This is a genomic window from Pseudomonas sp. LB-090624, assembly GCF_003205205.1.
GTDB lineage: Bacteria > Pseudomonadota > Gammaproteobacteria > Pseudomonadales > Pseudomonadaceae > Aquipseudomonas.
In genome coordinates, this window is sequence record NZ_QJRL01000015.1 from 57672 (window position 1) to 112865 (window position 55194).

The 55194-nt window shown below is 64.1% G+C and carries 54 protein-coding genes and 3 pseudogenes (2 of these 57 running past the window's edge); 31 read left to right on the top strand and 26 right to left on the bottom strand.

The genetic code is table 11. From position 1 onward, the window contains the following. From DMX11_RS15580 to DMX11_RS15600, 6 genes are all read right to left on the bottom strand, one after another. Positions 1-904 carry the 5' portion of a hypothetical protein gene (locus DMX11_RS15580; protein ID WP_110745302.1) on the bottom strand. It extends 212 nt beyond the left edge of the window, so 904 of the gene's 1116 nt are visible here — the first part of the coding sequence; its start codon is at positions 902-904; the stop codon falls past the left edge of the window. 24 nt (positions 905-928) lie between these two features. After that, positions 929-1486 (bottom strand): polysaccharide biosynthesis/export family protein, encoded by a 558-nt coding sequence (locus DMX11_RS15585; protein ID WP_110745303.1) that lies wholly within the window; start codon positions 1484-1486, stop codon positions 929-931. Positions 1487-1740: 254 nt separating this feature from the next. Further along, entirely contained in the window at positions 1741-1917 is a 177-nt protein-coding gene (gene eppA / locus DMX11_RS26055) for an EPS-associated small membrane protein EppA (RefSeq protein WP_009682731.1), read from the bottom strand. 445 nt (positions 1918-2362) lie between these two features. Further along, positions 2363-3781, bottom strand: a complete 1419-nt coding sequence (locus DMX11_RS15590; protein WP_110745304.1) for a short-chain fatty acid transporter — start codon at positions 3779-3781, stop codon at positions 2363-2365. Between the two features lie 154 nt (positions 3782-3935). Then, positions 3936-4592 carry a CoA transferase subunit B gene (locus tag DMX11_RS15595; protein ID WP_110745305.1) on the bottom strand — a complete coding sequence of 219 codons (657 nt, stop codon included), beginning with the start codon at positions 4590-4592 and terminating at the stop codon, positions 3936-3938. A gap of 35 nt (positions 4593-4627) precedes the next feature. Then, on the bottom strand, positions 4628-5326 hold the full coding sequence (locus DMX11_RS15600; RefSeq protein WP_110745306.1) for a CoA transferase subunit A: 699 nt from the start codon (positions 5324-5326) through the stop codon (positions 4628-4630). A gap of 140 nt (positions 5327-5466) precedes the next feature. Between DMX11_RS15600 and DMX11_RS15605 the strand changes: the two genes are divergently transcribed. Together DMX11_RS15605 and DMX11_RS15610 are read left to right on the top strand one after the other, a co-directional pair. Beyond that, positions 5467-6372, top strand: a complete 906-nt coding sequence (locus DMX11_RS15605) for a LysR family transcriptional regulator (protein ID WP_110745307.1) — start codon at positions 5467-5469, stop codon at positions 6370-6372. Next, positions 6360-7181, top strand: coding sequence for an aldo/keto reductase (locus tag DMX11_RS15610; RefSeq protein ID WP_110745308.1), 822 nt, complete (start codon positions 6360-6362; stop codon positions 7179-7181). The genes DMX11_RS15605 and DMX11_RS15610 overlap by 13 nt, the downstream gene beginning before the upstream one ends. A gap of 83 nt (positions 7182-7264) precedes the next feature. Here DMX11_RS15610 and DMX11_RS15615 read toward each other — a convergent pair whose 3' ends face one another. The 4 genes from DMX11_RS15615 to lexA are packed head-to-tail and all read right to left on the bottom strand — an operon-like array spanning position 7265 to position 13004. Then, a complete protein-coding gene (locus tag DMX11_RS15615; RefSeq protein ID WP_110745309.1) occupies positions 7265-10345 on the bottom strand; it encodes an error-prone DNA polymerase in 3081 nt (1026 codons plus the stop codon). Continuing rightward, positions 10342-11760, bottom strand: a complete 1419-nt coding sequence (locus tag DMX11_RS15620) for a DNA polymerase Y family protein (RefSeq protein ID WP_110745310.1) — start codon at positions 11758-11760, stop codon at positions 10342-10344. Before DMX11_RS15620 ends, DMX11_RS15615 begins: the two co-directional genes overlap by 4 nt. A gap of 6 nt (positions 11761-11766) precedes the next feature. Beyond that, on the bottom strand, positions 11767-12387 hold the full coding sequence (imuA, locus tag DMX11_RS15625) for a translesion DNA synthesis-associated protein ImuA (protein WP_110745311.1): 621 nt from the start codon (positions 12385-12387) through the stop codon (positions 11767-11769). Beyond that, positions 12387-13004, bottom strand: coding sequence for a transcriptional repressor LexA (gene lexA / locus DMX11_RS15630; RefSeq protein ID WP_110745312.1), 618 nt, complete (start codon positions 13002-13004; stop codon positions 12387-12389). The genes imuA and lexA overlap by 1 nt, the downstream gene beginning before the upstream one ends. A 92-nt stretch (positions 13005-13096) precedes the next feature. On the opposite strand from lexA, the gene DMX11_RS15635 reads away from it, so the two are divergent. Together DMX11_RS15635 and DMX11_RS15640 are read left to right on the top strand one after the other, a co-directional pair. Further along, on the top strand, positions 13097-13753 hold the full coding sequence (locus tag DMX11_RS15635) for an HAD family phosphatase (protein ID WP_110745313.1): 657 nt from the start codon (positions 13097-13099) through the stop codon (positions 13751-13753). 79 nt (positions 13754-13832) lie between these two features. Continuing rightward, positions 13833-14744, top strand: a complete 912-nt coding sequence (locus DMX11_RS15640) for a LysR substrate-binding domain-containing protein (RefSeq protein WP_110745314.1) — start codon at positions 13833-13835, stop codon at positions 14742-14744. On the opposite strand, the pseudogene DMX11_RS26240 reads toward DMX11_RS15640, so the two are convergent. The 4 genes and pseudogenes from DMX11_RS26240 to DMX11_RS15660 form a co-directional block, all read right to left on the bottom strand. Beyond that, positions 14680-16062: pseudogene (locus tag DMX11_RS26240) on the bottom strand (MFS transporter); the annotation flags it as partial. The gene DMX11_RS15640 and the pseudogene DMX11_RS26240 sit on opposite strands and share 65 nt — an antisense overlap. Positions 16063-16136: 74 nt before the next feature. Next, positions 16137-16466, bottom strand: coding sequence for an NIPSNAP family protein (locus DMX11_RS15650; RefSeq protein WP_110745316.1), 330 nt, complete (start codon positions 16464-16466; stop codon positions 16137-16139). Next, positions 16466-18184 (bottom strand): FAD-dependent oxidoreductase, encoded by a 1719-nt coding sequence (locus DMX11_RS15655; protein ID WP_110745317.1) that lies wholly within the window; start codon positions 18182-18184, stop codon positions 16466-16468. Before DMX11_RS15655 ends, DMX11_RS15650 begins: the two co-directional genes overlap by 1 nt. After that, on the bottom strand, positions 18181-19008 hold the full coding sequence (locus DMX11_RS15660) for an SDR family NAD(P)-dependent oxidoreductase (RefSeq protein WP_110745318.1): 828 nt from the start codon (positions 19006-19008) through the stop codon (positions 18181-18183). The genes DMX11_RS15655 and DMX11_RS15660 overlap by 4 nt, the downstream gene beginning before the upstream one ends. 177 nt (positions 19009-19185) lie before the next feature. Between DMX11_RS15660 and DMX11_RS15665 the strand changes: the two genes are divergently transcribed. Next, a complete protein-coding gene (locus DMX11_RS15665; RefSeq protein ID WP_110745319.1) occupies positions 19186-20058 on the top strand; it encodes a helix-turn-helix domain-containing protein in 873 nt (290 codons plus the stop codon). A 4-nt stretch (positions 20059-20062) separates the two neighbouring features. Here the strand turns inward: DMX11_RS15665 and DMX11_RS15670 are convergent, their stop codons facing one another. The 4 genes from DMX11_RS15670 to DMX11_RS15685 form a co-directional block, all read right to left on the bottom strand. After that, positions 20063-20833, bottom strand: coding sequence for an IclR family transcriptional regulator (locus tag DMX11_RS15670; protein WP_110745320.1), 771 nt, complete (start codon positions 20831-20833; stop codon positions 20063-20065). 65 nt (positions 20834-20898) lie between these two features. Further along, entirely contained in the window at positions 20899-22356 is a 1458-nt protein-coding gene (locus DMX11_RS15675; protein WP_110745321.1) for an amidase, read from the bottom strand. After that, entirely contained in the window at positions 22353-23663 is a 1311-nt protein-coding gene (locus tag DMX11_RS15680; RefSeq protein WP_110745322.1) for a citrate-proton symporter, read from the bottom strand. The genes DMX11_RS15675 and DMX11_RS15680 overlap by 4 nt, the downstream gene beginning before the upstream one ends. Positions 23664-23745: 82 nt before the next feature. Then, a complete protein-coding gene (locus DMX11_RS15685; protein ID WP_110745323.1) occupies positions 23746-24921 on the bottom strand; it encodes a M20 aminoacylase family protein in 1176 nt (391 codons plus the stop codon). A gap of 210 nt (positions 24922-25131) precedes the next feature. Between DMX11_RS15685 and DMX11_RS15690 the strand changes: the two genes are divergently transcribed. Both DMX11_RS15690 and DMX11_RS15695 read left to right on the top strand, forming a co-directional pair. After that, the gene (locus DMX11_RS15690; protein ID WP_110745324.1) at positions 25132-27648 is read left to right on the top strand and encodes an excinuclease ABC subunit UvrA; all 2517 of its coding nucleotides are present in this window, start codon (positions 25132-25134) and stop codon (positions 27646-27648) included. 84 nt (positions 27649-27732) lie between these two features. Next, positions 27733-28974, top strand: a pseudogene (locus DMX11_RS15695) (MFS transporter); the annotation flags it as partial. 186 nt (positions 28975-29160) lie between these two features. On the opposite strand, the pseudogene DMX11_RS26485 reads toward DMX11_RS15695, so the two are convergent. Further along, positions 29161-29328: pseudogene (locus DMX11_RS26485) on the bottom strand (hypothetical protein); the annotation flags it as partial. A 50-nt stretch (positions 29329-29378) separates the two neighbouring features. Here DMX11_RS26485 and DMX11_RS15700 point away from each other — a divergent pair. Beyond that, positions 29379-30512: an HlyD family secretion protein gene (locus tag DMX11_RS15700; protein ID WP_110745326.1), complete on the top strand. Its 1134-nt coding sequence runs from the start codon at positions 29379-29381 to the stop codon at positions 30510-30512. Between the two features lie 95 nt (positions 30513-30607). After that, positions 30608-31210 (top strand): hypothetical protein, encoded by a 603-nt coding sequence (locus DMX11_RS15705; protein ID WP_110745327.1) that lies wholly within the window; start codon positions 30608-30610, stop codon positions 31208-31210. A 36-nt stretch (positions 31211-31246) separates the two neighbouring features. Here DMX11_RS15705 and DMX11_RS15710 read toward each other — a convergent pair whose 3' ends face one another. Beyond that, complete coding sequence (locus DMX11_RS15710; RefSeq protein WP_110745328.1) at positions 31247-32122, bottom strand: AEC family transporter; 876 nt, start codon at positions 32120-32122, stop codon at positions 31247-31249. A 415-nt stretch (positions 32123-32537) separates the two neighbouring features. Here DMX11_RS15710 and DMX11_RS15715 point away from each other — a divergent pair, with 415 nt between their 5' ends. The 12 genes from DMX11_RS15715 (at position 32538) to DMX11_RS15770 (ending at position 45305) form a co-directional block, all read left to right on the top strand. Next, positions 32538-33833 carry an MFS transporter gene (locus DMX11_RS15715; RefSeq protein ID WP_110745329.1) on the top strand — a complete coding sequence of 432 codons (1296 nt, stop codon included), beginning with the start codon at positions 32538-32540 and terminating at the stop codon, positions 33831-33833. Positions 33834-33946: 113 nt separating this feature from the next. Continuing rightward, positions 33947-34255, top strand: coding sequence for a hypothetical protein (locus tag DMX11_RS15720; protein WP_110745330.1), 309 nt, complete (start codon positions 33947-33949; stop codon positions 34253-34255). Between the two features lie 48 nt (positions 34256-34303). Continuing rightward, the gene (locus DMX11_RS15725; RefSeq protein WP_110745331.1) at positions 34304-34855 is read left to right on the top strand and encodes a YbhB/YbcL family Raf kinase inhibitor-like protein; all 552 of its coding nucleotides are present in this window, start codon (positions 34304-34306) and stop codon (positions 34853-34855) included. 554 nt (positions 34856-35409) lie between these two features. Beyond that, on the top strand, positions 35410-36471 hold the full coding sequence (locus DMX11_RS15730; RefSeq protein ID WP_110745332.1) for a 3-deoxy-7-phosphoheptulonate synthase: 1062 nt from the start codon (positions 35410-35412) through the stop codon (positions 36469-36471). Between the two features lie 79 nt (positions 36472-36550). Further along, complete coding sequence (locus DMX11_RS15735) at positions 36551-36832, top strand: peptidylprolyl isomerase (protein WP_110745333.1); 282 nt, start codon at positions 36551-36553, stop codon at positions 36830-36832. A 13-nt stretch (positions 36833-36845) separates the two neighbouring features. Continuing rightward, positions 36846-38771, top strand: a complete 1926-nt coding sequence (locus DMX11_RS15740) for an extracellular solute-binding protein (RefSeq protein ID WP_110745334.1) — start codon at positions 36846-36848, stop codon at positions 38769-38771. Further along, positions 38768-39826, top strand: a complete 1059-nt coding sequence (locus tag DMX11_RS15745; protein ID WP_110745335.1) for a microcin C ABC transporter permease YejB — start codon at positions 38768-38770, stop codon at positions 39824-39826. Before DMX11_RS15740 ends, DMX11_RS15745 begins: the two co-directional genes overlap by 4 nt. After that, positions 39826-40842: an ABC transporter permease gene (locus DMX11_RS15750; RefSeq protein WP_110745336.1), complete on the top strand. Its 1017-nt coding sequence runs from the start codon at positions 39826-39828 to the stop codon at positions 40840-40842. Before DMX11_RS15745 ends, DMX11_RS15750 begins: the two co-directional genes overlap by 1 nt. A gap of 109 nt (positions 40843-40951) precedes the next feature. Next, entirely contained in the window at positions 40952-41722 is a 771-nt protein-coding gene (gene hbdH, locus DMX11_RS15755) for a 3-hydroxybutyrate dehydrogenase (RefSeq protein ID WP_110745337.1), read from the top strand. Between the two features lie 55 nt (positions 41723-41777). Further along, a complete protein-coding gene (gene eco, locus DMX11_RS15760; protein ID WP_110745338.1) occupies positions 41778-42257 on the top strand; it encodes a serine protease inhibitor ecotin in 480 nt (159 codons plus the stop codon). A 155-nt stretch (positions 42258-42412) separates the two neighbouring features. Next, the gene (locus tag DMX11_RS15765) at positions 42413-42688 is read left to right on the top strand and encodes a peptidylprolyl isomerase (RefSeq protein WP_009686637.1); all 276 of its coding nucleotides are present in this window, start codon (positions 42413-42415) and stop codon (positions 42686-42688) included. Between the two features lie 112 nt (positions 42689-42800). Beyond that, complete coding sequence (locus DMX11_RS15770; protein ID WP_110745339.1) at positions 42801-45305, top strand: autotransporter outer membrane beta-barrel domain-containing protein; 2505 nt, start codon at positions 42801-42803, stop codon at positions 45303-45305. On the opposite strand, the gene DMX11_RS15775 is transcribed toward DMX11_RS15770, so the two are convergent. Further along, on the bottom strand, positions 45302-45925 hold the full coding sequence (locus tag DMX11_RS15775; protein ID WP_110745340.1) for a LysE family translocator: 624 nt from the start codon (positions 45923-45925) through the stop codon (positions 45302-45304). The two genes, DMX11_RS15770 and DMX11_RS15775, sit on opposite strands and share 4 nt — an antisense overlap. Before the next feature lie 130 nt (positions 45926-46055). On the opposite strand from DMX11_RS15775, the gene DMX11_RS15780 reads away from it, so the two are divergent. After that, entirely contained in the window at positions 46056-46871 is an 816-nt protein-coding gene (locus DMX11_RS15780) for an AraC family transcriptional regulator (RefSeq protein WP_110745356.1), read from the top strand. Positions 46872-46967: 96 nt separating this feature from the next. Then, positions 46968-47582: a LysE family translocator gene (locus DMX11_RS15785; protein ID WP_110745341.1), complete on the top strand. Its 615-nt coding sequence runs from the start codon at positions 46968-46970 to the stop codon at positions 47580-47582. On the opposite strand, the gene DMX11_RS15790 is transcribed toward DMX11_RS15785, so the two are convergent. Then, positions 47530-48255 carry a metallophosphoesterase gene (locus DMX11_RS15790; protein ID WP_110745342.1) on the bottom strand — a complete coding sequence of 242 codons (726 nt, stop codon included), beginning with the start codon at positions 48253-48255 and terminating at the stop codon, positions 47530-47532. The genes DMX11_RS15785 and DMX11_RS15790 overlap by 53 nt on opposite strands. 75 nt (positions 48256-48330) lie before the next feature. Between DMX11_RS15790 and DMX11_RS15795 the strand changes: the two genes are divergently transcribed. The 3 genes from DMX11_RS15795 (at position 48331) to DMX11_RS15805 (ending at position 49904) form a co-directional block, all read left to right on the top strand. Next, on the top strand, positions 48331-48846 hold the full coding sequence (locus DMX11_RS15795) for a DUF3016 domain-containing protein (protein WP_110745343.1): 516 nt from the start codon (positions 48331-48333) through the stop codon (positions 48844-48846). Between the two features lie 75 nt (positions 48847-48921). Beyond that, positions 48922-49665, top strand: coding sequence for a carbon-nitrogen hydrolase family protein (locus tag DMX11_RS15800; RefSeq protein WP_110745344.1), 744 nt, complete (start codon positions 48922-48924; stop codon positions 49663-49665). Next, positions 49662-49904 (top strand): hypothetical protein, encoded by a 243-nt coding sequence (locus tag DMX11_RS15805; RefSeq protein WP_110745345.1) that lies wholly within the window; start codon positions 49662-49664, stop codon positions 49902-49904. The genes DMX11_RS15800 and DMX11_RS15805 overlap by 4 nt, the downstream gene beginning before the upstream one ends. Before the next feature lie 4 nt (positions 49905-49908). Here DMX11_RS15805 and DMX11_RS15810 read toward each other — a convergent pair whose 3' ends face one another. Both DMX11_RS15810 and DMX11_RS15815 read right to left on the bottom strand, forming a co-directional pair. Further along, the gene (locus DMX11_RS15810) at positions 49909-50409 is read right to left on the bottom strand and encodes a methylated-DNA--[protein]-cysteine S-methyltransferase (RefSeq protein WP_110745357.1); all 501 of its coding nucleotides are present in this window, start codon (positions 50407-50409) and stop codon (positions 49909-49911) included. A gap of 71 nt (positions 50410-50480) precedes the next feature. After that, positions 50481-51281, bottom strand: a complete 801-nt coding sequence (locus DMX11_RS15815; protein WP_110745346.1) for a lipopolysaccharide biosynthesis protein — start codon at positions 51279-51281, stop codon at positions 50481-50483. Positions 51282-51669: 388 nt separating this feature from the next. Between DMX11_RS15815 and DMX11_RS15820 the strand changes: the two genes are divergently transcribed. Both DMX11_RS15820 and DMX11_RS15825 read left to right on the top strand, forming a co-directional pair. Beyond that, complete coding sequence (locus DMX11_RS15820) at positions 51670-51870, top strand: hypothetical protein (protein ID WP_110745347.1); 201 nt, start codon at positions 51670-51672, stop codon at positions 51868-51870. A gap of 131 nt (positions 51871-52001) precedes the next feature. Continuing rightward, positions 52002-53237: an NADH:flavin oxidoreductase/NADH oxidase family protein gene (locus tag DMX11_RS15825; RefSeq protein WP_110745358.1), complete on the top strand. Its 1236-nt coding sequence runs from the start codon at positions 52002-52004 to the stop codon at positions 53235-53237. 53 nt (positions 53238-53290) lie between these two features. Here the strand turns inward: DMX11_RS15825 and DMX11_RS15830 are convergent, their stop codons facing one another. Further along, complete coding sequence (locus tag DMX11_RS15830; RefSeq protein ID WP_110745348.1) at positions 53291-53650, bottom strand: hypothetical protein; 360 nt, start codon at positions 53648-53650, stop codon at positions 53291-53293. A gap of 248 nt (positions 53651-53898) precedes the next feature. Between DMX11_RS15830 and DMX11_RS15835 the strand changes: the two genes are divergently transcribed. The 3 genes from DMX11_RS15835 to DMX11_RS15845 all read left to right on the top strand — a co-directional run bounded on the left by DMX11_RS15835 (position 53899) and on the right by DMX11_RS15845 (position 54897). Next, on the top strand, positions 53899-54213 hold the full coding sequence (locus DMX11_RS15835) for a hypothetical protein (protein WP_110745349.1): 315 nt from the start codon (positions 53899-53901) through the stop codon (positions 54211-54213). 97 nt (positions 54214-54310) lie between these two features. Further along, positions 54311-54523 carry a hypothetical protein gene (locus DMX11_RS15840; RefSeq protein ID WP_110745350.1) on the top strand — a complete coding sequence of 71 codons (213 nt, stop codon included), beginning with the start codon at positions 54311-54313 and terminating at the stop codon, positions 54521-54523. A gap of 158 nt (positions 54524-54681) precedes the next feature. Beyond that, complete coding sequence (locus DMX11_RS15845) at positions 54682-54897, top strand: hypothetical protein (RefSeq protein ID WP_110745351.1); 216 nt, start codon at positions 54682-54684, stop codon at positions 54895-54897. A gap of 65 nt (positions 54898-54962) precedes the next feature. On the opposite strand, the gene DMX11_RS15850 is transcribed toward DMX11_RS15845, so the two are convergent. Then, positions 54963-55194: the 3' portion of a hypothetical protein gene (locus DMX11_RS15850; protein WP_110745352.1), read on the bottom strand. It continues 77 nt past the right edge of the window; only the last 232 of its 309 coding nucleotides appear in the window; its start codon lies beyond the right edge, outside the window — the gene reads right to left on this strand; it ends in the stop codon at positions 54963-54965.

Genomic DNA, 55194 nt, shown 5'->3' on the forward strand with positions numbered 1-55194 from the left:
TCAACTCGGTCAGCGCGTAACTCCATACGCCACGCACCTGGTCCAGCTCGGCAAAGCCACCCTCGGCGCTGGCCACCGTGCTGCGCTCGGCGGTAAAGCTGGCATCGGCACGGGTACCGGTGTACAGCAATGCAACACCCCCCTCCCCGCGCCGGCCGCCCTCGTCCCCCGACACCTGGTTGACGCCAATGTGCGCGTCGGCACTCAAGCCTTCGGCAAGTTGGTACTTGATGCCCACTGCCGGGGTGTAGCTGTTGGAAGCGGTAGCGGTCAGGTCTTGCTCAGGCTCGTAGCGGCGGGCACCAAAGCGGGTATAGACGTCGGCCCGTTCGCTCCAGGCGTAAGTCCAGGTAAAGACGTTCGCCAGTTCGTCGTAACCCGTCAGCGTACTGATGTCATAACGGGCACGGTTGTAGGTCGTTTCGTTGCTCAAGGTGCTGCGCTCGGTCACCGCCTGGCTCCAGTTGCCAGTCAGGGTGTAGAGCTTCTGGGTACCGTCGGTGGTGATGACGCCGGTGTCCAGCACCGTCCCCGACAGCGTCGAGCTTTCGTTATAGCGCGCCACCAGGCCGAAACGCCCACGCTCGGTGGTACGCTGCCAGCCCAGGCTGATATCGGGGTCTTCACGGTCATCGACCACATCCGTGTCGGACGAGCGCAACACATTCATGCCCAGCCCCAACCTCAACTCGTCACGGTCGAAAGTACCGATCAGGGTGTAATCGGGCGCAATGATCGTCCGCGTTACGCCCTTCTCCCCCGACGACAGCAGCAAAGGGTTGCTGTCGTATTCGACGGATGTCGGTACCACCACCGTAGACTGCCAATTTGCCGCCAGGACCGACTCCGTAAACGGCAAGACCAAGATTGCCGTTGCAATGCTAGTTGTTCTAAGAAGAGGCATTAAGTGTTCTTATTGAAGGCAAGATCAAGGAACGACCAGCGTATCGCCAGCCTGAAGTTGGATGTTGGTGGACATGTCCCGCCCAGACACCAGGTCCTTATATCGCACGGGCAGGATTTTTTGGGAAGCGCCGGTACCGCGAACCACCTTGATTTCGCTTTCGTCGGCAAACTTGTCCAGGCCGCCAGACATGCTCAAGGCCTGCAACACTGCAGTAGGCCCCGCCATTTGCACGGGGCCGGGCTTGATCACTTTGCCTTGAACATAAACGAGGTTGCCGGCGATGCTCTTGACGACAACGCTGACATTAGGATCGGGCAGGAATTTTTCGAGTTTGGCAGCCACTTGCTTTTCGACTGCCGTTACATCAAGACCGGCGACATCGATGCGCCCGGCCAGTGGGAAGGTGATACTGCCATCGGGAAGTACGGTGGCTTCTTGACGCAGGCTGTCTTCCTGCCACACCGAAACCATCACGACATCGCCAGGGCTGAGCAGGTAGGTGGAACTGGCCTGATCGGCGTAGCCCGCACCGGACCACACTGAGAGCATGCAGAACGCGGCAAATATTGAACGCACCATGAGGGTCCCTCCGGCCGAATGGCCCGACAAAGAGCACTGAATGAGAACAACACACCAACTCTCGCTCCGCTTCGCGGCGTAACCGTGCCGCGATGGCCTCGACCTTCCTGGAGGCCCTTACCTTGACGCTGTGCAGCCTGGGTTGCGATGCCCGGTAACCGTGGACCTTCACGGGGTACTGGGAATATAGCAACGGTTGGGAAATTGACAAGCCAGGTACGGAGCCAATGGCATTACCCGTAAAACGACAAGCTTCAGATTTTTCTGCGGTTGGCCACCGCCACAAAACCCACCACCGCGAACGCGAAGAACCAGCCAGCGGTTGAAACAGGGATGATACTGTTCTGGCTGATATACGAATCCGCTGCGCGCGCGGCGCCGCTTAACAGCACCAGCAAGAACATCGATTTGATTATCAGAGTCGTGCGCATACGCCCTTCCTTTAAATAGGAAAATCAATGAGTTGGTGGCGAGGTGTGGTGGGAGATGTGGTGCTGTTGAATTGAGCTTATGGGCACAGTGACACTACGTCAATGATCCGACACCATAATAAAATTCAATGAGTAGCCGGCCGATTCGTCAAAAAATCGGCAGGCAAAAAGTGCAAGGCAGTAGGTGTAGCGAGATGTGAGCGTTTCACAGATGAGAAAGTGAACGGTTCAGGCAGGGCACGCGTTGCGACCCCGGGGGATTCACCCGTCGCCGTGGCGCACCACGACCAGCAACTTCTTCGGCAAACAGCGCTTCTACATTGACGTTCAGCGCACGGCAATCGAGGGCGTATAGACATGTGACGCGGGTTTCCCAGGCGGAGGCAGCCTGGCCATGATACGTGGACCGGCGAGGAAATGCTGGGGCCGCAACGCGGCCCCACCTTCATGGCATCACGGGTGGTACGTACTGCAGCGTGGTACCCAGCGCCCACAGCAACACCAGCACCAATGGCACATGCACCAGTAACTGCACGAACGAGAAACCGATCAGGTCGCGTGCCTTGAGCCCCAGCACGCCCAGCAGCGGCAGCATGTAGAACGGGTTGATCAGGTTCGGCAAGGCTTCGGCAGCGTTGTAGATCTGCACGGCCCAACCCAGGTGGTACTGCAGGTCATTGGCCACCAACATCACGTAGGGCGCCTCGATGATCCACTTGCCCCCGCCTGAAGGGATGAAGAAGCCCAGCACCGCCGAATACACGCCCATCAGCAAGGCATAGGTGTCATGGGTAGCGATCTGGGTGAAGAACAGCGAAATGTGGTGGGCCAGGGTCTGCTCATCCACGCCTTTTACCTGGGTGAGGATGGCCGCAATCGAGCCATACAGCGGGAACTGGATCAGCACACCCGTGGTGGTCGGCACGGCACGTGCCACGGCGTCAAGAAAACTGCGCGGGCGCCAGTGCAGCAAGGCACCGAGCATGATGAACAGCAGGTTGTAGGTGTTCAGCCCAGAGATCGCGGTTATCGCTGGTTTGGTGGCGAACTCCTGGTACAGCCAGCCAGCAGCCAGGGCCACCAGCAGCAGGATCAGGATCGGGCTGTGCTCCAGCCACTCACCCGGGCGGGTGCGTTGCGGCGCAGGGGGTGCCGTGAAGCTGGGATCGACACCGCAGTCTTCAGCGCTGCGCGCGCTGTTCGGGCCAGGGGCGGTGGCATAGGCGATTACCAGCGAGACAATCACCAGCGCCGCCAGCATCACCCCGGACTGCCAGAGGAAGATGGTTTCGGTGAACGGAATCACCCCGGTGATCGACAGGATCGACGGCGGCAAGCTGGCCGGGTTGGCCTGCAACTGCGCTGCCGATGATGACAGGCCCAGCGCCCACACTGCGCCCAGGCCCAGGTAGGCGGCTGCGCCAGCGGCGCGGTAGTCCATCTTGAGGTCGGTGCGCCGCGCGAGAGCGCGGACCAGCAAGCCACCAAAGACCAGCGATAGGCCCCAGTTGAGCAAGGAGGCCAGCATCGAGATCAGCGCGACCCAGCACACCGCCGAACGGCCATTGGCGGGGATGCGCGCCAGGCGGTCGATCAGCCGTGCGGCGGGTGGGGAGCTGGCCACCACATAGCCACCGATGACCACGAAAGCCATCTGCATGGTGAACGGGATCAGGCTCCAGAAACCATCGCCAAAGGCCTTGGCGGTGTCAGTGGGTTTGGCCCCCATTGCCAGTGCGCCGATGCACACCAGCAGTACCGCCAAGGCGGCGAATACCCAGGAATCGGGGAACCAGCGTTCGGCCCAGTTGGAGCAGCGCAAGGCAAAGCGCGCGGAACGGCTGTCTTGGATTTCAGCGGCCACAGTGGCATTCCTTTTATTGGTTTTATGACGTGAAGCAGTATTGCCAGGCAACACAAAAACCCTGTGGGAGCGGGTTTACCTGCAAATGCGGTGGTCAATGTACCGTCGCATTCGCGGGTGAACCCGCCCCCACAGGGCAAGATCGGGTGAAGCCTTAGAAAGTCATTTCCTTGACATCATCCGGAACGATCAACTTGCCGGCCGTCTTCTCGATGATTTCCTCGACGCTTACCCCCGGTGCGGTTTCGCGCAGGATGAAGGCGCCGTTATCGATTTCCAGGTAGGCCAGGTCGGTGAGCACCTTGCGGATGCAGCCGGCGCCGGTCAGCGGCAGGCTGCACTGCGGCAACAGCTTGGACTCGCCATCCTTGGACGCGTGGGTCATGGTGACGATGATATTCTCGGCACCCGCTACCAGGTCCATGGCCCCACCCATGCCCTTGACCAGTTTGCCCGGAATCATCCACGAGGCGATGTTGCCCTGCACATCCACCTCGAACGCACCGAGTACGGTCAGGTCGACATGGCCACCACGGATCATGGCGAACGACTGCGCCGAGTCGAATATCGAGGCGCCGCGGCGGGCGGTGACGGTTTGCTTACCGGCGTTGATCATGTCGGGATCGAGGGTGCTTTCGGTGGGGAATTCGCCCATGCCGAGCAGGCCGTTTTCCGATTGCAGCATCACATCCATGTCGGCGGGTACGTAGTTGGCCACCAGGGTCGGGATGCCGATGCCCAGGTTGACGTAATAGCCGTCCTTCAGTTCACGGGCGACGCGTTGTGCCATCTGTTCGCGGGTCAGTGCCATGGTCAGAGTCTCTTTGTTGTTCTGGTGGATGGCGCTCAGGCCTTGACGGTGCGCTTTTCGATGCGCTTTTCGAAGGTGCCGACGATGACACGGTCCACGTAGATGCCCGGGGTGTGGATTTCGCTGGGCAGCAGCACGCCGGGCTCGACGATCTCTTCCACTTCCACCACGGTGATCTTGCCGGCGGTGGCCGCCAGCGGGTTGAAGTTCTGCGCAGTGTTGCGGTACACCACGTTGCCGTAGTGGTCGGCCTTCCAGCCTTTGACGATGGCAAAGTCACCGGTGATGGACTCTTCGAGGATGTACTTGCGGCCCTTGAACTCGCGCACTTCCTTGCCATCGGCGACCGGCGTGCCGTAGCCGGTGGCGGTGAAGAACGCCGGGATGCCGGCACCGCCCGCACGCATCTTCTCGGCCAAGGTGCCCTGCGGGGTCAGTTCCACTTCCAGTTCGCCGCTGAGCAGTTGGCGTTCGAACTCGGCGTTTTCGCCCACATACGAGGCGATCATCTTGCGGATCTGCCGGTCTTCCAACAGCACGCCCAGGCCAAAGCCGTCCACGCCGCAGTTATTGGAGACCACGGTCAGGCCCTTGACGCCGCGCCGCTTGATTTCGTTGATGAGGTTTTCGGGGATACCGCACAGGCCGAAACCACCGGCCAGTACCGTCATGTTGTCGGTCAGGCCATCAAGGGCCTGTTCATAGGTTGCAACGCGCTTGTCCAGTCCGGCCATGCTGATCCGCCTTTTGTAGTTGTTGAACCGACGAGGCTGTCGGTGAGCGTGTGTAACCATCTTCACCGCAAGCGACTGATTTGTTAATTTTGTTTTCGTCATCGATTGATAACTTTTACAAAACAAACAATAGGCCCGTCATGAACGTCAAGCAACTGCGCGCCTTTGTCGCCGTGGCCAAGTACCAGAGTTTCGCCCAGGCCGGTGAACACCTGCATGTGTCGCAACCGGCCCTGAGCCTGACCATCAAAGCCCTGGAAGAAAACCTCGGCGGTGCCCTGCTCAGCCGCACCACACGCAGTGTCAGCCTTACCGCCGAGGGCGAAGTGCTGCTGCCATTGGCACGGCGCCTGCTGGCCGACTGGGACGACACCGAAGAAATGCTGCGCCAGCGCTTTACCCTGCAACTGGGCCGGGTATCGGTGGCGGCGATGCCGGCGTTTGCCGGCAACCTGCTGCCGCATTCGCTCAAGGTGTTTCGCCAGCGCTACCCCAAGGTCAATGTCACCGTGCATGACGTGATCAACGAACAGGTGCAGGAACTGGTGCGCCATCGGCGCGTCGAACTGGGCATCGGCTTCGAGCCGGACAACATCGATGGGCTGCACTTCCATCCGTTGTACATGGACCGCTTCGTCGCGGTGGTGCCCGCCGATTCGCCCCTGGCGCTGCTGCCCCAGGTGAGCTGGGCGCAACTGATGGCCGAGGACTTCGTGGCCCTGCAACGCCCCTCGGCGGTGCGCCTGCTGATGGAGCAGAATGTGGCCACCCAACATGGCAAGCTGGCCGTGGCCTTCGAAAGCCATCAGTTGGCGACCATTGGCCGCATGGTGGCCAGCGGCCTGGGGGTGAGTGCCGTGCCGGCACTGTGCATCAACCAGATGCAGGAACTGGGCGCGCGCTGCGTGACCTTGGTCGAGCCCACCGTCGAGCGGCGGATCGGCGTGATTGCCCTCAGCGAACACAAGCTTTCCACCGCAGCGCAGGCGCTGCTTGAGGTTGTACTTTCCAACACCCGGATCCCGGAGGTGACATGCGTTACGTGAAACTGGCAGGCAGGCGTGTTCCGGCCATCGGCCAGGGTACCTGGTACATGGGTGAAGACCCTGGGCGCAAGGCTGCGGAAGTGGCGGCCCTGCAACAGGGTATCGACCTAGGGCTGAGCCTTATCGACACCGCCGAGATGTATGCCGAAGGCGGTGCGGAAGAGGTCGTCGGCCAGGCTATTGCCGGGCGCCGCGACCACGTGTTCCTGGTCAGCAAGGTCTACCCGCACAACGCCGGCCGACGCAGCATGGCCGCTGCCTGCGAACGCAGCCTTGCACGCCTGGGCACCGACTGCATCGACCTGTACCTGCTGCACTGGCGTGGCCAGCACCCGCTGGAGGAAACCGTCGAGGCCTTCGAGCGCCTGCGCGAGCAAGGCAAGATCAAGCACTGGGGCGTGTCCAATTTCGACGTCGACGACCTGCGCGAACTGCACAACCCTGATTGCGCCACCAATCAGGTGCTCTACAACCCGGCCCAGCGGGGCATCGAGTTTGACCTGCTGCCATGGTGCGAAGCGCATGCACTGCCGACCATGGCTTACTGCCCGTTGGCCCAGGCCGGGCGGTTGCTGCAGCACCCTGTGCTGGCGGAAATCGCCACGCGCCATGGGGCCACACCGGCCCAGGTCAGCCTGGCCTGGGTAACCCGCCACGACGGGGTCATCGCCATTCCCAAAGCTGTGGCGCCGGCGCATGTTCAGCTGAACGCGGCGGCGGGTACGTTGAGCTTGACCCGCGAAGACCTGCGCGCGATCGACCAGGCGTTCCCGGCACCGTCAGGCAAGCAGCGGTTGGCGATGGTCTAGCGAATGTTGCGCTGTGCTGTGAGGATGAGCGCCGTGCGGGCGCTCACGACCCATGGAGAAGTCATGGTGGCAAAGCAATCAGCCTAATGAAAATCTCGGCTGCGCACATCCAGCCCCTGCAACAGCGGGCTTACATCCTCCAGTCGCCGGGCGATCAGGTGCCTCACACCATTTTCCTGTTCGAGCCGACCGCTGACCTTGAGCAGTTGCGAGCCGACCAGCGCCCGCCTTTGCCGCTCGGCAAGCTCGCGCCATACCACCACATTGACCATGCCGTGTTCGTCCTCCAGGGTCACGAAGGTTACCCCGCTGGCGGTCTGTGGCCGCTGCCGCCCCACCACCAGCCCGGCCACGGTGATGCTGTCGCCATGCTCGACGCTGTGCAGCTCGCCAGAACTGCGGCAACCCAGCGCGCGCAGCCGCGAACGCAACAAGGTCAACGGATGCGGCCCTAACGTAGTGCCCAAGGCTTGGTAATCAGCCACCAGATCCTCGCCCACCGTCGGCACCGGCAAGTTCACCGCCACCTCTGGCAAGGCCTGAACATCAGCGAACAGCGGCAGTTGCGCCTGCACCGCCGCCACCTGCCAGCGGGCCTGGTGCCGGTCGCTGGCCAAGGCCCGCAGCGCCCCACTGTCGGCCAGGTGGGCACGGGCGCGGGCATCCAGCCCGGCGCGCAGGCACAGGTCTTCGACGTCGCGCCACGGCCGCTGTGCCCTGGCCTGCTCCAGGCGCCTGACATCGGCTTCGGCCACCCCCCGCACCAGGCGCAAGCCCATGCGCAGGGCCAAGGTGCTTTGCGCATCTGGCTCAAGGGTGCAGTCCCACGCGCTGTGACAAACATCCACCGGTCGGACCTCGATGCCTTGGCGTCGTGCCTCCTGCAACAGTTGGTCGGGGCTGTAGAAGCCCATGGGCCAGCTGTTGACCAGCGCGCAGGTGAAAATCGCCGGTTCGTGACACTTCAACCAACTGCTGGCATAGCACAGCAAGGCGAAGCTGGCCGCATGTGACTCCGGAAAGCCATAACTGCCAAAGCCCTTGATCTGCTCGAAGATGCGTTCGGCAAACGCCAGGTCGTAACCATTGCGCAGCATGCCCTGTACCAGCCGCTCGCGGTGCGGCTCCAGGCCGCCGTGGCGCTTCCAGGCGGCCATGCTGCGACGCAACTGGTCGGCCTCACCCGGGCTGTAGTCGGCGGCGACCATGGCCAGCTCCATCACCTGCTCCTGAAACAGGGGCACTCCCAAGGTGCGCTCGAAGACGTCCTGAAGTTGCGGCGACGGGTAGGTCACCGGCTCCTGCTTCAGGCGCCGACGCAGGTACGGGTGCACCATGTCACCCTGGATCGGCCCAGGGCGGACGATGGCTACTTCGATCACCAGGTCATAGAACGTGTTGGGGCGCAGCCGCGGCAACATGGCCATTTGCGCGCGCGACTCGATCTGGAACACGCCCATGGTTTCGGCGCGGCTGATCATTGCGTAGGTGGCCGGGTCTTCGCTGGGGATGGTCGCGAGGGTCAACTGCCGGCCGCGGTGTCGCTGCACCAGGTCGAAGCAGCGGCGCAACGCGCTGAGCATGCCCAGGGCCAGCACATCGACCTTCAGCAGGCCGACCATGTCCAGATCGTCCTTGTCCCACTGGATCACCGTGCGCTCGGCCATGGCGGCATTCTCCACCGGGACCAGCTGGTCGAGCGGTTGCTGGGAGATGACAAAACCTCCCGGGTGCTGTGACAGGTGCCGAGGGAAGCCGATCAGCTCGCCCGCCAGCACCAGCACCCGGCGCAACGACGGGTTGCCCGCGTCGAAACCGGCCTCGGCCAGGCGTTGCTCGTCGGGTATGCGGTCGCTCCAGCGGCCACAGCATTTGGCCAGGGCATCGACCTGATCCATCGGCAACCCCAGCACCCGCGCTACATCCCGTACTGCACCGGCGGCATGGTAGGTATTGACCACTGCAGTCAGCGCCGCCCGGTGCCGGCCATAACGGCGGAACACGTACTGGATCACTTCTTCGCGGCGGTCGTGCTCGAAATCCACATCAATGTCGGGCGGTTCGTTACGCTCGCGCGACAGGAAGCGCTCGAACAACAGGCGGTGCGCCATGGGGTCGAGTTCGGTGAGACCCAGCACGAAGCACACCACCGAGTTGGCTGCAGAGCCGCGGCCCTGGCACAGGATCCGCTGGCTGCGAGCAAAGGCGACAATATCGTGAACGGTCAGGAAGTAGCTTTCGTAACCCAGCTCTTCAATCAGCCCCAGCTCCTTGGCCAGTACCGCGCGCACCTTGTCGCTCGGCCCACCCGGCCAGCGCGAGGGCAAGCCCTGTTCGCACAGTTCACGCAACCAGCTTGCCGGGGTGTGCCCCTCGGGGACCAGTTCGCGGGGGTACTGGTAGTTCAGTTCGCTCAGGTCAAACTGGCAGCGCCGGGCAATGGCCAGGGTTTCGGCCAGCAGGTCGGGCGGATACAGCTCGGCCAGTTGCGCCTGGGTGCGCAGGTGCCGCTCGCCGTTGGCAAAAAGGAAGCGCCCGGCCTCGGCCACCTGGCAGTGCTGGCGGATGGCAGTCATGCAGTCCTGCAGGGCTCGGCGGCCGCGTACATGCATATGCACATCGCCACAGGCCACGGCACGGATGCCCAATGCCGCTGCCAGCGCCCGCTGCCGCTGCAGGCGTTGGCCATCGTCACTGCCGCGGTGCAGATGCACAGCCAGCCACAGGCGCTCGTCGAACACGCTGCGCAGCCACTGGCCGGTAGCCGTATCAGCGCTGTCATCGGCCACCCACAAGGCCAGCAAGCCTTGATGGTGCTGCAGCAGGTCATCGCGCAATAGCTGGTACTCACCCTTTTCCGCCCGCCGCCGGCCCCGGGTGATCAATGCGCACAGGTTCTGGTAGCCGGTCAGGCCTTCAACCAGCAACACCAGCTTGGGGCCGTCGTGCAACTGCACTTCGCTGCCAACGATCAGCCGCATCTGGTGCGCTTTGGCAGACTGCCAGGCACGGACGATACCCGCCAGGGTGCATTCATCAGTGATGGCCAGGGCATCGTAGCCCTGCTCCTTTGCCCGTCGAAACAGCTCATCAGCACTCGACGCACCGCGCTGGAAGGTGAAATTGGACAGGCAATGCAGCTCGGCATAACCCGGAGTGTTCATGCGAACCAGCCCTGCAACCACAGCGGGCCAGCCTGGCCCAGGTCGCGATAGGCCCAACCGCGCAGGCCGTCCCGGGTTTCGATGCGGTAATAGTCGCGGCGCACATCGCCACCATCCCACCAGCCCGACTCAATGCGCTCGGCCAGGCCCTGTACCTGGTAACCGGCGTCATTCAACGCCACCGGCGCCTGCAGCAACCAACCTGGGCGACTGCCCGGGGCAACCGGCATAGAGCCCTGGACACCCTGCTCTACCCGCTGCCAGGCGCATTCGGGGCGGTGGTCGGCTGCCGCGCACAAGCCTTTCACAGCCTCATCGCCCAGGCGCGCGCGCAGCCGCTCACGTAATTGATCCCAGGGTTGCGCCTGTTGCGGCCGTGGGTCGAACAGCGCCTGGTGCTGCGGCACGAAGGCTGGCAAGTCCTCGGCGACCAGGCGCAGGTTGCGCACCGGTGCCGGGATGCGCAGTGGCTCCAGGCGCCCACGGGCCAGTTCGAACAGCATCGCGGCATCGCGTTCGGCCGCCAGCAAGCCCACCTTGAGCAAGGTATCCGGCCCTTCGACATGCTCCAGGTGCAGGCAGAAGCGCTGCACGCCGCAGTCGCGCCCGGCCAGGAATGCCGCCAGGTCGTTGAGCATTCGCCGCAGCGGGAATAACAGTGCCTGGTGCGATTCGACGTCGAAGTTCAGTTCCAGTCGGGTTTCGAAGCGGTCCGGAGGCTGATAGAAGTCCAACCCCAGGTTACGCAGCCCCAGCAGCTGGTCGAGGTGAAGCTGCACCTGCGACGTAAAGCGCCTGGCCAGGGTATCGCGCGGCAAGGCCAGGACTTGGCCCAACTGCCGCAGGCCCATGCGGGCAAAGGCTTCGGCGGCCTCTGGCGGCAGGCCGACCCGGTTGATTGGCATGTGCAGCAGCGCTGCACGGGTGGTGTCCGCGTCGCTCACGGCCAGCCCGTCGTGCGCATTGGCGAGCATGCGTGCCGCCACCGGGTTGCTGGCCAGCACAATGCGTTGACGCAGGCCGAGCTCGGCCAGTTCCTGGCGCAGGCGTGCTTGCAACAAGGGCCAGGGACCGAACAGCTGCAGGCTGGAGCCTACTTCCAGCAGCAGTGCCCGTGGGTAATGCAGGCTGACCTGGGCACTGAAACGGTAGGCCCAGGCTGCCAGCAGCTGCTGCATCTGGTCGATGCGGCCGGGGTCGGTTTCGACGCAGGTGAACCCATCCGCCAAGGCACGTGCTGCCGTCAGGGTTTGCCCGGCTCGCAGGCCAAGTGCCGCCGCAGCCGGGTTGACTGCCTGTAACACGCGCCGTTGGGTCGGCCCGCCAATGAGCACCAATGGGGTATCGGGATCGTCGCGCTCACGCAGGACGGTGTCCAGCGCCAGCTGCGGCAGCAGGATGCAGGCCCAGAGCATGCTGCATCAGCCCCGCACCGGGCAGGCGATGGGCAGCGCTGGCGCCATGCCGCCGCGGCTTTTCAGGACGCGCCATTGCGCCGGACGGGTGTCGACGGCAATGCGCAGGGCTGCCGGTGACGGGTTGTGTGCAGCCTGTTGCGGCCTGCAGGCGAAGGCCAAGGCCTGGCCGGTTTCGGCGGCCACCTGCAAGCGCCGCAGGGCACGGTCGTCGGCACGTTCCGGCCAGCACAGCACAGCCGCGCAACTGCCCGAGCGCAGGCACTGTTCGGCAGCCCAAAGGGCATCGGCAGGCGCAGCATCCACCTGCACCAACCAGCGAAGGTCTACCCCCGCTGCCTGCCAGGCCGGGGCATAAGGAATGAAAGGCGGCGCCACCAGCACCACCCGGCTGGCTGCAGCGGTCACCCGGGCCAAGGTTGGCCACAGCAGTTGCAATTCGCCACACCCGGGGCTGGCCAATAACAATTCGCTCAGTGCTGATGCGGGCCACCCGCCTTCCGGTAAACGTTCGTCGAGCGCCGCATGGCCGGTCGGCTGCAACCCGAGTGGCCGCGCCTGGTCCTGCCGGCCGCGCCATATCCGCCGCTGGTCAAGCAGCCGGTCGAGGTCGACCACCGCGCCCATCAGTCGCGCCTCAGCAAGCCGCAGAACACGCCTTCGATGAAGAACTCCTGCTCTGGCTGCACATCGATGGGGGCATAGGCCGGGTTGCGGGGCAACAGCCGGTAATGCTTGCCCTGGCGTTGCAGGCGCTTGATGGTCACTTCGCCGTCCAGGCGGGCAACCACGACCTGCCCGTCGCGGGCATCTGCCTGCTGCAGGATACCGACCAGGTCACCGTCGAAGATGCCGTCGTCGATCATCGAGTCGCCACGCACCTTCAACAGGTAGTCGGGGGTACGCCGGAACAGGCTGGGGTCGAGCAGCAGCTGCTCGTGGATATCGACGTCAGGGCCGATGGGGGCGCCTGCCGCCACCTGGCCCAGCACCGGCACTTCGAGGATTTCTGGCCGGCGCAGCGGTGCCGCCAGGCGAATGCCCCGCGCCTGGTTCGGCGTGACATCGATGTAGCCGGCCTGGCACAAGGCCGTGATGTGCTTGCGGGCGACGCTGCGCGAAGCAAAACCGAAGCGTGTGGCGATATCGGCCAGGCTCGGGGGCTGGCCGTGATCGGCGATACGCTCACGGATGAATTCGAAGATGGCGCGGCGTTTGGGGGTAAGGTTGTCCATGGAGCACATTTGTACTCCTTTCGAGGCGCGCTGAATAGCCCCCTTTGTCGTCAGCTTTCGCTATGATCCCCGGGCCTGTGTTTTTTTGATCTGGATACCCGATGCTGACTGCCCTGCTGTTCGACCTGGATGGAACCCTGACCGACACCGACACCTTGCACCTGGAGGCGTTTCGCCAGCTGCTACGGGAGCAGGACGGCCGCGAGCTGAGCCAGGCACAGTTCGAAGCCCAGGTGAGCGGCCGCGCCAATGGTGAACTGTTCGCCGAGCTGTTCAGTGGCGCCAGTCGCGAACAATGCCTGGCCCTGGCCGACCGCAAGGAGGCACTGTTCCGCGATATGTCGCCCTCATTGCAACCGCTGCCGGGCCTGTTGCGCCTGCTGGAGTACGCCCAGACGCGCGGCATCGGCATGTGCGTGGTCACCAACGCACCGCGGCTGAACGCCGAGCACATGCTCAAGGCCATGGGCCTGGGCCAGCGCTTCGAGCATGTGCTGGTGGCCGAGGAACTGGCCCGGCCCAAGCCAGACCCGCTGCCCTACCTTACCGGCCTGCAGCGGCTGGGTGCCGAGGCCGGACAGGCGCTGGCTTTCGAGGATTCTCTGCCGGGCGTGGCGGCAGCCAGTGGCGCGGGGATCTTCACCGTGGGCGTTGCCACCACGCAGACGCCGGAGCGACTACTCGCCGCGGGTGCGCAGCGGGTGATACAGGACTTTACCGACCCAGCGCTATGGGCGTTGATCGAGTCCATGCAGTGAGCCTTCGGGGCCTCTTTGCCGCCCCCGGTTTTCACCTCAACAGGCAAGATTCTGCAATTGCCCACGCTCAGGCCGCCCCATGCTGATCGACGAAGAACTGACCCTCAAAAAACTGGACACCTTCCTCGCGTTCATGCGCACCGGCAACCTTGGCCGCGCCGCCGCCGAACTGTCCACCAGCGCCGTCAGCGTGCACCGCGCCATCCATTCACTGGAAAGCGCGCTGCGCTGCCCGCTGTTCAAGCACGAAGGCCGCCAGCTGATCCCGCTGGAAAGTGCCTACGTACTGGAAAAGAAAGCTCGCCAGCTGATCCAGGACGCTGAACAGATGGTGCGCCAGACCCGCGAAGCCGCCGGTTTCTATGCCGAGCGTTTCCGCCTGGGCGCACTCTACTCGCTCACGGTGAAAACCGTGCCCAAACTGGTCATGGGCCTGAAACTGCGCCGCAGTGAACTCAACATCGACCTGACCCTGGGTTCCAACGTCGACCTACTGCAGCGCCTGAAGAACCACGAGCTGGAAGCCGTACTCGTTTCCCTCGACGAAAGTGTCAGCGACCCGGCCTGCGAACAACTGCCGCTGTTCTCCGACGACATCTACCTCGCCGTGCCCACCGACTCGCCCTTCGCCGGGCAGGCCGAAGTGGATCTGGCCGACCTCGCCGACTCCACCTTCATCACCCTCACCCAAGGCTTCGCGACTCATCGCGATGGCGCACGGGTGTTCCAGCAAGCTGGTTTCGAACCGAAGGTGGCCATGCAGGTGAACGATATCTTCACCTTGCTCAGCATGGTCAGCTCGGGGGTTGGCTTTGCCTTGCTGCCCGGGCGCATCGCGGCGGTGTACGAAAACCGCGTCAGGTTGATCGCCTTGCAGCCGCAATATCGCCTGCAGCAGCATATCGGCGTGGTATTTCTGAAGGCGCGGGAGCGGGAGCCGAACCTGCTGGCATTGCTGGCGGAATGCCGCATGTACAGCCTGGAACGCTGAGCTGCCGTGCAGCCTGACGCCCGTGTAGCCATACCGCCAACGCCGCCAGCCCGGCAGGCAGCAGCAGCGCAGCGAAAACCTGGGAGAAGCTCCAGCCCAGCGCCAGCATCTGCGCCCCGGCAAAGGCACTGAGCACGGCGCCGATGCGGCCGATGCCACTCATCCAACTGGCCCCGGTCGCCCGCGCTTGGGTTGGATAAAAGGCCGCTGCCAACGCGTTCATGCCAACACTTGCGCCATTCAGGCCAAAGCCCACGGCGCTGGCAACCACGCACAGCCAGGCGAAGTCTGTGGCCACCTGGCCGATGGCAAAAATCACCGCACCGCTGAACAGGAAGGTCAGCACCAGCACCCGCTGTGCCGGATAGCGGTCCATCGCCCAGCCCACCGAAACAGCCCCCAGCGGCCCGCCGATCTGGAAACAGGCCGTGACGATGGCTGCTTCGGACACCGAAAAGCCACCGCCCTCCTTCACCAGCGTCGGCAGCCAACCACTGAACAGATACACCAGGAACAACGCCAGCACGTAGCCGACCCAGAGCATGCAAGTACCAAAGCGATACTGGGGCGACAAGACAGTACCGATCGCACCGCCCGCCGGCAGGCCTTTGCCGGGCATGACAAAGGTACTGTCCGCGTTGACCTGCCCTGGCGCCAGGCGGCGAACGATGTCCAGGATACGTTGGCGATTCGCGCCTTTGCTGACCAGGAAGGTCACCGATTCGGGCAGGCGCCAGTACAGCAGCGGCAAGACCAATAGCGGCAATGCCCCGCCCATTGCCAGCACGCTGCGCCAGCCCAGGTTGGGGATCATCCAGGCGCTGACGAAGCCGCCAAACGCCGCGCCCATGGAGAAGCCGCAGAACGCCAACGTGATCAACAGCGAGCGGCTACGTGCCGGGGCATATTCACTGACCAGCGTGCTGGCATTGGGCATGGCCGCCCCCAGCCCCAGGCCGGTGAGAAAACGCAGCGTCACCAAGGTTTCCAGATTGGGGGAAAAGGCTGAGGCCAAGGTAAATGAACCAAACAGCAGGACGCTGCACAGTAACACCGCCTTGCGCCCATGGCGGTCAGCCAAAGGACCCGCGACCAGCGCGCCGAGGGCCAGGCCGATCAAGGCAGCGCTCAATACCGGGCCTAGGCTCTGCGCACCCAGGTTCCAGTCACTTTTCAGTTGCGGGGCAATGAAGCCGATGATGGCCACGTCCAGGCCATCAAGGGCAATGATCAGAAAGCCAAGGAACACCACCCATTTCTGGTAGCGGCCGATGGGTTGCCGATCGATCAGCTGGCGCACGTCAAGCGGGTTGTTCATGGGTATCACCTGTTGTTGTTTTTATGGGGGTGTATCGGGGCCGCGTTGCGGCCCAACCGCCAGCACACGCAACATCACCACCGGCTGAGGCTGGGCAGGTGCGCAGGCCTGATGATCCGCGTTTCCTGCGCCACCACCAGGTCGCGGGTGGCATGCAGGTACGCGGCAAAGTCCGGGTCGGCGTCGCGCGCGGCACTGCGCTTTTCAAAGTCATCAAGGCTGTCGTAGCCCCACAAGTGCACCACCTGGTTCAGCGGGCCGATGCTGCTGGTATAGAACCCCAGTGGTGGGCCGAGATGGCGTAGCAGGATCGGCAGCGCCAGCTGGTCGAAAGCGTCGAGAAAAGCCGCCATGCCACGCGGGCGGATGGTGTAGATGCGGTGGTCAACCACAGGCTTGTCCATCACGCCACCTCCTGCGCGTTGCCCACCGCTGCCAACCCTTGCTCGACACCTGCCAGGTGGCGCCCGGTGATGTAGCCAAAGGTCATGATCGGCCCCAGGGTGATACCCGCCCCGGGGTAGTTGCCCCCCATGATGCTGGCGCGGTCATTACCTACGGCATACAGGCCATCGATGGCCTGGCCGTCGGCCGCCAGCACTTCGCCAACCACGCTGGTGCGTAGCCCGTCGAATGTGCCAAGGTCGCCCATGATCACCTTCACGGCAAAGTACGGCCCCTCAGCCACCGGTGCCACGCAGGGGTTCGGCTGCTGCTGCGGGTCGGCCAGGTAGCGGTTGAAGCTAGTGCTGCCCCGCCCGAACTGGCGGTCTTCACCGTGAACTGCTCCGAGGTTGTAAGCGCGCACGGTCTGCTCCAACCCTTGTGCATCGATCCCGGCCTTGGCGGCCAGCTCGGCCAGGGTCTTGCCCTTGAGCAGGTAGCCGTTGCGCAACAATGGCCCCAGCGGCATCGGCGCAGGCTTGGCGTAACCCAGGCCGTACTTGGCCAAGGTGCGGCGGTCGCACACCAGCCACATGGCCGTTTCCGCCTGCCCTTCACAGGCCCCGATCAGCGCTGCGCCCACGTCATGGTAGGAATTCGACTCGTTGGTGAAACGCCGGCCCGAACGCAGCACACCGATCACACCGGGTTTGTAACGGTCCAGCAAATGCGGAAAGGCTATATGCCGCCCGCCTGCCACCGGCACCTTCGACACGGGCATCCACGCGGCGGGTGCCTGCAGACGGATATCGACCCTGGCCCCCAACGCCTCGGCCATCCGCGCACCATCACCGGTATTGCCCGCCGGCACCGGCGAAAAATGCTCGCCGCCACGCCGCACATGTGGGTAGGCCTGGCGCAGCCGTTGCACATCGTGGGAGAAGCCACCACAGGCCAGCACCACCCCACGCCGGGCCTGGATGCACAGCTCGCCGCCGGCCTGCTCGGCCAAGGCACCCACCACGCGGCCACCTTCTTGCAGCAACTGCCGCGCCGGCGTACCCGTCAGGATCGGTATGCCCAGGTCCAGCGCCGAACGCACCAGCCGCGCCGCCAGGGCATTACCGCTGGTAACCTGGGTGCCACGGCGGTACAGGGCCAGCTCCTTCACATGAGTCATCAGCCGCTTGGCTACATAAAGGAACGAGGTCAACGAACGGGTAGCATTGAAGAAGTGCTTGAGGTCGGCATTCGAGGAATTGAACATCATGCCGATGAAGGTGATGGTTTTCAGCGGCGGGCGCAGGCGTGCCATGTCCTGGCCGAGACCGCGAATGTCATAGGGGGCGGCCAGTATCGAACGGCCAACGTCAACGCCTCCTTCGACCTGCGGGTGATAGTCGGGGTATAGCGTAGGCACGAACTTCACGGCCGTCTCGCGCTCGAAAAACGCCACCATTTGTGGGGCGTACTGCAAGAATGCCTCGACACCCTCAGCATCGAAGCACGCGCCTGCTTCGTTGCGCAGGTAGGTCATGGCCGCCGCGTGGCTGTCGCTACCGCCGTACGGGTTGCCTGGCACCCAGAGCACGCCGCCGGAAAATGCCGTGGTGCCGCCGAAGCAGTCGTCCTTTTCGATGACAACCACCTCCAGGCCACGTTTTTTCGCCGTGATCGCGGTCGCCAGGCCACCGGCCCCTGCACCTATCACCAGCACATCGCAATGGCGCGTATTCATTGGCCTGCCCCCTCGAAACCCGGGCGCGGGATCAGGGCCATCGGCATGCTCTCCAGCCCGCCATCCACGGTCAGCTCAGCACCGTTGATATAGTCGGCGCGGCGGCTGGCCAGGAACAGCACAGCCTCGGCGATGTCTTGTGGTTCGCCGATGCGTTGATTGGCAGTCATGGCGCTGCGCTGGCGCTCCACCGCTGGGTCGGCATAGAACGCCGCCGACAATGGCGTGCGAATCAACCCAGGGCACACCGCATTGCTGCGCACACCGCGCGGCCCCCATTCCACGGCAATCTGGCGTGACAGCATGCTGACCCCGGCTTTGGCCGCGCTGTAGGCGCCGCTGTTGGGCTGCGGATAATGGGCAGCAATCGAGGCCACGTGCACCATGCGGCCTTGGCCGCGGGCCAACATCGAGCGGCCAAAGGCCTGGGCGCATAACAGGTAGCCACTCAGGTTGACCGCGAGCACCTGGTTCCAGTGTTCAAGGCTCAACGTGTCCAGTGCGCCGGGGCGCAGCACGCTGGCATTGTTGACCAGTACATCGCAGCGCCCATGCAGCGCTTGTACCTGGGCGGCGGCCTGCTCCACGCTGGCCGGGTCGGCAATGTCACAGGCCAGGGCAGTGATTTCGCCGGCACTGTGCTCACCCATTGTGGCCGCCAGTTCGCGGCATTTGCCCAGGTCGCGGTCCAGCAGCACCACATGGGCCTGCTGTTCGACCAGCGCAGCAGCCAGCGCCGCACCAATGCCACCGGCCGCGCCGGTAATCACGCAGACGGCCGAATCCAGGCCCAGCCACTGAGAGGGAATCTTGTTGTTGTGCATGCAGCTCTCCAGAGTGTCGCTTGTTCTGGGCCACAGCCTATGGCCGGCAGGCACATCGGCAGAATGGACAAAACCTGCAACCCGCACCACATTCCGGTCAATTTCTCCCCGGTACCCTGAACCCTGCGTGTCGCTATGGCACAGTGGCCCTGTAGCGGACAGAACAATTACAACAACATGAACAAGATCCCCACTTACGCCCTGTACGGTGAAGCCGCGCAGCCGGTATGGCACGAGTCCCTGCATGTGGAGCAGATTTCCAAGCGCTCTGGCGCGCACAACTGGGAAATTGCCGCACACCGTCATGACGGCCTGCTGCAACTGCTGTACCTGCAAAGCGGTGGCGGCGAGGTGCTGTTCGACAGTGACCGGCTGCAGGTGCAGGCGCCCTGCGTGGTGTATGTACCGGCGCAGGTGGTGCATGGTTTTCATTGGTCTGGACAGGTCGAGGGCCAAGTGATCACGGCGGCCCAGCACCCGCTTGAAGGCATCGCCCAGGTACTGGCACCCAGCCTCGGGGCGCAGCTGCGCAAGCCGCAGGTGATCGCCCTGCCGCGATGGCCAGCCGACGAAGACCCGTTGCTGCCGCTGTGCCGTGCCCTGCGCGAGGAGTACCACAACCGCGCCCGCGAGCATGTGGCCAGCAGCATGGCGCTGCTGCTGACGCTGGTGATTCAGGTACTGCGTCATGAGCCGCAGCTGCCACAGGCTGAGCTGCGCCCGGTGTCAAGACGCAGCCAGCAGTTGACCGCGTTTCGTGAGCTGGTCGACATGCACTATCGCGTGCATTGGCCACTGGCGCAGTACGCTGCAGAGCTGGGCATGACCCTGGCTACGCTGGGGCGGCTGTGCCAGGAGCACCTGGGCATGACACCAATGACCGTGATCAATGCCCGGCTGGTGCTGGAGGCCAAGCGCATGCTCGGGCATTCGAGCCTGAGTGTGAAGGCAATTGCCCACGAGCTTGGGTTTGCCGATGTGGGCTATTTCAGCCGGTTCTTTCGCAAGCAGGTGGGGGTGAGCCCCAGCGGGTTTCGGGAAGGCCAGTGAATGATCAGGCCAAAGCCCGCTGCACCTCGCCCACGGTGCTCGCCAGGCTGCTCAGGTGCAGGTTCAGCACACGCTCGACCGGTGCCTGGTCCAGCGGCCAATGCAAGGCGACGCTCCCGGCCAGGCGCCCTTCGGCATGCACCGGCAAGGCGATGGCTCGGATCAGATGCGGCAGGCGCACCGGGTACTCCCAATGCCCTTCAGTGCGCTGGCCAAAGCCCTTGTGCGCCTCCTCCTCGATATCGCGCAGCACGGTTTCGTCACCGACCCGCGCATGGGATGCCAGGCGCTGCACTTCATCCACCGCCAGCTCGCCCAGGCAGGCCCGCCCCATCGCCGAATGGAACAGGCTGGCATGGTGCCCGACGATTTGACAGGTGTGCGGGTAGCGCTTGCGCAAGACCTGGGGAATGGCGCTTTCCATCACCTCCAGCCGCTCCCCGTCGAAACACGACAGGTCCACCACCAGGCCAGTGCGCTCACTCAGCTCCAGCAGCAGTGGCGCGGCGCTTTCCACGAGGCGCCGCTTGAAACGCAGCTGGCGGTCGCCATACAGGCGACGCGCACTCAACCGGTAGCGCCGGTCACTCAGGCCACGGTACACCCAGCCTTGCTCCTGCAAAGTGGCGAGCATACGTGACACCGTGGCCTTGGGCAGCGCGGTCAGGTAATGCAGCTCTTCAAGGCCCAGTGCCTGGTGTTCGCCGAGCAGGTCGACGATGGCCAGGGCCCGTTCCACCGAACGCACACCGCCATTGTCTGCCGTGATGCCCATGGGTATGACCTCCTTGTAGCGGGATGGTCAGAATAGCCAGCAAGATCCGCGCCTGCATAGCGCTCTCATGGCGTCTGCAGGCCTTGCGGCGGACAGCGCGGCACCCAGCGGGTGAGCTGCTCATGGGCAAATGCCAGCTGCAACACGGCGTGGTCAGCCTGGGCCGGGCCTATGATCTGCAGGCCCATGGGCAAGCCGGCCGCATTGAAGCCAACCGGCACGCTGATGCTCGGCAGGCCGGCCAGGGTCGGCCCGATCACGACCTCCATCCAGCGGTGATAAGTGTCCATCGCCCGCCCCCCGACCACCGTTGGCCAGGCCTGCCGTGCATCGAAAGGGAACACCTGGGCCGACGGCAACAGCAGGAAATCGTAACGTTCGAACAACTTGGCCAATGCCCGGTACCAGTCGCTGCGGTCCAGCGAGGCCTGGTACAGCGCCGCTGCACTCAGTTGCAAACCGCCCTTCACCTCCCACTGCGCTTCGGGCTTGAGCAGTGCCCGTTTTTCGGGGTCGGCATACGCCGCGCCGAGGTTGCCGTGCACCAGGAAATGGCGATGGGTCAGCCAGCACTGCCACAACCGGGCAAGGTCGAATGCTGGCTGGCAGGCTTCGACCCGGCAACCCAGCTCGGCAAAGTCGGCCAGCGCTGCCTCACACAGCTTCATCACCCCGTCATCCATCGGCAGGTAGCCGTTGTAATCGCCCAGCCAGCCCACCCGGACGCCACGGCAATCACGCTGCAGCCCGGCAGTAAAATCGCGCCGCCCTTCACTGAGCGACAAGGGCGCCCGCACGTCGACGCCGGCCTGGATCGACAGCAGGCGCGCCACGTCGGTCACACTGCGGCCCATTGGGCCCTCGGTGGCCAGCTGCTGCACGAACAGCTCCGGCGCCGGCCCGTGCGGCACCCGCCCCTGCGAAGGTCGCAGGCCGAACACGTTGTTGAACGCCGCGGGGTTACGCAGCGACCCCATCATGTCGCTGCCGTCGGCTACCGGCAGCAGCCGCATGGCCAGGGCAGCCGCCGCCCCGCCGCTGCTGCCGCCCGCCACACGCTGGTGGTCGTAGGCGTTGGTGGTAGTGCCAAACAGCGTGTTGTAGGTCTGCGAGCCCAGGCCAAACTCGGGCACATTGGTCTTGCCCACGATCAGCGCCCCACTCGCCCGTACCCGCGCCACACTGATCGCGTCATGCTCGGGAACCTGCTCGGCAAACAACGGCGACCCCATCGTGGTGCGCAGCCCGGCAGTGGCGGCCAGGTCCTTGATCGCCTGTGGCATGCCATGCATCCAGCCGCGCGAATGGCCCAGGGCCAGTTCGCGGTCGCGCTCGTCGGCCTCGGCCAGCAACGCCTCGGCCGGGCGCAACGACACCAGCGCATTGACCTGCGGGTTGCAGCGCTCGATGTGCGCCAGGTAGGCCTGCATCACCTCCCGGCACGACAGCTGGCGGGCATGGATGGATTGGGACAACGCCTCGGCGTCAAGGGCCACGATGGGGTCGATGGCTAGCGGCTTCACGGTTTCACTCCAAGGTTGAAGGCGGCAGGCTTGCCCGCACGGGGTGCTTCTTTCAGGCAATAGGTACCCAACAGGGTCAGAAGACAGGCGAACAATACGTAGAACGATGGCGCAACGGGGGTGCCGAGCACTTTCGTCAGCCAGGTAACGATCAGCGGGGCGAAACCGCCGAATACCATTACCGCCACGTTATAGGCCACCGAAACACCCGTAGAGCGCACGTCGACCGGGAACTGCTCGGCCAAGGCGGTGGGTGCCGGGCCGAAGAACCCGCCGATGGCCGTGCACAGCAGCAGTTGCATGACCAGCAGTCGCTCCAGGGACGGCGCAGCGGCCACCCACACATACAGGGGGTAGACCATCACGAAGAACGCCAGGGTGAAAGCCATCAGCACCGGGCGTCGCCCCAGACGGTCAGACAACGCTCCGGCCAAGGGAATGACGATGGTCATCAGCCCTACGGCAAGCATCTGTACCAGCAGCACCTGGTCCAGCGGCAGGCCGAGGCTCTTGTGGGCAAAGGTCGGCATGTTCACCAGCACCACGTAGAACGACACCGTCGCACCACAGGCCAGGCCCATCGACACCAGCAGGCTACGCCGATGCTGACGCAGCACCTGCATCAGGCTCGGTGACTGGCCTTTGGCCTGGCGACGCGCCTCGATGAACTCCTCGGGGTCTTCCATGTGCTTGCGGATCCAGAGGCCAACCGGGCCGATCAACAGGCCCAGCACGAACGGGATGCGCCAGCCCCAGCTGTCCAACGCCTCAGGCGAGCACAGGTGGGTGACCAGCGCCACCATCGTCGCCCCGGAGAATACCGCCAGGCATTGCCCCACCAGTTGCCACGAGCCATACAGACCCTTGCGATGGGCCGGCGCACTTTCCACCAGAAAGGCCGTGGCGCTGGCGTACTCACCGCCGGTGGCAAAGCCCTGCAGCATGCGCGCCACTACGATCAGCAGCGGCGCAGCCATGCCGATGGCCAGGTAGTCCGGGGCAAAGGCGATCATGGCGATGGACACGGTCATCAGGCGGATGATCATCTGCATGGCAGCCTTGCGGCCTCTGCGGTCGGAATACATGCCCAGCAACACGCCCCCCACTGGGCGCATGAAAAAGCCGACGCCAAAGGTGGCCAATGCCATCAGCAGCGAGGCGTATTCGTCGTCGGACGGGAAGAACTGCCGGGCGATGATGCTGGCCAGAAAGCCGTACACGATGAAGTCATACCATTCCAGGGCGTTGCCGATAACGGCGGCCACCACTTGCCGGGTACGCGACACGCCGGTGCTCGAAGTCTGCATAGGGAACACTCCACACAATGATTGGGTGATCGCCCGGGCGCGGTCGCGCCCAGGTTCCAGCGGCAGTCGTCAAAAAAGAGGGTCAGATGGGCGCGAGCCACCGCTCTGCCAGCGCGCACCAGTAGGCGGCGCCGGTCAGCAGGATGTCGTCGTTGAAGTCGTAGGCCGGGTTGTGCACCATCGGCCGTGATACGCCATTGCCGATGAACAGGTAGGCGCCCGGGCAGCGCTGCAGCATCCAGGCGAAGTCTTCGCTGCCCATCAGCTTGCGGGTGTTGCCATCCACCGCGTCAGCCCCAAGCAACTCGACCCCTACCTGCATGGCGAAAGCGTTTTCCTCGGCATGGTTGACCAGCACCGGATAGGCCGGGCGGTGTTCGATACTGGCGCGACAGCCAAAGCTTTCGGCCTGGCTGACGATGATCGCCCGCACCCGCGCCAGGGTCTGCGCCCGCACCTCGGCGTTGAGCGCGCGCAGGCTCAGGCGCAGCAGCGCCTGCTGCGGAATGACGTTGGCTGCTTCGCCGGCCTGCAACGCACCGACCGTGACCACCGCAGCTTCTTGTGCATCGATGTTGCGGGCCACCACCGTTTGCAGCGCCATCACCACACTGGCGGCCGCCACCAGCGGGTCGACGGTCAGGTGCGGCATCGAGCCATGACCACCAACACCGTCGAGCGTGACGGTGAGCAGGTCCTGCGACGCCATCATCGGCCCCTCGCGAAAGCCCAGATGCCCGGCCGGCAACCCCGGCATGTTGTGCATGCCGAACAGGGCATCGCAGGGGAAACGCTCCAGCAAGCCGTCGGCCAGCATCGCCTCGGCGCCGCCCTGGCCCTCCTCGGCAGGCTGAAAGATCAGCGTCAGCGTGCCATCGAACTGTCGAGTTGCCGCCAGGTAGCGTGCGGCGCCCAACAGCATGGTGGTGTGCCCGTCGTGGCCGCAGGCGTGCATGCAGCCTGGGTGCTGGCTGCTGTATGCCGCGCCCGTTGCTTCGTGGATGGGCAGCGCGTCCATGTCGGCGCGCAGGCCCAGGCGGCGTTGGCTGCTGCCATTACGCAATACACCGACCACGCCTGTCTGGCCGATGCCCGTGTGCACCTCGTAGCCCCACGCCTCGAGCAACCGGGCAACCAGTGCCGAGGTGCGGCTTTCTTCAAAGCCCAGTTCCGGGTGAGCGTGGATATCGTGACGGATTGTGTGCAGGTCGCTGGCTACATCGTTCAGCCAGGCCAGGATGTGCTGGTGTCGGGACATGCAAAGTCTCCTCGCGCGGGTGGTTTCCCGGTCTTGTTGTTCGCCTTGAGATCACGACGCGTGCGGGCAGGTCGTGCCAGGTCACAGGTTTGCGCGCGTAGCTCAAGAGCACAATTGAATATGGTTCCACCCTGTGGAACATGGCGCGATCCCGTACAGGCATCGCAATTACTGCTACCTTGGACGGCTCAGCCAGCCAAGGACCGCGTCATGCCCACACGCCCAACCACACCAAGCGGTTTCGTCCGGGTGCGCGGTGCCCGTGAACACAACCTGAGGAACATCGATGTGGATATCCCCCGCGACGCGCTGGTGGTATTCACGGGAGTATCCGGCTCGGGCAAGTCGTCGCTGGCCTTCTCCACGGTGTACGCAGAGGCCCAGCGCCGCTATTTCGAATCGGTGGCACCCTATGCCCGGCGCCTGATTGACCAGGTGGGTGTACCAGACGTGGACAGTATCGAGGGCCTGCCGCCAGCGGTGGCCTTGCAGCAACAACGCGGCACGCCGAGTGCTCGTTCCTCGGTGGGTAGCGTGACCACCTTGTCCAGTTCGATCCGCATGCTCTATTCCCGCGCTGGCCACTACCCGGCAGGGCAAGCGCTGCTGTACGCCGAAGACTTTTCTCCAAACACGCCCCAAGGCGCTTGCCCGCAGTGCCATGGCCTGGGGCGTGTCTACGAGGTGACCGAAGCGACCATGGTCCCGGACCCGTCCCTGACCATCCGTGAGCGTGCAGTGGCCGCGTGGCCAATGGCCTGGCAAGGTCAGAACCTGCGCGACATCCTGGTCACGCTGGGCTATGACGTCGATATGCCTTGGCGCGATCTGCCTCAGGCGCAGCGCGACTGGATTCTGTTCACTGAAGATACCCCCACCGCCCCCGTGTATGCCGGCCTGACCCCTGCGCAGACCCGCGAAGCGCTCAAGCGCAAGCTGGAGCCCAGCTATCAAGGCACGTTCATGGGCGCCCGCCGTTACGTGCTGCATACCTTCATGCACTCGCAGAGCGCGCAGATGCGCAAGCGCGTGGCCCAGTACATGCGCCCCAGTCCCTGTCCGCTGTGCCAGGGCAAGCGCCTGAAGCGCGAGGCACTGGGCGTGACCTTCGCCGGCCTGGACATCGCCGAGCTGTCGCAGCTGTCGTTGCAGGCGCTGGCGGATGTGTTCCGCAAGGTGGCGGCAGCGGACTACCTGACCCGAAAACAGGACCCGCTGACGGTAGAAAAGCGCCTGGCAGCCCAACGCATCGCCAACGAGTTGCTCGAACGCATCGATACCCTGCTCGAGCTTGGCCTGGGTTACCTGGCCTTGGAGCGCAGCACTCCGACCCTGTCTTCTGGTGAACTGCAACGCCTGCGCCTGGCCACCCAGCTGAATTCACAGCTGTTCGGCGTGATCTACGTGCTCGACGAACCTTCGGCCGGTTTGCACCCCGCCGACAGCGAAGCACTGTTCGCAGCCCTGCAGCGCCTGAAGCACGCTGGCAACTCGGTGTATGTGGTGGAGCATGACCTGGACACCATGCGCCGCGCTGATTGGCTGGTGGATGTCGGGCCAGCGGCCGGTGAGCATGGCGGCACCATTCTGTACAGCGGGCCACCCGCCGGCCTGGCCGAGGTCGAGCCGTCACGCACTCGCGCCTACCTGTTCAGCGCGCCGGCCCGGACCACGCGTCAGCCCCGCCAGGCCGGCGACTGGCTGAAGCTTGAAGGCATCACCCGCAACAACCTGCACAACGTCAGCGCCGCCTTCCCGCTTGGCTGCTTTACCGCCGTTACCGGTATTTCCGGCTCGGGCAAGTCCAGCCTGGTGAGCCAGGCCCTGCTGGAACTGGTGGGCGCGCACCTGGGCCATGTGGAGCAACGGAGCGAGGCCGAAGCACAGAGCCTGGAAGACGCACCGGAACAGGCCAGCAGCGGCCATGTGAGTGCGGGCCTTGGCAGCATCAAGCGCCTGGTGCAGGTCGACCAGAAGCCGATCGGCCGCACGCCCCGCTCCAACCTGGCCACCTACACTGGCCTGTTCGACCATGTACGCAAGCTGTTCGCCGGCACCGAACACGCCAAAGCGCAAGGCTTCGATGCCGGGCGATTTTCCTTCAACGTCGCCAAGGGCCGTTGCGCCAACTGCGAGGGCGAAGGTTTCGTCAGCGTCGAGTTGCTGTTCATGCCCAGTGTCTACGCACCCTGCCCGACCTGCCATGGCGCCCGCTACAACCCCGAAACCCTGGCGGTGAGCTGGCAGGGCATGAACATCGCGCAAGTGCTGCAGCTGACCGTCGAACAGGCACTGGCAGCATTTGCCGACCAGCCTCCCGTGCGGCGTTGCCTGCAGGTGCTGCAGGATATCGGCCTGGGTTACCTGCGCCTGGGCCAGCCTGCCACCGAACTGTCCGGCGGCGAAGCGCAGCGCATCAAGCTGGCGACCGAACTGCAGCGCACGGCCCGCGGGGCCACGCTGTATGTGCTGGATGAACCTACCAACGGCTTGCACCCGCAGGACGTCGACCGGCTGCTGGTGCAGCTCAACCACCTGGTCGAGGGGGGCCACAGCGTGGTGGTGGTCGAACATGACATGCGGGTGGTGGCGCAGAGTGACTGGGTGATCGATATTGGCCCGGGGGCTGGGGATTCCGGGGGCAAGGTGGTGGTCAGCGGCACCCCGCAGGTGGTGGCCGAGTGCAGGGCAAGCCGCACGGCCGAGTTTCTGGCCAAAGCGTTGTAGCGGGCGGCGCCCAATCTCGACCTCAGCACAAAAACCAAAGGACGCAACTAGCAGCACCAAGCGTCGCTAAAGTAAAGTCTGCCGATGGATAAATACGCCCCCCGCCAGTGGCTCCCCCACGAAAAGCCCAGCCTGCCAGGCTCCCCTTCCACGCCCCTGCATTCGCCAGCCAAACGCCTGGCCTACGGGGTGGTCGGCCTGCTGGTGGCAATCACCGGTGGCCTGGGCAACGCGCTGGTCACCGCCAACCTGGTGTTCCTGCAAGGCGCCCTGGGTGCAACCACCGCGGAAATGGCCTGGCTGCCGGCCGCCTATGTGATGACCAACGTCTCCATCAACCTGCTGTTGGTGAAGTTCCGCCAACAGTTTGGCCTGCGTGCCTTCACCGAAGTTTTTCTGGTGCTGTACGTGCTGGTCACCTTCGCCCACCTGCTGGTCAACGACCTGAACTCTGCCATCGCCGTTCGCGCGGCCCACGGCATGGTCGGCGCGGCGCTCAGCTCGCTGGGGCTGTATTACATGATTCAGGCCTTCCCGGCGCAGTGGCGGCTCAAGGCCATGGTACTGGGCCTGGGCGCCTCGCAGCTGGCGCTACCGCTGGCCCGGATCTTTTCTGAAGACCTTCTGCAAATCGCCGAATGGCGCGGGTTGTACCTGTTCGAGCTGGGCCTGGCACTCACCGCACTGGGTTGCGTACTGCTGCTGAAATTGCCGCCCGGTGACCGTTTTAAAACATTCGAACCCCTCGACTTCCTGACCTTCACCTTGATCGCCAGCGGTACCGCACTGCTCTGCGCCGTGCTGTCGCTGGGGCGCATCGACTGGTGGCTGGAGGCGCCGTGGATCGGCGTGGCACTGGCGGCGTCGATCGCGCTGGTCTTCAGCGGCCTGGCCATCGAGCACAATCGCCGCAACCCCTTGTTGATGACCCACTGGCTGGGCAGTGGCGCCATCATACGCCTGGCCCTGTGCGTGGTGCTGATCCGCATGGTGACCTCGGAACAGTCCACCGGCGCGGTCGGTTTCCTGCAGGCGCTGAACATGGGTAGCGAGCAGATGCGCACGCTGTACTGGATCATGCTGTTGGGCGCTGTCGCAGGCCTGGCCAGCAGCGCCCTCACCATCAACCCCAACCATTTGGTGATCCCGCTGTTCGTCTCGCTATTGGCGATGGCCGCCGGCGCCTTCATGGACAGCAGTTCCAGCAACCTCACACGCCCGGCTCAGATGTACTTGAGCCAGTTCCTGCTGGCCTTCGGCAGCACCTTCTTCCTCGGCCCGTCGATGGCCCTGGGCATCAGCCATGTGCGCGCCAACCCGCGCAACCTGGTCAGTTTTTCGGTGTTGTTCGGCATCTGCAACAACCTCGGCGGCCTGATTGGTGCGGCGTTGCTGGGCACCTTCCAGACCTGGCGGGAAAAGTTTCACTCCAGCCACCTGATGGATCGCCTCAGCTACCTGGAACCCCTGGTCAATGCCCGCGTTCAAAGCGGGGGTGCCGGTTACGGCGGCATCATTGCCGACCCTGCCTTGCGCAGTGAAGCCGGCATGCGCCTCCTGGCCAGCGCTGCTACCCGTGAAGCGAACGTCATGGCCTACAACGATGTGTTCGTGCTGATTGGCAGCATCGCTATCCTGACCATGATCTGGATCTGTATCCGCAGCACCTGGCTCTGGCATGTGAAACGTCAGGCCACCCTTACCGACTCTACCCCCGGCGCGCCCACCCGATGACCGACAACACCCGCACCACGACCACCACCGCCATCGCTGAAACCCCGGAGGGCGTCACACCGCCCAGTGAACCAACCAGCCCGGTACGCACGCGGCGGGTGCGCATCCTGTCATCCATCAGCTTTGCCGCCGTGGCCTTGGCCGGCATCCTGCTGGTGCTGTATGCCTGGCGCCTGCCGCCGTTCAGCAGCGCCATCGAAAGCACCGAGAACGCCCTGGTGCGGGGCCAGGTGACCATCATCGGCCCGCAGCTCAGTGGCTACGTCGTCGATGTACCGGTGCATGACTTCCAGTTCGTCAAGGCCGGCGACTTGCTGGTGCAACTGGATGACCGTATCTACAGGCAACGCCTTGCCCAGGCCAGCGCCCAGCTGCAACAGCAGTTGGCGGCCCTGGCCAACAACCAGCAACAGCGCAACAGCGCCGAAGCGACCATTGCCCAGCGCCAGGCCGCCATCGGCGATGCTGCGGCCCAGGCGGCCAAGGCCAAGGCTGACCTCGGCCGCAACCAGGCGCTGGTCAACGATGGCTCGGTGTCGCGCCGCGACCTGGACCTGGCCCGTGCCAGTGAGGCCGCTGCCGTCGCCAGCCTGGCCCAGGCCAGGGCGGCGCTGGAAATCGCCCGCCAGGACCGTGAGACCGTGGTGGTCAACCGGGCCGCACTCGAGGCCTCGGTGGAGAACGCCAAGGCCGCCGTGGAGCTGGCACGCATCGACCTCGACAACACCCGCGTCACGGCCCCGCGCGATGGCCAGCTGGGGCAGATCGGCACCCGCCTGGGTGCTTATGTCAACTCCGGCGCGCAGCTCATGGCGCTTGTGCCCGACACCCTTTGGGTGATTGCCAACATGAAGGAAACCCAGATGGCCAATGTGCGTATCGGCCAGCCCGTGAGCTTTACCGTAGACGCGCTGAACCACCTGAAGCTTCGAGGCCATGTGCAGCAGATTTCGCCGGCCACCGGCTCTGAATTCGCCTTGCTGCAGGCGGACAACGCCACTGGCAACTTCGTCAAGATCGCCCAGCGCATACCGGTGCGCATCACGGTGGATGCCGACCAGCCGACTGCCAGGCATCTGCGCCCAGGGATGTCGGTGGTGGTCAGTATCGATACCCGGGGCGAACAGTGATGTAACCCCCGGCAGGGATGCCGTCGTGCCACGATTGCGCCGCTCTAACCCGTGGGTTTTAATCGCGCACGATCCGTCGCCAAGGAAGTTTCACCATGTACAGGAAGATCGTGCCACTGGCACTGCTGGCAACACTGGCCGGTTGCTCCGACAGCCAGGACACCATCAAGGCCAGTTTCCACAAGGCTGCCCAGGCCTCCCTGGATACTCGGTACCCACACTGTTTCGTCATCAGCTCGTTCCCTACCAAGACCCAGGACTTCGACGTGCACGGCACCAACAAGGCGTTGCACGCCCTGGCGCAGGTAGGCGTGGTCAGCGAGAAGGAAATTTCGCGCACCGAAATACCGGCCCGCCTGTGGTCGCCGGCACGCACGGATATCTACTACGCCTACGACCTGACCGATGAAGGCCGCAAATACTACAAGGCGGGCGCCGGGCTGTGTTTCGGCAAGGCGCAAGTGACGGCGATCGAGCAGTTCAGTGAGCCGAGCGAGGCAACCGGGCAGAAGCTGTCGAATGTGACCTATGCCTACAAGATCATCGAGTTGCCGGCGTGGGCCGCCAATGATCAGGTGAAGGCCAGCATCCCCGGCTTGGGCCAGGCGGTGGCCAGCAATGCTGCCCCGCTAAAGGAAACCCGAACCCTGGTGCTGACCGGCCAAGGCTGGGTAGATGACCAGTTGCTGGCCCAGTAGCCCGAAGCCTGTACCGGCACTAGCGTCGGTACAGGCCTACATCCACCAGGCCAGGACCACCGGCAACCAGGCAAATGACAGCACCGTCGAGCACATCACCAGGTTCGCCACCTGCTCCGGTTCACGGTTGGCGCGCACCGCCATCAGGTAGTTGAAGACAGCTACCGGCATCGCCGATTGCACCACCAGCACTGCACGCTCAAGGCCGTCCATGCCCAGTGCCGCGCCCACCGCCCAGCCCACCGCAGCCCCCAGCCCGATACGCAACCCGCCCAGCAGCATGCCGCTGCCGACATGGCGCAGACGAATGCTGGCCAGCGACACCCCCAGTGTCAGCAGCATCAGCGGGATCGTCATACCGCCCAGCAAGTCCGCCGTGTTGGCCAACCAGCGCGGGGGCTCGAAACCCAGGAAAATGATCGGCATGGCGCCGGCCAGGCTGATCACGATGGGGTTGTGCAGCAATGCCTTGAGCGAAGCGGCTGTGCCGGAAATGGCCATGCCAAGGGTGAACTGTACGATCGACAACGTCAGGAAGAAGGCTACGGCCAGCGCCAGGCCGTGTTCACCGAAGGCGTACAGGCTGATCGGCAGGCCCATGTTGCCGGTGTTGGGGAACATGAAGGCCGGCAGCAGCACCCGCCAGTGCATGCCTGAGGCACGGCACACCAGCAACGCGGCCAGGGCCATGCCCAAGGTGCACAGCAGGCAGGCAATGGCCATGCTGGTAAAGGCATTCGGGTCCAGTTCGGTGCGGCTCAGGGTGGACAGCACCAACGACGGGGTGCCGACCGTCATCACCAGCCGGGCGATGAAGTCGGTGGGGTAGGCCAGGCCCTTGCGGGCCCAGGCATAGCCGATGCCGGCGACAATGAACACCGGGGCCAGGACTGCGAACAGCGACGCGAACATGGAATGCCTTCCTTCGGGTAGGGCCTGCATTATGCAGCATCCCAAGGCCGCGCCTGCACAACCCGAACCGGCCGCAGGATGTCTGCGCAGGACACCTGCATGTCTCTCCCAGACTGCGGCGTCTCGTCGCATACCCAGGCCCCTTGGGCAAACGCTTGCAAGCCCGTAGAATCGCGCTTCCTTTTCGCCCGTCGCCTTGAACGGTGGCAACCGGCAGCAACGACAGAGTCCGTGCCTGAACACATGAACGCACATGTGAAATAGGCTCAACCCTCCCCGCCCGGCCCATTTCCCAAGGGCCCAGCGGTTGAGTCTTGCCCAGGTCGCATCCGTGCAGCTGCTCGCCCCTTGTCGGGGTGAGCCCGTGTGCGCGTCCGAGAAGGCGCTCATTCCGCTCTTCCAACCAGAGGTACCTATGTCTCCGCGTTTGCTGGCCATGGCGCTGGCGCCCCTGCTCGGGCTGTTCATCATCGCCTTGGGCAACGGCTTCATGTCTTCGCTGACCACCCTGCGCCTGGGCGCTGCCGGTGAGTCTGCCACCACTATCGGGATCGTGTCGTCGACCTACTTCATCGGCCTGACCCTCGGCGCCATCTTCAACGACCGGCTGATCCTGCGCATCGGCCACATCCGCGCCTACACCAGCTTCGCCTCGCTGATCGCCGTGACTATCCTGCTGCAAGGGTTGTTCTATGACGTGACCTGGTGGTCGGTGCTGCGCCTGATCAACGGCTGGGCCGCGGTGGGCGTGTTCCTGGTGATCGAAAGCTGGCTGCTGCTGGCCGGTGACGCAAAAATCCGCGGCCGCTTGCTCGCGCTGTACATGATCGCCTTTTATGGCGCAGGGGTGATCGCCCAGGCTGGCCTGGGCGAAATCACCCAGCTGGGTGACACCGCCCCCTTCATGCTGGCCGGCGTGCTTGCTGCGCTGTCAGTGCTGCCCATCGTGATCCTGCCGCGGGTGTCTCCTTTGCTCGACCAGGTCGAACCCCTCAAACCCCGCCAGTTGTTGGGCGTGGCCCCTTCAGGCCTGGTCGGCTGCTTCGGTTCCGGCGTGGCCATTGCCGGCATCTATGCCCTGCTGCCGCTGTACCTGCAACGTATCGGCCTGGAGGTGGGTGAGGTCGGCAACATGATGGCCTGGGTGATCCTTGGCGCGATGCTGCTGCAATACCCGGTCGGACGCTGGTCCGACCGCAAGGACCGCCTGGATGTGCTGCTCGCCCTTGCTGCGTTGTGCGTTGTGCTGTCGCTCGTAACGGTATTCCTGCCATCGGACTCGTTCCTGCTGCCGGCCACGCTGTTCCTGCTGGGGGGCGGTGTGTTCACCCTGTACCCGGTAGCGGTCAGCCATGCAGCCGACCGGGCGCCGTCCGATGCCCTGGTGCCGATGATCCAGGGCCTGCTGCTGATCAACTCGCTGGGCTCGGCCATGGCACCGGTCGCCATCTCGCCAATGATGACCGAGTTTGGCGAGGCTGGGCTGTTCTGGGCGTTTGCCGTGGTCAACCTGGCCATGGTGTGCTTCTTCATGTGGCGCCGCGGCAAACGCCCGGCGGCAGAGCACCCGGCGCCGTTCACCGCTTCGACCACCTTCTCGCCCACCGGCGCCGAGTTGCGGGTGACCGAAGACCTGATGCATGCGGCGCAGGAGCATCCGCCGCTGGAGCCAGCCGAGCCATTGCAGGCCTCACGCAGCGAAACCCACTGAGCCAGGGGGCCGCTGTGCGGCCCTGGGCCAAACGACCACTCGTCGCCTGGAACGCACCCCGCCAGCAGCCCCTAGCCAAACGAATGACAGATCATCCGCAAAGGAGCCACCCCATGATCCGCATTCGTCCGCTCTCGCTGGCCCTGGCCCTGGCCTTGGCCTCCCTCACCGGCACCAGTTTTGCCGCTACCGACACCAACACTGATAGCCGCCCGCAAACCGACCAGTCCGGGGGCAAGACCGCCGGTGAAGGCAGCAGCGTCAACAGCCCCGGCAGCGGCAAAAGCAACGACGCGAGTGATACCGGTAGTAGCACCGATGCCGCCGATGGCGCCAGCGGGGGCTCCAACAGCACCGGCGAAGCCACCGGTTCCGGCGCCGGGCACACTGGCGGCACCGCCGAGGATCAGGACAGCCACTGAAGCGGGCCTGGGCTACACTGCGGTCCATCGCCCTGCCAAGGATTCGCCATGAACCTCACACCCTGGCTGCTCGCGGCCCTGCTGCCGTGCACTGCGCTGGCCGCCGGCAGCAACCAAGGCGCGTTGTCGATAAGCTCCTCATCGTTCACCGATGGCGGGGTCATTGCCCTGCAACAGGTCGGCCTGGACCCGGCCTGCGGTGCTGGCGAAGAACGTACTCCACAACTGAGCTGGGACAACCTGCCCGAGGATACCCGGTCGCTGGCACTGATCATGTTCGATCCGGACGGTAGCAAGGGGCTCGGCGTGGTGCACTGGCTCGCCTACAACATCGACCCGGAGCACGAAGGGCTCAAGGAGGGGGCGGCCGGGCTTAGCGGGCAGTACGTGACTGTAGGCCGCAACTCGCGTGGCACCCTGAGCTACCGTGGCCCCTGCCCGCCCGCCGGCGACAACCCGCACCACTACGCACTGACCCTGATCGCCACCGACCTGCCGCTGGGTACGCTGCCGGAGGGCCTGGACCGCAGTGGCCTGCTGCAGTTGCTGCAAGGCCACGCGCTGGGCGCTCAGAGCCTGGTCGGGCGCTACGGCCATTGAACCAACTAGTACAAAAATAAATGATTCACCCCATCGCATTTATCCATTGAATGGCCCGTACCAACTGAAGTAAGCTCGGGCTCATTCACTGGAGAGCAACATGCCGAAACACACCTGCAACCACGCCAACAACACCGGTCGCCACCTGCGTCCTGTGCTGGCTGTTGCCGGCTGCGTGGCACCTGCCAGCTATTACTTTGGGTATTGGTTTAGCCACTAGGCGCCGATACCCATCCGGCGCCCACCTTCGAGGGGCCGCCGAACATGAGAATACTCAAACCCCCGGTCGGCTCCCCGACCGGGGGTTTTGCTTTTCCGGCCTTTGAACAACACCGATTCACATTGAGGACAGATTGATGAACTACGCCACTTATTACGACGCAAACACCTATGCCTGGCGATTTAGCCAATCCCGTTCGGGCCAGCCTGCCGCCTCCGATCGGTCTTCCACCGGTGGCAATGCAGCAGCCGATACGCACTCAACGATCTGTCGAACACCTCGATAGGGCCGACCGTGCGGGCCAGAACCCGCCGTCCGCCCAGGGAAAAACGCCATGCAAGCTTCCAGCCTCGCCCTGCCCCTGACCCAGCCGCAAGCGGCCAATACCACCGTCAGCAAGCGCCTGCCCAGCCCGCACCTGCTCAAGCAGCAAATGCCGCTGCCCAGCGAACTCGCCCAGCAAGTCCAAGCCCACCGCCAAGCCATCCGCGACATCCTCGAAGGTCGCGATCAGCGTTTGCTGGTCATCGTCGGCCCGTGCTCGATCCACGACCCACGCTCGGCCCTGGAATACGCCGACCGCCTGGCCGCCCTCAGCCGTGAAGTCGATGACAAACTGCTGCTGGTGATGCGCGCCTACGTCGAAAAACCGCGTACCACGGTAGGCTGGAAAGGCCTGGCCTACGACCCGCATCTGGATGGCAGCGATGACATGCATTCAGGTATCGCCCTGTCTCGAGGGCTGATGCTGAGCATGATCGAGCGCGGCCTGCCAATCGCCACCGAGCTGCTGCAACCGGTAGCTGCCGGTTACTTCGATGACCTGCTGGCCTGGGCCGCGATCGGCGCACGCACGACCGAATCGCAAATCCACCGCGAAATGGTCAGCGGCCTGGAACTGCCGGTCGGCTTCAAGAACGGCACCGACGGCGGCATTGCCATCGCCAGCGACGCCATACGCAGCGCCGCGCACCCGCACCGCCACTTCGGTATGGATGCGCAGGGCCACCCGGCAATCATCGAAACCCTGGGCAACCCAGACACCCACCTGGTGCTGCGCGGCGGCCACAAGGGCCCGAACTACGATGCCACCAGCATCGCCATGGCCCGCCAGGCGCTGGCCAAGGCCGGTTTGCAGGCCCGGATCATGGTCGACTGCAGCCACGCCAACAGCAACAAGGACCCGGCACGCCAGCCTGCAGTGTTCACCGAGGTGCTGGAACAGCGACTGGCTGGCGACCGCTCCCTGGTAGGGGTAATGATCGAGGGGCACCTGTTCGACGGTTGCCAGGCGCTGGGCAAGGGCGCGTTGAAGTACGGCGTATCGATCACCGACGGCTGCCTGGGCTGGGCGACGACCGAAACCCTGTTGCGCGAAGCGGCACAAAAACTGTAAGCCGATGGTTGCAAGCCTGGCGAGACAGACCCCGGACAAGTGCGCTAGGCTTGCGTTTTTACCCCAAGGAGCAGTACCCATGGCCCGTGCAACCGCCCGCCACATCCTCGTTGCCAGCGAAGACAAGTGCAACGAACTGAAAGCCCAGATCGAAGCAGGCGCCGACTTCGGCGAAGTCGCCAAAGCCAACTCCACCTGCCCATCCAGCCGCCAGGGCGGTGACCTGGGCTCGTTCGGCCCCGGCCAGATGGTCAAGGAGTTCGACACCGTGGTGTTCAGCGCCCCGGTCAACACCGTGCAGGGCCCGGTGAAGACCCAGTTCGGCTACCACCTGCTGGAAGTGACCAGCCGCCAGGACTAAGCCCTCGCAGCCGATGAAATCCCCTGTGGGAGCGGGCATGGCCGCGATCAGGCCAGACCAGACGACTTCTTTGTCTGAGTTGACGCATTCGCGGGCAAGCCCGCTCTCACGGGTATTGTGCTGCTTTTCCCTGCTTTGCTTTGCCTTCTACACCCACGCTGCCCCCAGCCACGCCCTCACCGTCTACGGCGAAGCTCCCCGCTATTCCGCCAGTTTCCAGCATTTCGACTACGTCAACCCTGACGCCCCCAAAGGCGGCATCCTGCGCCGCTCGGCCATCGAGATCGGGCAGTTCGACCATGTCCTGCCGTACATCGATAAAGGCATCGGCGTCAGCGAGGTGGATGGCTTGCTATACGCGCCGCTGGCGGTGCGTTCATTCGACGAGCCTTACACCGTCTACGGCCTGATCGCCCGCCGCATGGAGCGCGGCCCTGAAGATGCGTGGCTGCGTTTCGACATCGACCCGCGCGCCACGTTCGCCGACGGCAAGCCCGTGCGCGCGCAGGACGTGCGCTTTACCTATGAACTGCTGATGAGCAAGGGCAGCCTCAAGTTTCGCACCCAGTTCGCCGACGTCACCGGGGTGACCGTAGAAAGCCCGCACAGCGTGCGTTTCGACTTCAGGCCCGAGCACGGTCGCACGCTGGCACTGGACCTTGCCAGCCTGCCGGTGCTGCCCGAGCACGACTGGCAGCAGCGCGACTTCGCCAACGGTGGCGGGTTTGACAAGCCGGTCGGCAGTGGGCCTTACCGCATCGGTCGGATCGACAACGGCCGCAGCATCACCTTTGAGCGCGACCCCACCTGGTGGGCGCGTGATCTACCGGCCAGCCGCGGTCGTTACAATTTCGCCAAGCTGCGCATCGAGTATTTCGGCGACACCGAAGTGGCCCGTCAGGTGCTCAAGGGCGGTGGTTACGACTACAACCGCGAGTTCTCCGCCACCGCCTACACCCTGGGCTACAACGGCGCACAACTGGACGACGGCCGCTTGCAACGCGCCCACCTGGGCCCGGCCAAGCCACAGGTGGCCCAGGGCTTTGTGTTCAACCTCGACCAGCCGCAGTTCAAGGACCGCCGCGTGCGTCAGGCGCTGGGCATGCTCTGGGACTATGAGTGGAGCAACCGGCAGATGATGCGCAACCTGTACATTCGCCAGCAAAGCGTGTTCTCCAATACGCCGCTGGCCGCTCGCAAGCTGCCGGATGAGGGCGAACTGAAGCTGCTCGAACCGCTGCGTGGCAAAGTGCCCGAGGAAGTCTTCAACCGTGTGTTCACGGCCCCGGTCACCGATGGCTCGGGGATCATCCGTAAGCAGCAGTTGCAGGCCCTGGCCCTGCTCGAACAAGCTGGCTGGCACCCCGATGGCGACCGCCTGGTCAACAGTGAAGGCGCGCCGCTGGCGTTCACCTTCCTCAATGGCCAGGCCGGCATGGAGCGCCTGCTGCTGCCGTGGAAGCGCAACCTGGCACAGATCGGCGTGACCCTGAATATCCGCAATGTCGACTCGGCGCAGTACGTCAACCGGCTGATGGCCCGCGATTACGACATGATCGTCACCGGCTACCCGGTCACCCTGTCGCCGGGTGCCGAGCTGTACAACTACTTTGGCTCGGCAGCCGCCCGCGACCCCGGCTCGAACAACCTGATGGTGCTGCAGGACCCGGCCGTGGACCGCCTGATCGACGGCCTGGTCCGTGCCAGTACCGAGGCCGACATGCTGGACCATGCCCATGCGCTGGACCGGGTCCTGCAATGGAACTACTACTGGATCCCCAACTACTACCCGCCGGGCAGTTCCACCGTCTGGTGGAACCGCTTCGGCCTGCCCAAGGTCCAACCCGCCTATGACGAAGGCCTGGACACCTGGTGGGAGGTCAGCCCTGCGGCGCTGACCAATGAGCAAATGGCCGAACGCCGGAAATCAGCCCCATGACCAGCTACCTGCTGCGCCGCCTGCTGTTGATCATCCCGACCTTGCTGGCGATCCTGCTGGTCAATTTTGCCATTGTCCAGGCTGCGCCGGGCGGCCCGGTCGAACAAGCCGTGGCGCGCCTGCAAGGCATCGGCGGGGGCGCGCCGGGGGTACGGGCCGAGGTAGTCCATGGCGAATCGCGTGCCACCCGTGGGCTGGACCCGAAACTGATCGAAGAGATCAAGCGCCAGTACGGTTTTGACAAATCCGCCCCTGAACGCCTGTGGCTGATGCTCGGCCAGTACGCCCGGCTGGACTTCGGCAACAGCTTCTTCCGCGGCGCCAAGGTCACCGACCTGATCCTCGACAAGTTGCCGGTGACCCTGTCACTGGGTTTCTGGGCCACGCTGATCACGTACCTGGTGTCGATCCCGCTCGGCATCCGCAAGGCCGTGCGCCATGGCAGCCGCTTCGATGCCTGGAGCAGTGCATTGATCGTGATCGGCTACGCCTTGCCCTCGTTCCTGTTCGCCCTGCTGTTGATCGTGCTGTTCGCCGGCGGCACTTCGCTGAACTGGTTCCCGGTACGCGGCCTGATCTCGGACAATTTCGACGAGCTAAGCCTGCTGGGCAAGGTCGCCGACTATTTCTGGCACCTGGTCCTGCCGGTCGGGGCATTGGTGATCGGCGGCTTCGCCACCCTCACCCTGCTGACCAAGAATGCCTTCCTCGACGAAATTTCCCGCCAGTACGTGGTCACCGCCCGGGCGAAGGGGCTCAGCGAGCGCCGGGTGTTGTATGGCCACGTCCTGCGCAACGCCATGCTGCTGGTGGTGGCCGGGCTGCCGCAGGCACTGATCACGGTGTTTTTCGCCGGTTCGTTGCTGATCGAGGTGATCTTCTCGCTGGATGGGCTGGGCCGGATGAGCTACGACGCCGCCGTATCGCGGGATTACCCGGTGGTGTTCGGCACCTTGTTCATCTTCACCCTGGCAGGTTTGCTGATCCGCCTGATCGGTGACCTGTCGTACACCCTGCTGGACCCGCGCATCGACTTCGACACGAGGGCGCACTGATGCTTTCGCCTGTCTCGCGCCGCCGCCTGCAACGGTTCCGTCGCAACCGCCTTGGCTGGGTGTCGCTGTGGCTGTTTGCCGGGTTGCTGGTGCTGAGCATGGGCGCCGAGCTGGTGGCCAGCGACAAGCCGCTGTTGCTGAGCTACAACGGAGCACTGTATGTGCCTGCGCTCAAGCGTTATACCGAACAGCAGTTTGGCGGCCAGCTGCCCTTCCAGCCAGACTACCGCAGCACCTATGTCCGCCAGCTGATCGAGGGCCAGGGCGGCTGGATGCTGTTCGCCCCCATCCCGTTCAGCGCCGACACCCCCAACTACGACCTGCAAGTGCCCACGCCCAGCCCGCCCAGCGCCAGCAACTGGCTGGGCACCGACGACCAGGGCCGCGATGTGCTGGCGCGGGTGCTGTATGGCACGCGGGTGTCATTGCTGTTCGCCTTCGCCTTGACCGTGGTCAGCGTGCTCATCGGCGTAACGGCGGGTGCCCTGCAGGGCTACCACGGCGGCTGGGTCGATCTGCTCGGTCAACGCTTGCTGGAGGTGTGGTCGGGGTTGCCGGTGCTGTACCTGCTGATCATCCTCAGCGGCTTCGTCGAGCCGGATTTCTGGTGGCTGTTGGGGATCATGGCGCTGTTCTCGTGGCTGAGCCTGGTCGATGTGGTGCGTGCCGAGTTCCTTCGTGGGCGCAACCTGGAGTATGTGAAAGCGGCCAGGGCGCTAGGCTTGCCGGACAGCCAGGTGATGCTGCGGCACATCTTGCCCAATGCCCTGAATGCCACGCTGACGTATGTGCCGTTCATGCTCACGGGTGCGATTACCACGCTTACCGCGCTGGACTTTCTTGGTTTCGGGATGCCGGCCGGCAGCGCCTCGCTGGGTGAACTGGTGACCCAGGGCAAGCAGCACCTGGAAGCGCCCTGGCTGGGTTTTACCGCGTTTTTTGCACTGGCGCTGATCCTGTCACTGCTGGTGTTCATCGGGGATGCCCTGCGTGAAGCGTTTGACCCTCGAGGATGAGGATGCAGGCGCTGCACCGTGCATTTTGGTTTTACCCTGATCAAGACCCTGGCAGTGTGCGTGGTCATCGCCACGTTCTACGCCACAGGCATTGTCCAAGGAGCATTGCATGACCCTCAACGGCAAGACTGCACTCGTCACCGGTTCCACCAGCGGTATCGGCCTGGGTATCGCCCTGGTCCTGGCCCGGGCTGGCGCCAACATCGTACTCAATGGCTTTGGCGACCCGGCAGCGGCGCTGGCCGACATCGCCCGGCACGGGGTGAAGGTGATCCACCACCCGGCAGACCTGTCGGATGTAGCCCAGATCGAGGCACTGTTCGCCCTGGCCGAGCGTGAGTTCGGTGGTGTCGACATCCTGGTCAACAACGCGGGTATCCAGCATGTGGCGGCAGTCGAGCAATTCCCGGTGGAAAGCTGGGACAAGATCATTGCCCTCAACCTGTCTGCCGTTTTCCATGGCACGCGCCTGGCGCTGCCGGGCATGCGCACGCGCAACTGGGGTCGCATCATCAACATCGCCTCGGTGCATGGCCTGGTCGGCTCGACCGGCAAAGCGGCTTATGTGGCGGCCAAACATGGCGTGGTCGGCCTGACCAAAGTGGTCGGCCTGGAAACCGCCGCCAGCCCGGTCACCTGCAACGCCATTTGCCCGGGCTGGGTGCTCACCCCGCTGGTACAGAAGCAAATTGACGATCGTGCTGCCAACGGTAGCGACCCCCTGCAAGCTCAGCATGAGCTGCTGGCAGAGAAGCAACCGTCGCTGGCCTTCGTCACCCCTGAACATTTGGGTGAGCTGGTATTATTCCTGTGTAGCGAAGCCGGTAGCCAGGTTCGCGGCGCTGCCTGGAACGTTGATGGTGGCTGGTTGGCCCAGTGACGGACGGCCTGGGCCTGGTGGTGGTTTCGCATTCGTTTATCTGCAAGGAGGCCTTATGCGCCCTACCCCAATCACCGCGATCCTGGCCCTCACCCTGGCGGCGGCTGCACCCGCTTCAGCCGCCAGCCTGAAGGACGTCGCGCCTTACCCCGAGGCGGAAAAAGGCTTCACGCGCCAGGTCATCCACCTGCCGGCCCAGGCTGACGAATCGGCCTACCAACTGGAAATCCTCGCTGGCAAGACCCTGCAGGTGGACTGCAATCGCCAGCGCCTGGGCGGCAGCCTCGAGGAACGTACACTGGAAGGCTGGGGCTACAACTACTACCGCCTGGACAAGGTCAGCGGCCCGGTCAGCACCCTGATGGCCTGCCCGGACAGCAAGAAGTCCAAGGCCTTCGTCCCGGTGGTTGGCGAAGGCTTCATGCTGCGTTACAACAGCAAGCTGCCCGTGGTGGTGTATGTGCCCAAGGACATCGAGGTGCGCTATCGCGTGTGGTCGGCGTCGCAGGACGTGCAACAGGCTAACGTAGAGTAACGCGCAGCCCCCCCGTGACCGGCGGGGGTCTACGCGACACGCCCGCCCCGCAGGAGATTGCAGGTTGTACGCCTGCGCTTTGGCGGTGGGATGCCGCTGGGCGCGGGATTAGGCATAATGCCCCCTTTTCTGCCCCAAGAAGCACAGGTACCCCAATGAAAGCCCAAGCCCGCCACATCCTGGTAAAGACCGCTGACGAAGCCGAAAAGCTCAAGCAGCGCATCGCCAACGGCGAGGCTTTCGACGTGCTGGCGAAAAAGTTCTCCACCTGCCCCTCGGGCAAGCGTGGTGGTGACCTGGGTGAAGTCCGCCCCGGGCAGATGGTCGGAGCCATCGACCAGGTCATTTTCAAGAAGCCGCTGCGCGTGGTACACGGGCCGATCAAAAGCAAGTTCGGCTACCACCTGGTGCAAACCTTTTACCGCGACTAACGCACTGGCCCTGTGCCACCTGACATTTTTGCCAGTTGTGGCCTTGACGCACACCTCTATACAACCCCGGTAACCCTGCGTGCGCTGTATGACGCGCGGGATTCTCTGGAGAATGGAGGCTTTCCCGATGCGTCTACGCCTGATGCTGACCCTTGGCTCACTCCCACTGCTGGGCATGGCCCTGCCTGCCGCTCAAGCGGCCTGTACCTTCACGCCCACCGCCGGCAACGACACGTACACCTGTGACAGCGGCAGTGCACCCTCGCTGGTGGATACCAATGGCGATAACCGCCTGGTGTTCCCGGCATCCGGTAGCGGAACAATCGCCGGCGATGTCACCTTCGGTGCCGGCAAAGACAGCATCGACATGGCCGCCGGCAGTGTCGGTGGCAGTGTCAACCAGGGCTCTGGTATCGATGATTTCGTCATGAGCGGCGGCGTCATCGAAGGCAACCTCAACCAGGGCGATGGCCTGGACACTTTTCACATGAGCGGTGGCTGGATCAAAGGTACGTTCGACAGCGGCGACCATGCCGAAATGGACGGCGGTCGAATCGGCAACGTCAACATGCGCCTCGACGAGAACACCTTCATCATGCGGGGCGGCAGCGTGGACCGGAACGTCATCACCGCCTTCGACAAAGACTATGTGGAAATCTTCGACGGCAGCATCGGCGGCAACATCAGCGTCAGCGGCAGCGATGACCAGGTGTTGGTACATGGCGGCCAGGTAGGTGGGGATGTGTTGCTGAGCACCGGCGATGACCGCTTCAGCTGGGACGGCGGCCGCATCGCCGGGCGAGTTGATGCCGGGCCCGGTGATGACAGGGCATTGCTCAACGGGCTCGACGCTGAGGCGCTTGCTATCACCCTCGATGGCGGCGACGGTGACGACAGCCTCACCTTCGCGGCCAGCCAGGCAACGGGGGGCGCACGCTATGCGAATTGGGAGCGACTGGCGTTGAACGACAGCAGCCGGCTCACACTGGATGACACGCTGGTGCTGGGTGACAGCAACAGCGGCACTGGCAGTATCGCCATCGACGCCAGCAGCACCATCATCTCGCGACAAGGCGCAATCACCCCGTTCGCCACGGGGGCGCGTGTCTCGGTCAGCAACGCTGGCACGCTCGACCTTACCAGCGGCAATGATGCCCAAGGCCGCCTGAACATCCAGGGCGACTACACCGGCAACAACGGCACCCTGCGCCTGAACAGCGTGCTGGCCGATGATGGCGCCGCCTCCGACCGCCTGGTCGTCAGCCGCGGTGCCATTGGCGGCACCACCCAACTGCTCATCAACAACCTCAATGGCGCTGGTGCAGCGACTGCTCAGAATGGCATCCAGGTGGTCGAAGCCCGTGATGGCGCCACCAGCACCGCCACGGCCTTCGTCCAGACCCAGACCCTGTCGGCTGGGGCCTACGACTACCGGCTGTTCAAAGGGGGCGTGACCGCGGGCAGCGAAAACAGCTGGTACCTGCGCTCGACCCTGGTCGCAACTCCCGCCCCTGCCCCAGTGCCCGAACCGGGCGAGCCGACCCAGCCGACCGAACCGGGCCAGCCCCCCGTCATCGCCCCAGCCGTCACCCCACCGGTCGCTGCACCGGCACCCGGCCAGGCCGACCTGCCGGCTCCGGTACCCGGCGAAAGCCTGCCGCTGTATCGCCCTGAAGTACCGGTGTATGCCGCCGCGCCAAGGGGCGCCGCGATCATCGCCCGCCAGGCACTGGGCACGTTCCACCAGCGCCAGGGCGACCAACAGTTAATGCAAGGCCAAGGCGCTCTGCCCGCCAGTTGGGGCCAGGCGTACGGCGGCACGCTGCGCCAGAAATGGAGCGGCACAGTCAGCCCTAGCCTGGATGGCGACCTGTACGGCTTCAAGGTCGGCCAGGACCTGTATGCCAAGGTTGGCGAAAGCGGTTATCGCCAGCACGTCGGTCTCTATGTCAGCCATAGCCGCCTGGACGCCGACGTCAAAGGGTTCGCGCTGGCCGTACAGGACCGCAGTGTCGGCGACCTGAAGCTCGAGGGCGACAGCGTTGGTGGCTACTGGACGCTGGTCGGGCCGCAAGGCGCGTACCTGGATGCCGTGGTGCAGTACACCCGCCTCGACGGCCGGGCACGCTCCGAGCGGGGCGACAAGCTGAACATCGACGGCCATGCCGGGACCGCTTCGCTGGAGACCGGGTACCCCATTGCCTTGTCCGAACGCTGGAGCCTGGAACCGCAGGCCCAATTGATTGCGCAAAAAGTCTCGCTCGACAGCGCCAACGACAGCGTCTCGCGCGTCAGCCATGATGCGCAGGTGGAGCTGACCGGCCGGCTGGGGATGCGCCTGGAGGGCACGTTCAAAGGGAGCAGCGACCGCCTGTTGCAGCCCTATGCGCAGGTCAACCTGTGGCACGGCGACGGTGGCCGCGACACCCTGACCTTCGATGACGTCGACAAGATCAAGACCGACTACCGCTACACCTCGGTGCAACTGGAAAGCGGTGTCGTGGCGCAGGTCAATCCGGCGCTTAGCCTACATGGCGGCGTGCAACACACCGCCAACCTGGACAGCCGCCAGCAGGAAGCCAGCGGCGTGAACCTGGGCCTGCGCTGGCAGTTCTAGCGACGCGCTGCCAGCAGACCGAGGCCAGCGCAGCCCAGCAGGGCGGCGCTGACCCGGTTGAACATGCGCCGTGGGCCAGGCTGGCTGAACCAGCGCTGCAGGTAGGCGCCCAGGCCGGAGTAGATAGCGATGGCCGCCCATTCCAGCAACAGGAACAGCACGCCCAGCCAGAGGAACTGCTCACCCACAGGGGTGGCACTGCCGACCGAAACGAACTGTGGCAGGAAGGCGGTGAAGATCAGGATAGCCTTGGGGTTGCCAGCCGCGACCCAGAACTCCTGACGTGCCAGGCGCCAGGTGCCGCGAGGGTGATCACCTGCGATCACGGCCTCACCGACCGGTGCGCGCCACAGCTGCCAGGCGATATAGAACAGGTAAGCCGCGCCTGCCGCCTTGATGACCAGGAACAGGTATTCGCTTGTGTGCAGCACCACGGCCAGGCCCATGGCCGCCAGGGCAATCATGCCGCTGAAGGCCAGGATGCGCCCGCCACCGGCCACGCAGGCGGTACGTAGGCCGTAGCGGCTGGCGTTGTGCAGCGACAGCAGGTTGTTCGGCCCCGGCGCCATGTTCAGGGCAAAGCAGGCAGGGATGAAAAGCAGCAGGCTTGAAAGGTCCATTGTTGTTTTCCTCGTGCAACAGGCGTCTATTTCGGCGTTGCCGGGCCATGGGGTCAAGCTACAGCCAGCGACAAAAACTGTACGGGTACCTGGTAGCTGTTACGCTGGCACCGCCACTGAGGACCCTATGATGCCCCGCTCCCATGCCTTGCTTTGGCGTGACCCAGCCCTGCCACATGTCGAAAGCCGCCGCGCCTGCCACAGCCGCGCCTGCTACAAGGCCCACAGCCACCCAACGTTTTCCATCGGCGCGGTGGACGCTGGCCTGAGCCATTTCAGCGGTGCGGGCGACGGGCAGGAGCGCTTGACACCCGGCACCCTGGTGCTGGTTCCGGCTCACCGTGTGCACGCCTGCAACCCTGCCCCCGGGCACGCGTGGAGCTATCAGATGCTGCATGTGGATGCCGCGTGGCTGACGCAATTGCGCCTGGAGTCGGGGTTGCGCGGTGCCGGGGCGGGCGAGCCAGCGCGTGTCTGCCGGGAGCCCGGCGTGTACCGGCAGTTCTGTGAGCTGAACAGCTTGCTGTTTTCCGGCGCCAGCCACAGTGAGAAAGACGCCGCGCTGATTGCCTTTCTAGGGGATTTGGACTATTTCGCGCAGCCGCCGCTGCCGGCTGCGCCGGCTTTGGCGGCGACGGCCTTGAGCGGGATGATCGCGCGGCTCGAAGGCCAGGACCCGGCGCAGCTCAGCCTGGAGCTTTTGGCGCGGGGCGCCGGGCTTGGACGTTATCAGCTGATCCGTGCGTTTCGTGCAGCCACCGGATTTACCCCGCATGCCTTTCTCCTGAACGCGCGGATCAACCGTGGTCGGCAGCTGCTGGGTGAGGGGCAGGCCCTGGCGGATGTGGCCTGCCAGCTCGGGTTCGCCGACCAGAGCCATTTCCAGCGGGTGTTCAAGGCGCATGTGGGCGTAACGCCGGGGCAGTATCGGGGTTTACCTCGATAGGGCTGCGCAGCCGCCGCGCAACCCCATGCAATTTTCTTCAATACACCCAACCGGCCGGGCAGCAGACTGCGGTTTTCCCGCAGAGCAGCCCGGCCCATGCAACAGTTCCTGATCATCGCCCTCGCCCACTTCCTCGCCCTGCTCTCGCCAGGCCCGGACTTTTTCCTGGTCGCACGCACCTCGGTCAACAGCGGCTGGCGTATCGCCAGCGGCGCCTGCCTGGGGATCGCCCTGGCCAATGCCGCGTTCATCGCCATGGCCTTTGCCGGCCTGTCGGTACTGCAAGAGGGCAGCCTGCTGTTCACCACCTTGCAACTGGCCGGCGCCGCTTACCTGCTGTACATCGGCGTGCTGTTCCTGCGCCATGCCGGGCAGACCAGCCTGGGGGCAGTCGCCGGCAAGCAAGCGGTTCAGGGTTGGTGGCAAGGCCTGGCCATGGGTTTGCTGTCCGGCATCCTCAACCCCAAGAATGCGCTGTTCTATGCCAGCCTGGCCAGCATGGTCGCCAGCGCCAGCGCCGCCTGGAAAGCGACTTACGCCCTGTGGATGTTCGGGGTCGTGCTGCTGTGGGACCTGTTGGTGGCCATGGCCATCGGCAACCAGCGGGTACTCACGCGTTTCGCCCGCAGCCTGGCGTGGCTGGAGCGGGCCTCCGGGGTCATGCTGGTGCTGTTGGCGGTGGTGCTGCTGGGTCACCTGGCCCTGGGGTGACCAGCTGCAGGGTGCGCATGTCCATCAAGGTAAAGTGCCCGCTGGCCCAGCCACCGGTGTCCAGGTGCCAGACGTTACCCAGCAGCTTGGCCTCCCGCACCGGCGTGTGGCCAACCAACAAGGCGCGCAGCCCCTGCACCGGCGCGCTATCCTCCACCTTAAGGCGTCGTCGCGACCACTGGCACACTTCCCGTACTTTGGGGTCGTCATGCAGTTCAAGCCAGTGTCGCAATTCGGCCCAGTCGGCAAACGGGCTGTCGGCATGCAGCAGGCCCACCAGCCCCGCCGCACTTTCAACCTCTATCGCAACCGGCAACTGCTCGAAGCGCTCGACGAAACCCAATTGCACGCTGCGCGGCAGGTCAAGAAACCATCCGCCCCCTGCGGCGCGGTACATGTCCAGGTCGAGCCGCCCGCCGCGTACGCGGGTAATGGCCAGCGCCTCATGGTTTCCTTGCACGGCGTGGAACCACGGCTGCGCCAACCACTGCAGTGCCGCCCCGCTGTCGGGCCCACGGTCAACCAGGTCGCCCACGCTGAACAGGCGGTCTACGGCCGGATCGAAGCCCACCGCATCCAGGCATTGCTGCAGGCGCTGGAAGTGACCATGGATATCGCCCACGGCAAGGTCCCTTCCACGCAGGTTGGCCATCAGACGCTGAAACCGTCCCATTACAATCTTCCTCTGCTGGCACCACCACGGCAGGGGTAAAATGAAGGCTCACGCAATCTGCCCCGGAGGTGCATCATGCGTACCGCCCTCCTATGTGCCGTGCTCCTGGCGCTGTCACTGGACAGCATGGCACAAGCTGCCCCGCCCGCGCAGGTCGAGGTGCGTTTCGACCACCCGGAAAAATTCCGTGATGCCAGCCTCGACAGCCACGGATACGCGCGCGGCGCCGACGACCATGTCATGAAAACCCTTGGCCAATACCTGCAGAAGCTCGGCCAGCGCTATCTCCCCGCCGACGAACGACTGGTCATCGTGATCCGCGACATCGACCTGGCGGGGCGCTTCGAGCCATGGCACAGCCAGGCCTACGATGTACGCTTCATGCGCGAGATCACCTGGCCGACCATCGAGCTCAGCTACACCCTCAGCCAGCCAGGCAAGCCCGACCAGCAGGCTGAGGAACGCGTCAGCGACAAGATGTACCTGAGCCGCCCAGGCCGTGCTGCCAGCAGCAGCGACCGGCTGTTCGCGGAAAAGGCCATGCTCGACGACTGGTTCCGCCAACGCTTCGGTGCCCACGCGGCTTCCTGAAAAAGCCTTCACTGGAACAGGTGTTGGTGCCGATAGTATGCTCGGCCCTTCAACCTGTACCAGGGAATGGTCCACATGAAACTTTGCGCCGTACAACTGGCGTCGCTCAAAGGCGACTTGCCTGGCAACCTGCAGCGCCATCTGGCTTGCGTCGAGCAGGCAGCAGCACTGGGTGCCGCACTGGTGGTGTTCCCAGAATTGTCGCTGACCGGTTATGAACCAGGCATCGCGCGCCAGGTCGCGTTGCCGATCACGTCCACACGTCTGGACACGTTGCAGGCAGCCTGTGATCGCCTGGGCATCACCATTGCGGTGGGCCTGCCACTGCCATCACTCGACGGCATACGTATCGGCATGCCGATATTCAGCCCCGGCGCGCCGCGGCAGGCCTATACCAAGCGGCGCCTGCATGACGATGAGTTGCCTTGGTTCACCCCTGGTAACCAAGCCTTGCTGCTGACCGTGGGCCAGCACCGCATCGCACCTGCCATCTGCTACGAATCCATGTTCATGGCGCATGCTGCTGCGGCGCATGAACATGGCGCCGACCTGTACCTGGTCAGCGTGGCAAAAACCGCCAAGGGCATACACGAGGGATATGCGCATTACCCCGAGGTGGCGCGCGAGCTGGGCATGCCGGTACTGATGGCCAACTGCGTGGGGCCGGCCGACACGTTCATTGGCGCGGGCGGCTCGGCGGCCTGGGACAGCCAGGGCCGGTTGCTGGCCAGCCTGGATGACCAGAATGAAGGGCTGGTCATACTCGACACCACCGCTGCCAGCGCAGTGGCCGTGCCCCTGGCCCCGCACCCGGCATGATCTATCTGATTCTGGCGTTGCTCAGTTATGCCTGTACCTACTACCTGGTCGGCTTGATCATTCAGGGGCAACTGGCCGATGTGGCCGATGGCTTGCGCCACCGGCCCGATGCGCCCACGCCTGGCGAATACCTGCGCGAAGTCAGTGCCCATGCCAAGCGGGCCCACCGGCAATACACCCTGATGGCAGGCTCGGCGCTGGCGATCGTGGCCTGCCTGCTCGCCAGCGGGTTCGGCTGACGGCTTACAGGTCCAGTGCCAGGCTTTGCCGGCCCTCCAGCGCCAGCAGGTACTGCTTGGCCGCCAGGCCACCGGCAAAGCCGGTCAGGCTGCCCGACGCGCCGATGACACGGTGGCAGGGTGCGATGATCGAGATCGGGTTGCGGCCATTGGCAGCGCCCACCGCACGTACCGCGCTGGGGTTGCCGATCTGCCGGGCGATGTCGCCATAGCTACGGGTTTCGCCAAAGGGTATCGCCAGCAGCGCGGCCCACACCTGGCGCTGGAAGCCGGTGCCGGCAAAGTCCAGTGGCAGCTCGAAACGCTGGCGCTTGCCGGCGAAGTATTCACTCAGTTGGCGAGTAGTTTCCAGCAGTACCGGGCACCCGTCGTCACGGTGCAGCGCGCCCAGGCGCACGCGGTTTTCCCGCTCCTCCTGCCACAGTACGGCAGCCAGGCAATTGCCGCGGGCCACCAGGGTCAGCGTACCGACCGGTGATTGCATGAAGGTGAATGCGCTGGACATCGGCGGGCTCCCGCAGGTTGCGATGAACCCACTGTACGCATCCACAGTCTTTCCTGCATCCGCTTTCTTGCTCAACCCATCGCGCAGCCGGCGATGCGTCGCGCCTGGCTCAGGTTGACCTTGGGGATCAACTCGGCGGGAATGCGCGAGGTCGCCGACAGGTTGTAGACATGGAAGTGCTCGTTGACTACCTCGCGGGCCATCAGCGTCAGCGAAGGCAGGATCCGGCTGTCCCAGTGCTGGTCAAGCCCGCAGGGCGAGCCTTGACCCTGGCCGTTTTCATAGAAGCGCCCGACACTCTGGTCAAGGTCTACACCCACCAGTAACACCTCTTCGTAGCCCAGGTGATAAGCCAGCTGCAAGGCCACATATGCCACCGTGCGGGCATCGAAGAAACCCTGGGCCAGGTCCTTGCTGAAGGCAATCGAGCGGCTGCGCTTGCTCCACAGTGCGCGGTTGCAGACGCAACTGTCACCATGGCCGCGCAAACCGTCCAGCAGGCCCGGCGTGTCGGCCTTGTGCAAGGCGTAACACTCAGTGGCTGCTGGCACATCGATACCCGCGTACTGCTCGGGCCACAGTGCCAGGCGTTCGCTGTCGCGCACGGCAGTGGCGAACAGGGCCGGCTGTTGTTCGCGGAAGCTCTTGTCGGTGCAAACGTAGAAGAACGGCTTGATGCCATGTTCGGCGGTCATGGCGACCGAGCCATTCATGGCGATGATGGGCAGATGCGCGAATTCGCGCAGTGGGAAATGCTTGGCAGAAGCGCCCGAGGCCAGTATGACCACGGGGCCCTGCTGAGTATTGCGACACGCCTCGAAACTGGAGAACGCCCCGCGTTCAGCACGTGGCTGCGACGGAAGTGTGTTCATCAATGGCATCTTCAACAGGACAGTACAAACCACAATACTGATCCGTGTATATGCCGTGGCCGCTTTTACCCAACTTTACCTGGCTGAACGTTAGTCAACCGCCAAGTCCTTGATCGGCGGGCTTTTGGGGCTGCTGCTCAGCCCGATGTGGGCGGGTGCAAATGCGCCTCGTCAAAACAGACCACCCGCGCCATGGGTTGTTCCTGTCACTGTGGGTCAGGTATGCCGACAATCCCCAGCCAGGCGACGGACGGCCGCTGGCAGCCCGTTTTTTCCAGCGCCCCCGAGCGGCCCCGCCTGTCGACGACCGTCATTTATTCATGAGCCTGCTTGATGCCTACCCAGGGTGAGACTAATACTTAAATCTCTGCCTGGGGAGGCACGAAACATGCAACCAAGATTCGTTATCGTTCCCGCTGTGCCGATCGAAAAGGACTCGTTCCGCATCGGCAGCCGTTATTACGCCGCTACCGTCTGTGGCGGGTTCGACATCTATGACAATCAAGCCAAGGAACGACTCAAGCCCAGCTATCCGAGCCGGACGGATGCGCAGGTACAGTGTGAGCAGATGAACAGACGGGACAGGTGATCAACCGTCGGAGCGCCCACACGATGAGCGCCACGGTTCATTTTCCTATTGACCTTGAAGTTGACTTCAAGCTTAGCCTTCTCCTGAACCTGGCCCACGCAATGCGTGGCAGCCCTTTTCCGGAGATCGCCATGACGCCGTTTCAGCCGCTGCACCTGCCCAATGGCAGTATCATCCCCAACCGCATCGCCAAGGCTGCGATGGAAGAGAACCTGGCCGCCCCGGACCAGACCCCTTCCGACCAACTGTTGCGCCTTTACCAGGCCTGGGCCGAAGGCGGTGCCGGGCTGTTGCTGACCGGCAACGTGATGGTCGACCCCAGTGCCATGACTGGCCCTGGCGGGGTGGTGCTCGACGCCAGCCAACCGCTGCAGCGTTTTCGCGACTGGGCGCGGATAGGCCGGACCCACGGCGCGCAGTTCTGGATGCAGATCAACCACCCAGGGCGGCAGATGCAGGCCAACCTTGGCCAGCCCACCGTGGCGCCATCGGCCGTTGCCCTCGATATGGGCGGCTTGTCCAGGCTGTTCCCGCGGCCCAGGGCGCTGAACGAGGTCGAGATCTCAGCCGTGATCCAGCGCTTCGCGCAGACCGCGGCACTGGCCGAACAGGCCGGCTTCAGTGGTGTGCAGATCCATGCCGCGCACGGCTACCTGCTGAGCCAGTTCCTGTCGCCCTTGAGCAACCAGCGCCAGGACCGCTGGGGTGGCAGCCTGGAAAACCGCGCACGATTACTGCTGGAAGTGGTCAGGGCCGTCCGCAAGGTGGTGTCACCCGGTTTTGGCGTGGCAGTGAAGCTGAATTCGGCAGACTTTCAGCGTGGTGGCTTCGAACCGGCGGATGCGCGCCAGGTGGTGCTGTGGCTGAATGAGTTGCCGGTGGACCTGGTGGAGCTTTCAGGCGGCAGCTACGAAGCACCGGCCATGCAGGGCGAGGCCCGCGATGGCCGCACCTTGGCGCGCGAAGCCTACTTCCTGGAGTTTGCCCGGGAAATCGCCGCCATCGCCAGGATGCCGGTCATGGTCACCGGCGGTATTCGCCGCCTGGCGGTGGTCGAACAGGTGCTCGCGAGCGGCGTGGCCATGGCCGGCATGGCCACGGCACTGGCTGTCGAGCCTGCCCTGCCCCGGCGCTGGCACAATGGCGAGACCACCGCCAGCGCTGGGCTGCAACCCATTCGCTGGAAACGCAAGGCGCTGGCTGCCCTGGCCTACATGGCCCTGGTGAAGCTGCACATGCGCCGGCTGGCCGCAGGCAACAGGCCCAAGGCGCAGGCGTCGCCCGTGCGGGCCTTGCTGCTAGAGCAGACTTGCACCTGGCTGCGGGTAAGGCAGTACAGGCACAGGATGAAAAGCCGAGTCGGTTGAATAGAAACGCCGGGGCGCTCTGCGCCCCGATCGCGACGCAATCCCCGCCTGCCTCAGTCCAGGCATTCCTTGGCAGCCTGGCGCAGTTTGTCGCCAGACAGGAAGCTGCCCTTGTAGAACGTCGCGCGGCTGCCCTCGCGAGCGTCGACCACGTCCAGCACATCATCACTTGCCACGGCACTGGAGGCAGTCAGCCGATAGCCGTGGGCAATCGACTTTTGCGTGGCCTGGGGGGCCAGCGCCTGCCATTTTGGCAGGACACAGGCGGCGTACTGCTGGGGTGACTTTTTGGTCAGCTTGCTGGCAGTAGGTTTGCCTGGGGTTGCGCAGCCGGCAAGGCTGGTAATGAGTGCAGAAGCAATCCAGATACGAAAAATAGACATTTGCAATTGGCCGTCAAGAACAGGCTGCATTCTAGCGGGGGTTGCGCCAAGTTTCTAATCCACCAATGTCTTACTGCAACCTTTGCGCGCAATTCACATGAAAACGACCACCTGACGACACTGCGGCGAGTTCACTACAACCCTGAAACAGCCATTATTTGGTTCAACCTTGGGAACGAAATGAAGCTGCCCTGTTTCTGATTAGCAACAGCTCCAGGCACTGGCTGGCCAGCCTGGTGACTTCATCGACCCGCGCGCTCGTTTCCCAGGAGAATCCCATGCTGTGGTGGCTGGAACTACTCGCCCAATATGCAACCGCCACCGGCCTTGCCGTGTGCTGCATCTTCGTGTTCTGGGCCTTTTCCCTGGCATTCGGCAGCACCTACATGAAGCTGCTCTCAGTCCTGCTGGCCGCCATGTTGCTGCTGATTGCCGGGTTCCCGCATGGCGTGGACTTTGCGTTGGGCAAGCACCTGGTGCCTGGCGATACCAATGCCCTGCGGCTGTTCCTTGCCGATGCCTTGGGTGTCATCAGCGCGGTGATGGTCGCCTCGTTTTTCTTCAGCCCAGAGCGACTGCTGGACGAGGCCTGAGCCTGGGTGACACGGCCACCTGATATTTCTGCCAGTAGCGTAGACTCGAAGCGCCTGAGAAAGTGGTAGCACCACTGACCTGCACAGGATCCCGCGCATGAGTATTGAACCCAAGATGACGCGCTTTTTTTATAACAACGACAGTCTCGCAACAGTGGGTGACGTCACGGTGTTCAGAGGGCTTGACAACATGCCCGTAGCCGAAGTGAAAACGCAAGCGAAGCCAAGCGTTGGATTGCTGGCGATTGATGGCAGCCACTCTGTTACCGCTGTGCTGGGCAATGACATTTCCCCTGACCCGCTCCCTTGAATGCTGGGGCAGAGCCCCGCCGATAGGGGGCATCGCCAATGACTTCGCTGCGGGTTATTCAATGCTGAAGGTTTGTACAAAATAGTTGCGTCCACACCTGCCCTGAGGCGATGCTCACAGCCTCGTTGAAGCAACTATCAAGGAAGGCCTTTAGCACCATGGAAACGCTTCACAGCATCAAGTCGGACCTGGTGAAGACTGCTGACCACCTGGAACAGCTCAGCCAGGCCATGAGCGGCCATGCCAAATTCATGGAGGCCCGCGGAAGTTCACAACGTCAAATCGACGTCACGGCGCACATCAAGTCAATCGATGGGGTTGCGGACGAGTTACGCACCGTCGCCGCACGCATCGACGACATCGACGGTGTCTGATCCCCGACAGCGCTGATCTACCCGGTATGGGGCACATCCCCCATACGCCGGGCAGATGCCTTGCCTTAGCTGAACTTGAGCTTCACGACCTTGCTCAGCGCCCAGCCGCTGAATACATAGAACGCATCCAGATAAAAGCGCCCTGCATAGTTGGGCAACGGTGCGTGATTCAACAGCACGTCTGGATCGGGCGCTGGCGGAACCAAGGCATAGAGGCCGTTGGGCAACACAGCCAGCGCCACCAGCAACAGGTACGTAGAGGCTTGCAGCAAGGTGGCGCGGCTGCGGAACCTTGCA

What these genes read in the sequence shown, in the direction of transcription:
- DMX11_RS15585 (WP_110745303.1), bottom strand. Translation starts at nt 1,486, where the DNA reads ATGGTGCGTTCAATATTTGCCGCGTTCTGCATGCTCTCAGTGTGGTCC.
- eppA (WP_009682731.1), bottom strand. Translation starts at nt 1,917, where the DNA reads ATGCGCACGACTCTGATAATCAAATCGATGTTCTTGCTGGTGCTGTTA.
- DMX11_RS15595 (WP_110745305.1), bottom strand. Translation starts at nt 4,592, where the DNA reads ATGGCACTGACCCGCGAACAGATGGCACAACGCGTCGCCCGTGAACTG.
- DMX11_RS15600 (WP_110745306.1), bottom strand. Translation starts at nt 5,326, where the DNA reads ATGGCCGGACTGGACAAGCGCGTTGCAACCTATGAACAGGCCCTTGAT.
- DMX11_RS15605 (WP_110745307.1), top strand. Translation starts at nt 5,467, where the DNA reads ATGAACGTCAAGCAACTGCGCGCCTTTGTCGCCGTGGCCAAGTACCAG.
- DMX11_RS15610 (WP_110745308.1), top strand. Translation starts at nt 6,360, where the DNA reads ATGCGTTACGTGAAACTGGCAGGCAGGCGTGTTCCGGCCATCGGCCAG.
- DMX11_RS15615 (WP_110745309.1), bottom strand. Translation starts at nt 10,345, where the DNA reads ATGAACACTCCGGGTTATGCCGAGCTGCATTGCCTGTCCAATTTCACC.
- DMX11_RS15620 (WP_110745310.1), bottom strand. Translation starts at nt 11,760, where the DNA reads ATGCTCTGGGCCTGCATCCTGCTGCCGCAGCTGGCGCTGGACACCGTC.
- imuA (WP_110745311.1), bottom strand. Translation starts at nt 12,387, where the DNA reads ATGGGCGCGGTGGTCGACCTCGACCGGCTGCTTGACCAGCGGCGGATA.
- lexA (WP_110745312.1), bottom strand. Translation starts at nt 13,004, where the DNA reads ATGTGCTCCATGGACAACCTTACCCCCAAACGCCGCGCCATCTTCGAA.
- DMX11_RS15635 (WP_110745313.1), top strand. Translation starts at nt 13,097, where the DNA reads ATGCTGACTGCCCTGCTGTTCGACCTGGATGGAACCCTGACCGACACC.
- DMX11_RS15640 (WP_110745314.1), top strand. Translation starts at nt 13,833, where the DNA reads ATGCTGATCGACGAAGAACTGACCCTCAAAAAACTGGACACCTTCCTC.
- DMX11_RS15650 (WP_110745316.1), bottom strand. Translation starts at nt 16,466, where the DNA reads ATGGACAAGCCTGTGGTTGACCACCGCATCTACACCATCCGCCCGCGT.
- DMX11_RS15655 (WP_110745317.1), bottom strand. Translation starts at nt 18,184, where the DNA reads ATGAATACGCGCCATTGCGATGTGCTGGTGATAGGTGCAGGGGCCGGT.
- DMX11_RS15660 (WP_110745318.1), bottom strand. Translation starts at nt 19,008, where the DNA reads ATGCACAACAACAAGATTCCCTCTCAGTGGCTGGGCCTGGATTCGGCC.
- DMX11_RS15665 (WP_110745319.1), top strand. Translation starts at nt 19,186, where the DNA reads ATGAACAAGATCCCCACTTACGCCCTGTACGGTGAAGCCGCGCAGCCG.
- DMX11_RS15670 (WP_110745320.1), bottom strand. Translation starts at nt 20,833, where the DNA reads ATGGGCATCACGGCAGACAATGGCGGTGTGCGTTCGGTGGAACGGGCC.
- DMX11_RS15680 (WP_110745322.1), bottom strand. Translation starts at nt 23,663, where the DNA reads ATGCAGACTTCGAGCACCGGCGTGTCGCGTACCCGGCAAGTGGTGGCC.
- DMX11_RS15685 (WP_110745323.1), bottom strand. Translation starts at nt 24,921, where the DNA reads ATGTCCCGACACCAGCACATCCTGGCCTGGCTGAACGATGTAGCCAGC.
- DMX11_RS15690 (WP_110745324.1), top strand. Translation starts at nt 25,132, where the DNA reads ATGCCCACACGCCCAACCACACCAAGCGGTTTCGTCCGGGTGCGCGGT.
- DMX11_RS15700 (WP_110745326.1), top strand. Translation starts at nt 29,379, where the DNA reads ATGACCGACAACACCCGCACCACGACCACCACCGCCATCGCTGAAACC.
- DMX11_RS15705 (WP_110745327.1), top strand. Translation starts at nt 30,608, where the DNA reads ATGTACAGGAAGATCGTGCCACTGGCACTGCTGGCAACACTGGCCGGT.
- DMX11_RS15710 (WP_110745328.1), bottom strand. Translation starts at nt 32,122, where the DNA reads ATGTTCGCGTCGCTGTTCGCAGTCCTGGCCCCGGTGTTCATTGTCGCC.
- DMX11_RS15715 (WP_110745329.1), top strand. Translation starts at nt 32,538, where the DNA reads ATGTCTCCGCGTTTGCTGGCCATGGCGCTGGCGCCCCTGCTCGGGCTG.
- DMX11_RS15720 (WP_110745330.1), top strand. Translation starts at nt 33,947, where the DNA reads ATGATCCGCATTCGTCCGCTCTCGCTGGCCCTGGCCCTGGCCTTGGCC.
- DMX11_RS15725 (WP_110745331.1), top strand. Translation starts at nt 34,304, where the DNA reads ATGAACCTCACACCCTGGCTGCTCGCGGCCCTGCTGCCGTGCACTGCG.
- DMX11_RS15730 (WP_110745332.1), top strand. Translation starts at nt 35,410, where the DNA reads ATGCAAGCTTCCAGCCTCGCCCTGCCCCTGACCCAGCCGCAAGCGGCC.
- DMX11_RS15735 (WP_110745333.1), top strand. Translation starts at nt 36,551, where the DNA reads ATGGCCCGTGCAACCGCCCGCCACATCCTCGTTGCCAGCGAAGACAAG.
- DMX11_RS15740 (WP_110745334.1), top strand. Translation starts at nt 36,846, where the DNA reads ATGAAATCCCCTGTGGGAGCGGGCATGGCCGCGATCAGGCCAGACCAG.
- DMX11_RS15745 (WP_110745335.1), top strand. Translation starts at nt 38,768, where the DNA reads ATGACCAGCTACCTGCTGCGCCGCCTGCTGTTGATCATCCCGACCTTG.
- DMX11_RS15750 (WP_110745336.1), top strand. Translation starts at nt 39,826, where the DNA reads ATGCTTTCGCCTGTCTCGCGCCGCCGCCTGCAACGGTTCCGTCGCAAC.
- hbdH (WP_110745337.1), top strand. Translation starts at nt 40,952, where the DNA reads ATGACCCTCAACGGCAAGACTGCACTCGTCACCGGTTCCACCAGCGGT.
- eco (WP_110745338.1), top strand. Translation starts at nt 41,778, where the DNA reads ATGCGCCCTACCCCAATCACCGCGATCCTGGCCCTCACCCTGGCGGCG.
- DMX11_RS15765 (WP_009686637.1), top strand. Translation starts at nt 42,413, where the DNA reads ATGAAAGCCCAAGCCCGCCACATCCTGGTAAAGACCGCTGACGAAGCC.
- DMX11_RS15770 (WP_110745339.1), top strand. Translation starts at nt 42,801, where the DNA reads ATGGAGGCTTTCCCGATGCGTCTACGCCTGATGCTGACCCTTGGCTCA.
- DMX11_RS15775 (WP_110745340.1), bottom strand. Translation starts at nt 45,925, where the DNA reads ATGGACCTTTCAAGCCTGCTGCTTTTCATCCCTGCCTGCTTTGCCCTG.
- DMX11_RS15780 (WP_110745356.1), top strand. Translation starts at nt 46,056, where the DNA reads ATGCCCCGCTCCCATGCCTTGCTTTGGCGTGACCCAGCCCTGCCACAT.
- DMX11_RS15785 (WP_110745341.1), top strand. Translation starts at nt 46,968, where the DNA reads ATGCAACAGTTCCTGATCATCGCCCTCGCCCACTTCCTCGCCCTGCTC.
- DMX11_RS15790 (WP_110745342.1), bottom strand. Translation starts at nt 48,255, where the DNA reads ATGGGACGGTTTCAGCGTCTGATGGCCAACCTGCGTGGAAGGGACCTT.
- DMX11_RS15795 (WP_110745343.1), top strand. Translation starts at nt 48,331, where the DNA reads ATGCGTACCGCCCTCCTATGTGCCGTGCTCCTGGCGCTGTCACTGGAC.
- DMX11_RS15800 (WP_110745344.1), top strand. Translation starts at nt 48,922, where the DNA reads ATGAAACTTTGCGCCGTACAACTGGCGTCGCTCAAAGGCGACTTGCCT.
- DMX11_RS15805 (WP_110745345.1), top strand. Translation starts at nt 49,662, where the DNA reads ATGATCTATCTGATTCTGGCGTTGCTCAGTTATGCCTGTACCTACTAC.
- DMX11_RS15810 (WP_110745357.1), bottom strand. Translation starts at nt 50,409, where the DNA reads ATGTCCAGCGCATTCACCTTCATGCAATCACCGGTCGGTACGCTGACC.
- DMX11_RS15815 (WP_110745346.1), bottom strand. Translation starts at nt 51,281, where the DNA reads ATGAACACACTTCCGTCGCAGCCACGTGCTGAACGCGGGGCGTTCTCC.
- DMX11_RS15820 (WP_110745347.1), top strand. Translation starts at nt 51,670, where the DNA reads ATGCAACCAAGATTCGTTATCGTTCCCGCTGTGCCGATCGAAAAGGAC.
- DMX11_RS15825 (WP_110745358.1), top strand. Translation starts at nt 52,002, where the DNA reads ATGACGCCGTTTCAGCCGCTGCACCTGCCCAATGGCAGTATCATCCCC.
- DMX11_RS15830 (WP_110745348.1), bottom strand. Translation starts at nt 53,650, where the DNA reads ATGCAGCCTGTTCTTGACGGCCAATTGCAAATGTCTATTTTTCGTATC.
- DMX11_RS15835 (WP_110745349.1), top strand. Translation starts at nt 53,899, where the DNA reads ATGCTGTGGTGGCTGGAACTACTCGCCCAATATGCAACCGCCACCGGC.
- DMX11_RS15840 (WP_110745350.1), top strand. Translation starts at nt 54,311, where the DNA reads ATGAGTATTGAACCCAAGATGACGCGCTTTTTTTATAACAACGACAGT.
- DMX11_RS15845 (WP_110745351.1), top strand. Translation starts at nt 54,682, where the DNA reads ATGGAAACGCTTCACAGCATCAAGTCGGACCTGGTGAAGACTGCTGAC.